47 protein-coding genes and 1 other RNA gene are annotated in these 56,881 nt (G+C 69.7%); 19 read left to right on the top strand and 29 right to left on the bottom strand.

Going from position 1 to position 56,881, the window contains the following annotated elements; translation table 11 throughout:
* From SREC43747_RS0107915 to SREC43747_RS0107905, 3 genes are all read right to left on the bottom strand, one after another.
* Nucleotides 1-3,160 (bottom strand): hypothetical protein (locus SREC43747_RS0107915; protein WP_051387828.1); only part of this gene is annotated, 3,160 nt, incomplete at its 3' end.
* Between the two features lie 51 nt (nucleotides 3,161-3,211).
* Nucleotides 3,212-4,555, bottom strand: a complete 1,344-nt coding sequence (locus tag SREC43747_RS0107910) for a glutamine synthetase family protein (RefSeq protein WP_029720623.1) — start codon at nucleotides 4,553-4,555, stop codon at nucleotides 3,212-3,214.
* 120 nt (nucleotides 4,556-4,675) lie between these two features.
* Nucleotides 4,676-6,238 carry an alpha/beta hydrolase gene (locus SREC43747_RS0107905; protein ID WP_236623082.1) on the bottom strand — a complete coding sequence of 521 codons (1,563 nt, stop codon included), beginning with the start codon at nucleotides 6,236-6,238 and terminating at the stop codon, nucleotides 4,676-4,678.
* A 100-nt stretch (nucleotides 6,239-6,338) separates the two neighbouring features.
* Here SREC43747_RS0107905 and SREC43747_RS0107900 point away from each other — a divergent pair, with 100 nt between their 5' ends.
* The 4 genes from SREC43747_RS0107900 to panB all read left to right on the top strand — a co-directional run bounded on the left by SREC43747_RS0107900 (nucleotide 6,339) and on the right by panB (nucleotide 10,790).
* Nucleotides 6,339-8,087, top strand: a complete 1,749-nt coding sequence (locus SREC43747_RS0107900; RefSeq protein WP_029720621.1) for an NAD+ synthase — start codon at nucleotides 6,339-6,341, stop codon at nucleotides 8,085-8,087.
* A 102-nt stretch (nucleotides 8,088-8,189) separates the two neighbouring features.
* Nucleotides 8,190-8,999, top strand: a complete 810-nt coding sequence (locus SREC43747_RS0107895; RefSeq protein WP_029720620.1) for a transporter substrate-binding domain-containing protein — start codon at nucleotides 8,190-8,192, stop codon at nucleotides 8,997-8,999.
* Nucleotides 9,000-9,073: 74 nt separating this feature from the next.
* Nucleotides 9,074-9,670, top strand: a complete 597-nt coding sequence (locus SREC43747_RS0107890) for a hypothetical protein (protein WP_029720619.1) — start codon at nucleotides 9,074-9,076, stop codon at nucleotides 9,668-9,670.
* A 250-nt stretch (nucleotides 9,671-9,920) separates the two neighbouring features.
* Nucleotides 9,921-10,790 carry a 3-methyl-2-oxobutanoate hydroxymethyltransferase gene (gene panB, locus SREC43747_RS0107885; protein WP_029720618.1) on the top strand — a complete coding sequence of 290 codons (870 nt, stop codon included), beginning with the start codon at nucleotides 9,921-9,923 and terminating at the stop codon, nucleotides 10,788-10,790.
* A 14-nt stretch (nucleotides 10,791-10,804) separates the two neighbouring features.
* Here the strand turns inward: panB and SREC43747_RS0107880 are convergent, their stop codons facing one another.
* Nucleotides 10,805-11,785 carry a glutathione S-transferase family protein gene (locus SREC43747_RS0107880; protein ID WP_029720617.1) on the bottom strand — a complete coding sequence of 327 codons (981 nt, stop codon included), beginning with the start codon at nucleotides 11,783-11,785 and terminating at the stop codon, nucleotides 10,805-10,807.
* A gap of 73 nt (nucleotides 11,786-11,858) precedes the next feature.
* On the opposite strand from SREC43747_RS0107880, the gene SREC43747_RS0107875 reads away from it, so the two are divergent.
* Complete coding sequence (locus SREC43747_RS0107875) at nucleotides 11,859-12,605, top strand: SDR family NAD(P)-dependent oxidoreductase (protein WP_029720616.1); 747 nt, start codon at nucleotides 11,859-11,861, stop codon at nucleotides 12,603-12,605.
* Between the two features lie 2 nt (nucleotides 12,606-12,607).
* Here the strand turns inward: SREC43747_RS0107875 and SREC43747_RS0107870 are convergent, their stop codons facing one another.
* The 16 genes from SREC43747_RS0107870 to cobC all read right to left on the bottom strand — a co-directional run bounded on the left by SREC43747_RS0107870 (nucleotide 12,608) and on the right by cobC (nucleotide 27,901).
* The gene (locus SREC43747_RS0107870; RefSeq protein ID WP_029720615.1) at nucleotides 12,608-13,003 is read right to left on the bottom strand and encodes a DUF4326 domain-containing protein; all 396 of its coding nucleotides are present in this window, start codon (nucleotides 13,001-13,003) and stop codon (nucleotides 12,608-12,610) included.
* Between the two features lie 53 nt (nucleotides 13,004-13,056).
* Nucleotides 13,057-13,722, bottom strand: coding sequence for an NADPH-dependent F420 reductase (npdG, locus tag SREC43747_RS0107865; RefSeq protein ID WP_029720614.1), 666 nt, complete (start codon nucleotides 13,720-13,722; stop codon nucleotides 13,057-13,059).
* Between the two features lie 77 nt (nucleotides 13,723-13,799).
* The gene (locus tag SREC43747_RS0107860; RefSeq protein WP_029720613.1) at nucleotides 13,800-15,239 is read right to left on the bottom strand and encodes an RNB domain-containing ribonuclease; all 1,440 of its coding nucleotides are present in this window, start codon (nucleotides 15,237-15,239) and stop codon (nucleotides 13,800-13,802) included.
* Nucleotides 15,240-15,245: 6 nt separating this feature from the next.
* Entirely contained in the window at nucleotides 15,246-15,431 is a 186-nt protein-coding gene (locus tag SREC43747_RS0107855; protein ID WP_029720612.1) for a hypothetical protein, read from the bottom strand.
* Between the two features lie 103 nt (nucleotides 15,432-15,534).
* Nucleotides 15,535-15,993 carry a hypothetical protein gene (locus SREC43747_RS0107850; protein ID WP_029720611.1) on the bottom strand — a complete coding sequence of 153 codons (459 nt, stop codon included), beginning with the start codon at nucleotides 15,991-15,993 and terminating at the stop codon, nucleotides 15,535-15,537.
* 36 nt (nucleotides 15,994-16,029) lie between these two features.
* Nucleotides 16,030-17,043, bottom strand: coding sequence for a C40 family peptidase (locus tag SREC43747_RS0107845; RefSeq protein WP_051387826.1), 1,014 nt, complete (start codon nucleotides 17,041-17,043; stop codon nucleotides 16,030-16,032).
* Nucleotide 17,044: 1 nt separating this feature from the next.
* Nucleotides 17,045-17,632, bottom strand: a complete 588-nt coding sequence (locus SREC43747_RS0107840; RefSeq protein WP_029720609.1) for a hypothetical protein — start codon at nucleotides 17,630-17,632, stop codon at nucleotides 17,045-17,047.
* A 24-nt stretch (nucleotides 17,633-17,656) separates the two neighbouring features.
* Nucleotides 17,657-19,534: a hypothetical protein gene (locus tag SREC43747_RS0107835; RefSeq protein WP_236623081.1), complete on the bottom strand. Its 1,878-nt coding sequence runs from the start codon at nucleotides 19,532-19,534 to the stop codon at nucleotides 17,657-17,659.
* Nucleotides 19,531-22,359 (bottom strand): ATP-binding protein, encoded by a 2,829-nt coding sequence (locus SREC43747_RS0107830; RefSeq protein WP_037331564.1) that lies wholly within the window; start codon nucleotides 22,357-22,359, stop codon nucleotides 19,531-19,533. Before SREC43747_RS0107830 ends, SREC43747_RS0107835 begins: the two co-directional genes overlap by 4 nt.
* 16 nt (nucleotides 22,360-22,375) lie before the next feature.
* Nucleotides 22,376-22,876, bottom strand: coding sequence for a hypothetical protein (locus SREC43747_RS0107825; protein ID WP_029720606.1), 501 nt, complete (start codon nucleotides 22,874-22,876; stop codon nucleotides 22,376-22,378).
* Nucleotides 22,877-22,882: 6 nt separating this feature from the next.
* Complete coding sequence (locus SREC43747_RS0107820; protein ID WP_029720605.1) at nucleotides 22,883-23,173, bottom strand: hypothetical protein; 291 nt, start codon at nucleotides 23,171-23,173, stop codon at nucleotides 22,883-22,885.
* A 530-nt stretch (nucleotides 23,174-23,703) separates the two neighbouring features.
* Nucleotides 23,704-24,098, bottom strand: an RNA gene (rnpB, locus tag SREC43747_RS20205) — RNase P RNA component class A.
* 86 nt (nucleotides 24,099-24,184) lie between these two features.
* A complete protein-coding gene (locus SREC43747_RS0107815; RefSeq protein ID WP_029720604.1) occupies nucleotides 24,185-25,264 on the bottom strand; it encodes a bifunctional RNase H/acid phosphatase in 1,080 nt (359 codons plus the stop codon).
* Nucleotides 25,261-25,995 carry a zinc ribbon domain-containing protein gene (locus tag SREC43747_RS0107810; RefSeq protein WP_029720603.1) on the bottom strand — a complete coding sequence of 245 codons (735 nt, stop codon included), beginning with the start codon at nucleotides 25,993-25,995 and terminating at the stop codon, nucleotides 25,261-25,263. The genes SREC43747_RS0107815 and SREC43747_RS0107810 overlap by 4 nt, the downstream gene beginning before the upstream one ends.
* Nucleotides 25,992-26,849 carry a Nif3-like dinuclear metal center hexameric protein gene (locus SREC43747_RS0107805; protein WP_029720602.1) on the bottom strand — a complete coding sequence of 286 codons (858 nt, stop codon included), beginning with the start codon at nucleotides 26,847-26,849 and terminating at the stop codon, nucleotides 25,992-25,994. Before SREC43747_RS0107805 ends, SREC43747_RS0107810 begins: the two co-directional genes overlap by 4 nt.
* A complete protein-coding gene (cobC, locus tag SREC43747_RS0107800; protein ID WP_029720601.1) occupies nucleotides 26,846-27,901 on the bottom strand; it encodes an Rv2231c family histidinol phosphate aminotransferase CobC in 1,056 nt (351 codons plus the stop codon). Before cobC ends, SREC43747_RS0107805 begins: the two co-directional genes overlap by 4 nt.
* A gap of 80 nt (nucleotides 27,902-27,981) precedes the next feature.
* On the opposite strand from cobC, the gene SREC43747_RS0107795 reads away from it, so the two are divergent.
* The 3 genes from SREC43747_RS0107795 to SREC43747_RS0107785 all read left to right on the top strand — a co-directional run bounded on the left by SREC43747_RS0107795 (nucleotide 27,982) and on the right by SREC43747_RS0107785 (nucleotide 30,247).
* Entirely contained in the window at nucleotides 27,982-28,449 is a 468-nt protein-coding gene (locus SREC43747_RS0107795) for a low molecular weight protein-tyrosine-phosphatase (protein WP_029720600.1), read from the top strand.
* Nucleotides 28,446-29,327 (top strand): fructosamine kinase family protein, encoded by an 882-nt coding sequence (locus tag SREC43747_RS0107790; RefSeq protein ID WP_029720599.1) that lies wholly within the window; start codon nucleotides 28,446-28,448, stop codon nucleotides 29,325-29,327. The genes SREC43747_RS0107795 and SREC43747_RS0107790 overlap by 4 nt, the downstream gene beginning before the upstream one ends.
* 74 nt (nucleotides 29,328-29,401) lie before the next feature.
* Nucleotides 29,402-30,247, top strand: coding sequence for an SURF1 family cytochrome oxidase biogenesis protein (locus tag SREC43747_RS0107785; protein WP_029720598.1), 846 nt, complete (start codon nucleotides 29,402-29,404; stop codon nucleotides 30,245-30,247).
* Between the two features lie 4 nt (nucleotides 30,248-30,251).
* On the opposite strand, the gene SREC43747_RS0107780 is transcribed toward SREC43747_RS0107785, so the two are convergent.
* The gene (locus SREC43747_RS0107780; protein ID WP_029720597.1) at nucleotides 30,252-31,193 is read right to left on the bottom strand and encodes a cobalamin biosynthesis protein; all 942 of its coding nucleotides are present in this window, start codon (nucleotides 31,191-31,193) and stop codon (nucleotides 30,252-30,254) included.
* Between the two features lie 138 nt (nucleotides 31,194-31,331).
* On the opposite strand from SREC43747_RS0107780, the gene SREC43747_RS0107775 reads away from it, so the two are divergent.
* The 3 genes from SREC43747_RS0107775 to SREC43747_RS0107765 are packed head-to-tail and all read left to right on the top strand — an operon-like array spanning nucleotide 31,332 to nucleotide 38,259.
* The gene (locus SREC43747_RS0107775) at nucleotides 31,332-32,954 is read left to right on the top strand and encodes a DUF2397 domain-containing protein (RefSeq protein ID WP_029720596.1); all 1,623 of its coding nucleotides are present in this window, start codon (nucleotides 31,332-31,334) and stop codon (nucleotides 32,952-32,954) included.
* Nucleotides 32,951-34,144: a TIGR02678 family protein gene (locus SREC43747_RS0107770; RefSeq protein WP_029720595.1), complete on the top strand. Its 1,194-nt coding sequence runs from the start codon at nucleotides 32,951-32,953 to the stop codon at nucleotides 34,142-34,144. Before SREC43747_RS0107775 ends, SREC43747_RS0107770 begins: the two co-directional genes overlap by 4 nt.
* A complete protein-coding gene (locus SREC43747_RS0107765) occupies nucleotides 34,141-38,259 on the top strand; it encodes a TIGR02680 family protein (protein ID WP_236623080.1) in 4,119 nt (1,372 codons plus the stop codon). Before SREC43747_RS0107770 ends, SREC43747_RS0107765 begins: the two co-directional genes overlap by 4 nt.
* 55 nt (nucleotides 38,260-38,314) lie before the next feature.
* Here the strand turns inward: SREC43747_RS0107765 and SREC43747_RS0107760 are convergent, their stop codons facing one another.
* The 7 genes from SREC43747_RS0107760 to SREC43747_RS0107730 all read right to left on the bottom strand — a co-directional run bounded on the left by SREC43747_RS0107760 (nucleotide 38,315) and on the right by SREC43747_RS0107730 (nucleotide 45,062).
* Nucleotides 38,315-39,373 carry a saccharopine dehydrogenase family protein gene (locus SREC43747_RS0107760; RefSeq protein WP_037331562.1) on the bottom strand — a complete coding sequence of 353 codons (1,059 nt, stop codon included), beginning with the start codon at nucleotides 39,371-39,373 and terminating at the stop codon, nucleotides 38,315-38,317.
* A 233-nt stretch (nucleotides 39,374-39,606) separates the two neighbouring features.
* On the bottom strand, nucleotides 39,607-40,179 hold the full coding sequence (locus SREC43747_RS0107755; protein WP_029720592.1) for a TMEM165/GDT1 family protein: 573 nt from the start codon (nucleotides 40,177-40,179) through the stop codon (nucleotides 39,607-39,609).
* Between the two features lie 583 nt (nucleotides 40,180-40,762).
* Nucleotides 40,763-41,527, bottom strand: coding sequence for a putative hydro-lyase (locus SREC43747_RS0107750; RefSeq protein ID WP_081722473.1), 765 nt, complete (start codon nucleotides 41,525-41,527; stop codon nucleotides 40,763-40,765).
* A gap of 14 nt (nucleotides 41,528-41,541) precedes the next feature.
* Entirely contained in the window at nucleotides 41,542-42,465 is a 924-nt protein-coding gene (locus SREC43747_RS0107745; RefSeq protein ID WP_081722472.1) for a 5-oxoprolinase subunit C family protein, read from the bottom strand.
* A complete protein-coding gene (locus SREC43747_RS0107740; RefSeq protein WP_029720589.1) occupies nucleotides 42,462-43,073 on the bottom strand; it encodes a 5-oxoprolinase subunit B family protein in 612 nt (203 codons plus the stop codon). Before SREC43747_RS0107740 ends, SREC43747_RS0107745 begins: the two co-directional genes overlap by 4 nt.
* Nucleotides 43,073-43,834 (bottom strand): LamB/YcsF family protein, encoded by a 762-nt coding sequence (locus SREC43747_RS0107735; protein WP_029720588.1) that lies wholly within the window; start codon nucleotides 43,832-43,834, stop codon nucleotides 43,073-43,075. The genes SREC43747_RS0107740 and SREC43747_RS0107735 overlap by 1 nt, the downstream gene beginning before the upstream one ends.
* A gap of 7 nt (nucleotides 43,835-43,841) precedes the next feature.
* Nucleotides 43,842-45,062, bottom strand: a complete 1,221-nt coding sequence (locus SREC43747_RS0107730; RefSeq protein ID WP_029720587.1) for an NRAMP family divalent metal transporter — start codon at nucleotides 45,060-45,062, stop codon at nucleotides 43,842-43,844.
* Between the two features lie 178 nt (nucleotides 45,063-45,240).
* Here SREC43747_RS0107730 and SREC43747_RS0107725 point away from each other — a divergent pair, with 178 nt between their 5' ends.
* On the top strand, nucleotides 45,241-45,960 hold the full coding sequence (locus tag SREC43747_RS0107725) for a GntR family transcriptional regulator (RefSeq protein ID WP_029720586.1): 720 nt from the start codon (nucleotides 45,241-45,243) through the stop codon (nucleotides 45,958-45,960).
* Nucleotide 45,961: 1 nt separating this feature from the next.
* Here SREC43747_RS0107725 and mshB read toward each other — a convergent pair whose 3' ends face one another.
* Nucleotides 45,962-46,789 carry an N-acetyl-1-D-myo-inositol-2-amino-2-deoxy-alpha-D-glucopyranoside deacetylase gene (mshB, locus tag SREC43747_RS0107720; RefSeq protein ID WP_037331568.1) on the bottom strand — a complete coding sequence of 276 codons (828 nt, stop codon included), beginning with the start codon at nucleotides 46,787-46,789 and terminating at the stop codon, nucleotides 45,962-45,964.
* A gap of 319 nt (nucleotides 46,790-47,108) precedes the next feature.
* Between mshB and SREC43747_RS0107715 the strand changes: the two genes are divergently transcribed.
* From SREC43747_RS0107715 to SREC43747_RS0107685, 7 genes are all read left to right on the top strand, one after another.
* Complete coding sequence (locus SREC43747_RS0107715; RefSeq protein ID WP_236623079.1) at nucleotides 47,109-47,558, top strand: ATP-binding protein; 450 nt, start codon at nucleotides 47,109-47,111, stop codon at nucleotides 47,556-47,558.
* A complete protein-coding gene (locus tag SREC43747_RS0107710; protein ID WP_029720583.1) occupies nucleotides 47,536-48,354 on the top strand; it encodes a SigB/SigF/SigG family RNA polymerase sigma factor in 819 nt (272 codons plus the stop codon). The genes SREC43747_RS0107715 and SREC43747_RS0107710 overlap by 23 nt, the downstream gene beginning before the upstream one ends.
* 166 nt (nucleotides 48,355-48,520) lie before the next feature.
* On the top strand, nucleotides 48,521-50,641 hold the full coding sequence (locus SREC43747_RS0107705) for a catalase (protein ID WP_029720582.1): 2,121 nt from the start codon (nucleotides 48,521-48,523) through the stop codon (nucleotides 50,639-50,641).
* A 173-nt stretch (nucleotides 50,642-50,814) separates the two neighbouring features.
* The gene (locus tag SREC43747_RS0107700; RefSeq protein ID WP_236623078.1) at nucleotides 50,815-52,389 is read left to right on the top strand and encodes a tannase/feruloyl esterase family alpha/beta hydrolase; all 1,575 of its coding nucleotides are present in this window, start codon (nucleotides 50,815-50,817) and stop codon (nucleotides 52,387-52,389) included.
* Nucleotides 52,390-52,585: 196 nt separating this feature from the next.
* Nucleotides 52,586-53,029 (top strand): cyanase, encoded by a 444-nt coding sequence (cynS, locus tag SREC43747_RS0107695; protein WP_029720580.1) that lies wholly within the window; start codon nucleotides 52,586-52,588, stop codon nucleotides 53,027-53,029.
* 341 nt (nucleotides 53,030-53,370) lie between these two features.
* Nucleotides 53,371-55,167 (top strand): FAD-dependent oxidoreductase, encoded by a 1,797-nt coding sequence (locus SREC43747_RS0107690; protein WP_029720579.1) that lies wholly within the window; start codon nucleotides 53,371-53,373, stop codon nucleotides 55,165-55,167.
* A 133-nt stretch (nucleotides 55,168-55,300) separates the two neighbouring features.
* On the top strand, nucleotides 55,301-56,278 hold the full coding sequence (locus SREC43747_RS0107685; RefSeq protein WP_037331558.1) for a hypothetical protein: 978 nt from the start codon (nucleotides 55,301-55,303) through the stop codon (nucleotides 56,276-56,278).
* Nucleotides 56,279-56,881: the final 603 nt, after the last annotated feature.

Raw genomic sequence — 56,881 nt, 5'->3', positions numbered from 1 at the left:
GGGCCTCCCGTGGTTCGGAGTGCGGATGCGGTTGGTGAGACAGCTTGACCTCGGGAACGTTGGTGACGACATTGCGGTGCAGGAGCTCCCGGCTGCGCGCGCACGGCTCCACCGCCACCACGGCCCCGTCAGCACCGAGCCGGTTCAGCACCCGCACCGTCTGGTAGCCGACGTAGGCGCCGACGTCGAGGAAGATCCCGTCCTCGGTGAGCAACAGGTCGATCAGCTCGGAAACTTCCCGCTCCCAATAGGGGTGCGCCGACAGCCACGGGAGCATGCGGGTGTCTTCGGCCGGCAGCTGCAACACCCCCGCGTCGCACAGCACCGGAGCCGTCGCCTGCTCCTCGTCGGCGCTCTCGTGCTCCCGGAGCAGCACGCGTTGCAGCGCTTCGGTGCGCCACAGCACGTCCTCGACGTTGCGGGAAACCAGCCGCAGGCCGTCAGTCAGCACGTCATCGGTCGACCGGCGCTGTTCCAAGGCGTCGAGCCGGTCCACGATGCGCTCCACCGCGCCGGTGAGGGTGTCCAGCCTGGCGGCGAGCTCCTCCACCGCGTGCTCCTCCCCCGCACCGCTCTCCAATGCCTGCAGCTTGCGGTGCTGGTCGGCCAGTTCGACCCGGGTTCGCAACACCCCGTCGTCGACGGCGGTGAGCTGGGCGGCCAGCTGCTCGTCGCGCTGGGCGAGCTGGTCCAGTTCCCTGCGGACCCAGTGCAGACTGCCCCCGTCGAGGTCGGCCTGCCTGGACAGCAGTTCAGCGGCGGTCTGCTCCACCCCGTCGATGACCGAGCGCAGCAGATCGCGGATGTGCTCGTCGTAGTGCCCGAGCACCTTCAGCACCGCTTTGCGCAGCGCGGGGGAAAGAGCGCTGCGCCCGGGGCTGCTCACGTCCGGAGTTCGGTGCAGGGCGTGCCTGGCGATCAGCAACGGGTGCAGCGGGTCGTCGGACTTCCCGTGCCGCTTCCGGGACCACTTGGTCCGCCAAGCGCGGTAGGCCCGCTCGACGTGCTGCCGCAATTGCTGACCGGTCCGGTCCGCGGTTCGAGAGGTCAGCAGGTGTTCCCGCACCGCGGCGGCGGTCTCGGCGGTGCGCTGCGGGTCTTCCGCGAGAGCGCGCAGTTCCCGGGCCGCCGCTTCGGCGTCCGGTTCTCCGGCGCCTTGGCACGGCACCAGGGTCACTCCCGCGCTGCCGAGCAGTGCGGCCGCCGCACCGCGGTCGGAGGTGAGCACCGGGACGCCGCGGACAGCCACGTCCATCAGCCGCAGCACAGCCCGCTCGGATCCGGTGCCGCGGTTCAGCACCACGACGCAGTCGGCGGCGGCGACCAGCGCCATCGGGTCGTAGTCGTCCTCGACGAGCCGGACCCGGGGGTCGGCGGCGGTGGCCAAGCGGAGTCGTTCCGCGGCTTCCGGGTTGTGCCCGGCCGTGCCGATCAGCAGGCGGGCGTCTTCGCGCTCGGGGAAGGCGGCGAGGAAGGCGTTGACCACGCCGATGGTGTTCGTGGAGTGCTCGTCGGAGTGGTCAGCGAAGGTGACGACGACGAACTCCTCCGACAACCCGTAGCGGGCCCGAGCTCCTTTGCGCTCGGGCAGGTCCACCGGGTCCCGCTGGAGGACCGGGAGCTCCACCACCCGCACCGGTCGTCCTCTGCCCACGCGTGTTGCGTCGGAGCCGGGCAGCACCCAGGTCTCCGCGGCTTCCGCATCCGCTGCTTCGGGGCAGACGTCGATCAAGTGGCGGTCCGGGGGCACCGGTGCACCGGGGGTGCAGCGCAGCACCACCGGGTAGTGCGGTTCGTCGGCGGACGGCAGTCCCGAGGCCTGCACCGCGACGCGGACCAGTTCGGCGAGTAGTCCCTCTCCCACCACGGAAACCCCGAGCTGGTCCACCAGGGCGGGTTGGTGCTCCGGCTGGCCGCGAACCGCGCCGGCCGGCAGCTGCCCGTTCGCGACCGCGACGTTGGTGCACCAGTCCCGGAACGCTTCCGCATCGGTGCCGAACGGGTCGGGGAACCGCTGCTGCAGCTCGGGGTCGTCCGCCCAGATCGCCGCGCTCCAGCGGGATGCTCCGGCAGCCCGTTGCCGGTCGTCGGCCGGGGTGCACGCCCAGTCCAGGAACTCCTCGCTCGAGCTGTCAGGTCGGAACGGGCTTCGCGGAGCGGCGCCGTCCAGCCATGCGGAGCGGTACTGCTGCCGCAGCGAGCCCGGGATGGCGTAGCCCTCCGGCAGTTCGTCGAACGGGTGGGGCTGCGGACGCGTGTAGCCGGCGTTGACCAGGGCGTTGTGGTACGCCGCGCACAGTCCTGCCAGGTGCGGGTTGGCGGAGAGCAGCACCCGGGGGCGGTCGCTGAACTCGGCGGACAGGAGCCACGGCCGGTTGGGCTGGAAGCCGGTGAAGTGCACGCTGCGCAGCAGCTCGCCGTCCGCCAGCCAGGTGCCGTCCTCGGCCACGGCCAGTTCCCGCTGCGCGGCGTTCCACACCGACAGGCCCACGCCGGGGTTGCGGATGAGCTGGTGATCGATCAGCGCGGTGGCGGTTTCCAAGCCGGCGGCGGCCGGGTCGGAACTGCTCTGGGCGGCCCAGGTGGCGACGAGCTGCGCTGCTTCCGGTCGGAGGACGAGCATCGCCGGGTCGACCGGTCCGGCGGCGGCCAGGTCGGCGACGCTGGGGCGCAGCCCGTCCGTCGGCAGCGGCCCCAGCAGCCGGGGCACCAGGCCAAGCGGCCGCTGGGGGCTCAGCGAATCGAGCAGTTCGTCGAGGGAGCCGAAGACCTGCACCCACGGTTCGAAGCTGAGCACCGCGTTGCCGGCGGAGAGCAGCTGGTGCACCAGCCGCAGGCGCAGCACCGCCCGCAGTTGGTCAGCGGTGCACAGCATCGCCAGGTCGGCCACTTCGGCCGGGTCCCAGCCGAGTTCTTCGGGGGTGACCGCGTCCTGGTCCGCGTGCTCGGAGCCCGGTCGGTCCAGCAGCACGGTGGTGAAGCTGGCCCCGGGGTGCTGCTGCAGGAAGGAGTCCCGCAGCACCTTCGCGGCTGGCAGTTCCGCCGGGTAGGCGACGGTGCAGCCGACCAGGGGGATGTCCGAGTCCGGTTCAGCCGGCCACTCCGGTTCGCTCGGGAAACCGGCGGACGGCTGTTCTGGTTGCGCCTGCTGATCAGTCACAGGCGCAACCTATCGCCACCCGCGGTGCGGACTGCAGTCAGTCCGCACCAGTCACAGCATCGGCAGCAGACTGCGCAGCTCGTAGGGAGTCACGTGGCTGCGGTAGGCGTTCCACTCCTCCCGCTTGTTGCGCAGGAAGAAGTCGAACACGTCCTCGCCGAGGGTTTCCGCGACCAGTTCGGAGGACTCCATCTCGGCCAGGGCTTCGTTGAGGTTCTGCGGCAGGTTGGCGTACCCGGCCGCTTTGCGCTCCCGTTCGGTCAACGACCACACGTCGTCCTCGGTCGCCGGCGGCAGTTCGTAGCCCTTCTGGATGCCTTGCAGCCCGGCGGCCAGGATCACCGCGTACGCGAGGTAGGGGTTGCAGGCGGAGTCGAGGGTGCGGACTTCGACCCGCCGCGAGGAGGCCTTGCCCGGTGAGTACATCGGGACTCGCACCAGGGCGGACCGGTTGGCGTGGCCCCAGCACACCGCGGTGGGGGCTTCGCCGCCGACGATCAACCGCTTGTAGGAGTTGACCCACTGGTTGGTCACCGCCGAGATCTCGCGGGCGTGGTGCAGGATGCCGGCCACGAAGGCCCGGCCGATGTCGGAGAGCTCGAACGGGTTCTCCGGGTGGTAGAAGGCGTTCTGGTCCCCTTCGAACAGGCTGAAGTGGGTGTGCATGCCCGAGCCCGGCTGGTTGCTGAACGGTTTCGGCATGAACGAGGCCCGGACGCCTTGGGTGATGGCCACTTCCTTGACGACGTAGCGGAACGTCATCACGTTGTCGGCCATGGTGAGCGCGTCGGCGTAGCGCAGGTCGATCTCCTGCTGCCCGGGGGCTCCTTCGTGGTGGCTGAACTCCACCGAGATCCCCATGGCTTCGAGGGTTTCGATGGCGGTGCGGCGGAAGTGCGGTGCGGCGTCGTGGCTGGCCTGGTCGAAGTAGCCGCCGGAGTCGGCCGGGACGGGTTCGCTGCCGTCGTCGGGCAGGTCTTTGAGCAGGAAGAATTCGATCTCGGGGTGCACGTAGCAGGTGAAGCCGGCTTCGCTGGCCTTGGCCAGGGTGCGGCGCAGCACGTGCCTGGGGTCCGACCAGCACGGCGAGCCGTCGGGCATGTGGATGTCGCAGAACATGCGGGCCGAGTAGTGCTCGCCGTCAGGGGTTTCCCAGGGCAGCACCTGGAAGGTGGCCGGATCCGGCTTCGCGACCATGTCCGACTCGTAGACGCGGGCGAACCCCTCGATGGACGAGCCGTCGAAACCGATGCCCTCGGCGAAGGCTCCTTCCAGTTCAGCGGGCGAGATCGCCACTGACTTGAGCATGCCGAGCACATCGGTGAACCACAGCCGCACGAAGCGGATGTCACGTTCCTCCAAGGTGCGGAGCACGAACTCCTGCTGGCGGGTCATGCTGGCAGCCTAAGAGCTGGGGGCCGAGTTCGCGTAACCGGCCTGTGAAGATTTCCAGGTGGTACCGCTCTGCGGAAAGCGGGTGCGGGCCGCCGGGAGCAGCCCGCACCCCGGTCCTGCTCAACGGCAGCGCGTCCCCTCGGGCGGCAGTTCGAGGTTGACCAGGTAGTCGGTCGCGGCCTGGTCAACGCACTGGACTCCCTGCAGGTACACGGTGTGCTGGTTGCCCTCGTAGGTCAGCAGTCGCCCGTGCAGCACCTGGGCGAGCTGCACACCGGCCTGGTACGGGGTGGCCGGGTCACCGGTGGTGGAGATGACCAGGACGGGGTCGAGCTGGCCGGCTTCGGGCGGGTCGAAGTCGCCGGTCACCGGCACGGGCCAGAAGGAGCACGCGTCCCGGGCCGGGCTGGCTCCCCGACCGTCGTCCATGAACGGTGCCGCTTCGCGGTAGCGCCGGTCGATTTCGAGGAACTTCTGCGGGTCGTGCACCCGCTGGTTGTCCACGCAGTTGACCGCGGCGAAGGCGTCCATGGAGTTGGGGTAGCTGCCGCTCGGTTCGCGTCCGTAGTAGGCGTCGGCCAGTTGGAGGAGCAACCTGCCGTCTCCCTGCCGCAGTTGCAGGAGGGCTTCGTTGAGGCCCTCCCACAGGCCGGACGTGTACAGGGCTTGCACCGTCCCGTCGATCGCATCCGAATAGGACAGCTTCCGGTCGCCGACGACGAGCGGCCGGTCCACCAGCGGGCGGGTGAGTTCTTGGTAGACGGTGACCGCGGCGGACGGATCGTTGCCCAGGGCGCAGTTCTGCTGGTCGGCGCACCACTTGGCGAACTCGTCGAAAGCGCCCTGGAATCCGGCGGCCTGCTCGAGGAGGCTGTCAATTGTGGACTGCTCCGGGTCGATCGCCCCGTCCAGCACCATGGCGCGCACGTTGCCGGGGAACGCCTCGGCGTACTCGGCGCCGATCCGGGTTCCGTAGGAGTAGCCGAGGTAGTTGAGCTTTTCGCCCCCCAGCACGGACCGGAGGACGTCCAGGTCTCGAGCCACTTCGCGGGTGCCGATGTTGGCCAGCAGTTCCTCTCCGCTGCGCTGCGCGCACTTGCGGGCGTAGGCCTGCTCTTCCCGCTCGGTCTGGGCGACTCCGGAGGGCGAGACGTCGGCGTCCGAGTCCAGGCGCTCGGCGTCCCACTCCTCATCGGTCAGGCAGCGCACCTGCGGTTCGGAAGCCCCGACCCCGCGCGGGTCGAACCCGACCAGGTCGAACCGTTCGCCCAGTTCTGTGCGGGAGACCGTGTCGGCCAGGTAGGCCGCGGCGCTCATCCCGGAGGCCCCGGGGCCACCCGGGTTGATCAGCAGGGAGCCGATCCGTTGGCCGCCTTCTGCCGGTCGGCGGAGCACACCCAGTTTGATCGTGGCGTCCTGGGGTTTGGCGTAGTCCAGGGGGACTTCCACCTGAGCGCATTCCAGACCGGGTTGGCTGTAGGCCTCGCGGTCGGCGTCGGTGGACGCGTAGTCGGGGCACTCCTCCCAAACGATTTCCTGGGAGTAGAACTCCTCGAGCCCAACTGGAACTGCTCCGGCGGGACCGTTCCGCTCCGTCTTCGGCAGATCCGCCCCGGACCGGTCCCCGTCTTGCGGTTGCGGGGTGCAGCCGGCGGCGGCCAACGCCAGGACAGCTGTGAACACAGGCAGTAAGCGACGCACTGCAAAATCTTGTCATGTGAGCCTGCTCCGTTTCGGCTCGGGCAGATGGCCGAGCCGAGGCCCGATGGGACAAGATGGGGCCATGCCCCAGCTGCGCATCGCACTCGCACAGGTCAATGCCGTTGTCGGCGATCTCGCTGCGAACAGCACGATGATCGTCGACTGGACTCGAGAAGCGGTTGAGCGGGGTGCGCACGTCGTCGTCTTCCCGGAGATGGCCCTGTGCGGCTACCCGGTCGAGGACCTGGCCCTGCGCAAGTCGTTCGCCGCGGCGAACACGGCGGAACTGGAGAAGCTGGCCGCGGCGTTGCGCGACGCCGGGTGCGGTGACGCGCTGGTGGTGACCGGTCATCTCAGCCGCGACGACCACGGCCCCCGCAACTCCGCGTCCTTCCTGTACGGCGGCGAGGTGTTGGCCACCTACCACAAGCACCACCTGCCGAACTACGGGGTCTTCGACGAGGCCCGCTACTTCGCCTCGGGCGACGAGCTGCCGATCGTCCGGTTCCACGGTCTGGACATCGGCGTGGTGATCTGCGAGGACATCTGGCAGAACGGCGGTCCGGTGACAGCCCTGGGCGAAGTCGGGGTGGACCTGCTGCTGTGCATCAACGGCTCGCCCTACGAGCGGAACAAGAACGACCTGCGCACACCGCTGGTCGCCCGCCGAGCCGCCGAGGCCGGCGCGCCGATGGCCTACGTCAACCTCGTCGGGGCCCAGGACGAGCTGGTCTTCGACGGCGGTTCGATGATCACCACCCGGGACGGGGAGGTCCTCACCCGGGCCCCGCAGTTCCGCGAACACCTGCTGGTGGCGGATTTGGACTTGGAAGCAGGGGGGTACACCTCGACGACCGTTCCGGAATCCCCGGGGCCCCTCCGACCGCCGGCTTTCAGCGTGAACCGCCTCGTCGCCCAGCCGAATCCGCTGCCGGCGTACGAGCCGCTGCCGATGCCGGCGGCGGCCGAGCCGCTTCCCGAGCTGGCCGAGGTGTGGTCGGCGCTGGTGACCGGGCTGCGCGACTACGTGCACAAGAACGGCTTCAAGTCGGTGATCTTCGGTTTCTCCGGGGGCATCGATTCGGCCGTGTGCGCGGCGATCGCGGTGGACGCGCTGGGGGCCGACTCGGTGCACGGGGTCTCGATGCCGTCGCACTACTCGACGGAGCACTCCCGTTCGGACGCCGCTGAACTGGCCCGCCGGTTGGGCTGCCACTTCGAGGTCCACCCGGTCGCCGACATCGTCGACGTGTACGTCAACAAGTTCGGCCTCACCGGTTTGGCCGAGGAGAACATCCAGGCCCGGTGCCGGGGCATGCTGTTGATGGCGCTGTCCAACCAGCGCGGCCACCTGGTGCTGGCCACCGGCAACAAGACCGAGCTGGCGGTCGGCTACTCCACGATCTACGGGGACGCGGTCGGCGGTTTCGCCCCGATCAAGGACGTGCCGAAGACCCTGGTGTGGGAGTTGGCCACGTGGCGCAACGCCGCAGCCACCGAGCGCGGGGAGACGCCTCCGATCCCGGAGAACTCGATCACCAAGCCGCCGTCGGCGGAGCTGCGTCCTGACCAGACCGACCAGGATTCGCTGCCGCCGTACGAGGTGCTGGACCGGGTGCTGGACGGCTACATCGAAGGCGACAAGGGGTACGCGGAACTGCTCGCCGAGGGGTTCGACGCGGAACTCGTCGAACAAGTGCTGCGGATGGTGGACCGGGCCGAGTACAAGCGGCGGCAGTACCCGCCGGGCACGAAGATCACGTTGAAGGCGTTCGGTCGGGACCGCCGGCTTCCGATGACCAACCGGTGGCGGGAAGCAGCTCCGAACTAGTCGAACTCCCACCGGCTGTTGCGCCTTCCCGACGTCCGCACCACTTCCGGTTTCTCCGCCGACCGGTTATGCATTACCGGCAGAGATCGGAAGGTGGATGTCATGCGTTGGAAGAGGTTGGGGGCCGTGCTCGCCGCGGCAGCTGCCGCTCTGGTCTTCGGTGCCTCGTGCTCCGCTCAATCGACGAGCACCGGTTCGGCCGAGCCTCCGGCGAGTCGGCTCGACGAGGTGGTGCAGCGCGGTGAACTGCGCGTCTGCACCACCGGGGACTACCGTCCTTTCACCTATCGGGCGGAGGACGGCACGTGGACCGGCATCGACGTCGACATGGCCCGGGACATGGCGCAGCGGCTGGGTGTTCGGGCCACTTTCGTGCCGACCACCTGGGAAACGCTGATCGACGACTTCACCGCCAAGTGCGATGTCGCGGTCGGGGGGATCTCGGTGACCCTGGACCGAGCGCAGCGCGCTTCCTTCAGCACCGCTTACTTGGTGGACGGCAAGACCCCGGTCACCCGGTGCGAGAACGTGCAGCGCTTCCAGACGCTGGAGCAGATCGACCGACCGGACGTGCGGGTGGTCGTCAACCCCGGCGGCACGAACGAGAAGTTCGCCCGGGAGCGGCTGAAGCGGGCGACCATCGTGCAGCACCCGGACAACAACACCATCTTCGACGAGATCATCGCCGGCCGGGCCGACCTGATGATCACCGATGCAGCCGAGACCCGCTGGCAAGCGCACCAACACCCGCAGCTGTGCTCGGTCCACCCGGACCGCCCGTTCACCTTCTCGGAGAAGGCCTACCTGCTCCCCCGGGGAGACGTGGTGTTCCAGCAGTGGGTGAACCAGTGGTTGAACTTGGCGTTGCACGACGGGACCTACGACCGGATCTCCCGCGAGTGGCTCGGCTGAACCGGCCTCGGCGGTGGTGGTGATCTCCGCGATCTCGCCCCACCGCCGATCTTCCTCCAATACCCTGGGGCCCCATGACCGAAGCACAGCCCGTGGTACTCGACGTGGGGAACAAGGCAGCGCGCGCCGTGCTGCTCGGTGGAGCGGTCTCCGGGGCGATCGGGTTGTTCACCTACTACGCCTGCCTCACCGACCAGATCAGCGGCGGCACGGGGACGCTGATCGTCGCGTGGATCATCGGATCGGTCTTCTTCGGCATCGGACTCCTGTGCGCCTTCGGCTGGCGAGCGGCGTCCCGCCCCCGCAAGCTGATCTTCGAAGCGGCGGGGATCCGCTGGGACGACCCCAAGGGCAAGCCGTGGGCGGTCCGCTGGGAGGAACTGGGCGGTGTCGCCGTTTCGCGCACCAAGGAACGCGCGGTCCAGGCGTCCGACCACCTGACCCGGCGGACGATGGTCCGGCTCGACCTGTTCCCGGCCGACCCCGGATTCCGCCAGCGCCACCCGGAGATGGAACACCTGTGGGAGTTCCACCGGGTGAAGAACGGCTACCGCCTTCCGCTCGGCGATGCCGCTGAGTTCATTCCGCTGATCGAACAGGGCATGCACCAGTTCCGCCCGCAGCTCTACCTCGGTGTGCGGGACGAGGGGTTCACCGTCGGCTTGACGTGAACCAGCTCGACCGTTCCGGCGCGGGTGCACCGCTTTGCCCCGCGCCGGCAGCGAGCCCACCATGGAGCTCGCCAGGCTCGGATGGTGGGTTGCGGTGCTGACCGCGGCAGGTGGCGGGTTCGCGTCGTCTTGCTGTGATGTTGGGCGGATGCTGGTCCCGTCGTCCCCGAGGGCGTGCCACGCTGACCGTGCACCGAAGTCAACCCGGGGACCCGCTGGCCGGGCCTCGAGGAAACAAGGACGGTCGACGATGACTGCTGACCAGAATCCATCGGCGCACGGTTCCGGAGAAACCACCGCTCCCTACGGGTCCGCTCCGAAGCGCAAGCGCACGCGGATCCACCACCTGCAGCAGATGAAGGAGCGCGGCGAACCGTGGCCGATGCTCACCTCCTACGACATGTACACGGCGCGGATCTTCGACCAGGCGGGCATTCCGGTGCTGCTGGTCGGTGATTCAGCGGCCAACAACGTCTACGGCTACGAGTCGTCGCTACCGGTGACCGTGGACGAAATGCTGCCGCTGGTCCGCGCTGTGACTCGTTCCGCGGAACACGCGCTGGTCGTGGCGGACCTGCCCTTCGGCTCGTACCAGGCCTCTCCCGAACAAGCGCTGGCCACCGCCTCGCGGTTCATGAAGGAAGGCCGAGCGCACGCGGTCAAGCTGGAGGGCGGCCGGCGGTACGTGCCGCAGGTGGAGGCCCTCGTCGCAGCCGGCATCCCGGTGATGGGGCACATCGGCTTCACCCCGCAGAGCGAGCACGGCCTGGGGGGCTACCGGGTGCAGGGCCGTGGCGAGCAAGCGGCCAAGCTGCTGGAGGACGCGCTCGCCCTGCAGGAGGCCGGGGCCTTCGCGGTCGTGCTGGAAATGGTGTCGGCGGAAGCGGCCAAGCGGGTCACCAGCGAGCTGCGGATCCCCACCGTGGGGATCGGTGCCGGGCCGGACTGCGACGCCCAAGTGCTGGTGTGGACCGACATGTCCGGTATGAACACCGGCCGAACGGCTCGTTTCGTCAAGCGCTACGCGGACCTCGGCGGCATTTTGGCCGATGCCGCCACCCGGTTCGCGGACGACGTGCGCAACCGGGCGTTCCCCAGCGCGGAGCACTCGTTCGAGTAGCGCTGCCCGCGGCGTCACCGCTGCGCAACGGGTGGCGGCGTCCCCTGGCCGAAGGGGGTGCCGCCCAGCTCCTCCCGCCCGTGCGGGGTGCGCCACCCCGAGAGGTCCGGGCCGGCCGGGATGATCCCGGACGGGTTGAGCTGTCCGTGCGTGCCGTAGTAGTGGCGCTTGATGTGGTCGAAATCGACGGTGTCGCCGAAGCCCGGGGTCTGGAACAGGTCCCGGGCGTAGGCCCACAGCACCGGCATCTCGGTCAGCTTGTTGCGGTTGCACTTGAAATGGCCGTGGTAGACCGCGTCGAACCGCACCAACGTGGTGAACAACCGGACGTCGGATTCGGTGATCGACTCCCCCACCAGGTAGCGCTGGTTCTCCAGGCGCTGCGACAACCAGTCCAGTCGCGCGAAGAGCCGTTCGTAGGCCCGTTCGTAGGCCTGCTGCGTGGTGGCGAAACCGCACTTGTAGACGCCGTTGTTGACGTCCTCGTACACCACGGCGTTGATCGAGTCGATCTCCTCCCGCAGCTGCTCCGGGTAGAGGTCGGGAGCACCGGGGCGGTGGTGCTGCCGCCATTCGGTGCTCAGGTCGAGGGTCAACTGCGGGTAGTCGTTCGTCACCACCCGCCGCGATGCCACGTCGATGACCGCGGGAACGGTGTAGCGCCCGGTGAAGTCGGGGTCCGCGGCCAGGTAGGCCTCCGACAGGAAGGAAATCCCGGTGACCGGATCGCGGCCCCCCGGGTCGAGGGTGAAGCGCCATCCGCGTTCATCGCGGATCGGATCGACCACGCCGAGCGAGATGACGTCCTCCAGGCCGAGCAACCGGCGCACGATCAGCGCTCGGTGCGCCCACGGGCAAGCCAAGCTCACCACCAGGTGGTACTTGCCGGGTTGCACCGGCCAGCCGGACGTGCCGTCGGCGGTGATCCGGTTGGTGAACCGGTTCGGCTGCCGCACCCATTCACCGGAACCGGAGGTTTCCGCTGAGAGGTCCACGGGTCCAGTCTAGGGCGACCACCGCAGCGGACCTCGCTGTTCTCCGGCAGCAGCGCCCTCTAGGGTCCAGCACATGGATCTAGGTCTCTCCGGACGCTGCTACCTCGTCACCGGCGCGAGCAAAGGACTGGGCTTCGCCACCGCTCGCGTGCTGGTCGAGGAAGGCGCCCACGTCGTCATCTCTTCCTCTTCCGAGGAGAACACCGCCGCGGCGGTCGCCGCCCTGGGCGAGAAGGCGCGGGGCCTCGCCGCCGACATCACCGATCCGGACAGTCCGCGTCGGCTGATCGACTTCGCTCGCGAGGAGTTCGGCCGGCTCGACGGGCTCTTCGTCAGCCACGGCGGTCCACCACCGGGAACGCCCAGCGATCTGGACGACGACACGTTGCGCCGGGGGCTGGAGATCGCCACCATCGCCCCCATCCGCATGGCTCGCCAGGTCGCGGCCGAGCTGTCCGACGGTGGTTCGATCGTCGTGCTGACCTCCACTTCCGGAGCGGAACCGCTGACCGGTCTGGCCAGTTCCAACGTGGCCCGCCCCGCCACCCAGGGGTTCGTCAAGGATTTGGCCAACGAGGTCGGTCCCCGGGGGATCCGGGTCAACGCCCTGCTTCCGGGGCGGTTCGACACCGAACGCTCCCGGGCGATAGCGGCCGCCGACCCCGACGGGGTGGAGCAGGCCAAGCAGGCTGCCGCGTTGCGCCGGTTCGGCGCCCCTGAAGAGCTGGGCGCGGTGGCGGCTTTCCTGCTCTCGCCGAAGGCCTCGTACGTGACGGGGGCCGCTTGGACCGTGGACGGCGGGCGCCGCGCCGAGATGTAGTTTCAGCCGGCGCGCCGGGCGAGCACATCGGCGTGGCAGGGCTCAGGTGCGCACCAGCAGCCCAGTGCTCGCCCGGTCAGCTCCCCCCTGCGCAGTTTCTCCAGCAGCTCCGGCTGCTGGTCCAGCCACTCCTCGTAGTGCCGGACCATCGCCTCCCGGTCCGTCTTGGCTTCCCGCACGAAGGGACTGGCGAACTCGGACTGCGGCCACGAGTGCCGGTTGCCGGCGTGACCGACGTAGACCAGCAGGCCCTGTTGCTGCAGCCAAGGCACCAGGTGCTTGTGCGGTCCGTTCTTCCGGACGTTCACCACGATCGTGTGGCCGTCCAGCAGCGCGTCGGCGCACTCCCGCTCGTAGTCGCTCCAGCGAGCGGCTTCCTCGGGAAGTTCGATGCCCACCGGTGCCCCACCCCCCGCCTCGACGGTCCGAGTGCTGGAACTCCAGTGCAGGCCTACACGTCGGTGATGCGCAACCCGGCGTGCGCCTTGTAGCGCCGGTTGATGGCGATGAGGTTGGCGGTGAACGCCTCGACTTGGTGGGCGTTGCGCAGGCGACCGCCGTAGATGCCCCGCACCCCGGGGATCGTCGCGGCCAGCTCCCGCACCACGTCGGTGGCTTCCCGGTCGTCGCCGAGCACGAGCACGTCCAGGTCGATCTCGGAAACGCTGAGGTCGGCCAGGGTGACGGCCGAAACGTGGTGGAAGGCCGCGGTGACCCGGGACTCGGGCAGCAGCTGCTCCGCCTGCTGGGCGGCGCTCCCTTCGGGAACCGGCAGCGCGTAGGGGCCCTTCTTGTCGAACCCGAGCGGGTTCACGCAGTCCACCACGATCTTGCCCGCCAGTTCCGAGCGCAGTGCCCGCAAGGTGTCGGCGTGGGCTTCCCAGGGCAGTGCGATGAGGACGATGTCGGCGGCGGCAGCGCAACCGGCGTTGTCCTGCCCGGTGACGTCCCCGCCCGAGGCCTCGGCGATCTCCCGGGCCGTTTCCTGGGCGCGCTCCGCGTTGCGCGACCCGATGACCACCTTCAGGCCTGCTGCGGCCCAGCGGGTCGCCAACCCCCGGCCTTGAGCACCGGTGCCGCCCACCACGCCGATGGTCATCTCCTGCACTCCAGCCACGCCGGCTCCTTTCCGCTCGAGGACGGCGTCCGCCACGCCTCGACGATTGCTCTGCGTTCCACTTGCTGCGCTGGAGATCAAACTACTTCGAAGCTGACCTCGCGCCGAGTCGGGTCCGCCTCCACGAGCCGCACCCTGGTCCGCTGCCCTTCCCCCAGGCCCTCTCCGGTGCAGCGGGCGATCACCGGGGGATCGGCGATGAAGATCTCCCCCGCTTCCCCGTTGGCTGCCCGCAGCACGGTCGCCGGAAAGACCTCCCCCACCCGACCCGCCAGCGACCACGCCTGGGTTTGGGCGATGCAGGCGCGTTCCGCTTGGCTGGCCACCCGGTCGGAGTTTCCCATCAGCGAAGGAAGCTCGGCCAAGGTCTCGGTCACCCAGCTGGGCACTTCCCGGCCGGCGCTGATCGCGAGGCAGACTTCCGTGCAGTAGCGGTCCACCAGTCTCCGCAACGGGGCGGTGACGTGCGCGTAGGAGGCGCCGATGCCGGCGTGCGCGGTGTTGGCCGGCGCGCCGTCGCCGAAAGCGGTGTAGCCGGCGCCGCGCAGCAACCGGGTGGCCGCCGCGTGCACGGCCAGCGCTTCCGGGCGGACCGGGTCCAACCCGGCCAGGACGGCGGCCGGCGGGATCTCTTCCGGCCAGTGCACGCCGATCCGGTTCGCCGACTTCCGCAGCCGGTCCACGGTTTCCGGTTCCGGGGCGGGCACCGTGCGCAGCACGCCGATGCCCGCGGAAACCATCATCTCGGCCGCGCACATGCCGGTGAGCAACGAGACCTCGGCGTTCCAGGTCTCGATGACCAGACGAGGGCGCAGGGTGAGCCGCCAGCCGCCTTTCCCGTCCGGTTCGACCTGCTGCTCGGGCAAGCCCAGTTCGATCGCGCCCCGCCGGAGCGCCTGGGCCCGGCGCAACCGACCGACCTCCGGCAGCAGCTCCACCGACGGGTGCGGCATGCGCAGCTGCAACGACCGCTGCACGGTCGCGTAGTCCAGTTGGGCCACCGAGCGCACCAGGGCGCGAGTCAGATCGACCCGAACCGGGACGCCGTCGCTGTCCAAGTCGAAGGTCCACAGCACCGCGGGACGGACCTTCCCGGGCAGCAGGCTCGCCGCGTCCTCGGCCAGCAGCGGCGGGTGCAGCGGCACTTGCCCGTCCGGGAGGTAGATCGTCTGGCCGCGGCGGCGGGACTCGGCGTCCAGCACTCCACCCGGTGCGATGAACGCCGCGACGTCGGCGATCGCGTAGTGCACCCGGTAGCCCCGTCGGCGGCGCCGGACGAGAACGGCTTGGTCCAGGTCCTTGGCCCCGGGCGGATCGATCGTGACCAGCGGCAGGTCAGCGGCGTCCCAGTAGTTCCCGGTCAGTGGTCGGCCGAGTCGCTGCTTGACCTCGGCCAGGGCGGCGTCCGGGTAACCGGTGGGCAAGCCCAGCTCGGCCCGGACGCCGGAGAAATCCAGCGTGGTCTGCTCGGCGGCGGCCACTCCGGTGCCACCCGGTGGGCTCTCCGCCGCCGCCATGGGAGGTCAGTCCTCCCCGTTCCAGCGCCGATCCGCTTCGTCCGCTGCTTCGGTGCGGGCCCGCGCTATCTCCAACGCTTGGGAGGCGGTTTCCCGGTCCGGGTAGGGGCCGAGTCGGTTCAGCGCTCGACAGCCCGCCTCCGGCTCCACCTTGTGGTGTTTCAAACAGTAGTACCAATTGCCGCTGGCCATACTTCGAGCCTCGCACGGCTGAGCACGTGTGTCACGTCCCGAGCCAGCCGTTCAGACCAAACCCCGCGCGTTGCAGGTGAACCCACTACCCGAAGAGCGGAGCTCACCACGGCTGCGAAGGCGGTGCCGCGGGAGTGGGCGGGGAACCGCCGGGCCCCTGCCGCGGGATCGGGTCCAAGCAGGAGACGAGCACCTGTTTGGTCTCGGGGTTCTCGACGCGGCGCCCGTCCCGCATGCGGTACTCGAGTTCGCCGTCGTCACCGACTTCGACCGTGCAACCGACTTCGGCGAGCTGTTCCTCGTCGAGATCGGTCAACCGCTCGTACCGGGACGGAACCACCCGGTAGATCGGCCACTGCAGGTGCCCGAAGGCCTGGTGGAACTCGGCCAGCAGATTGCGCATCTGCTGCTGCCAAGGCAGCGGCATCGCCTCGGCCAGGGAGCGCGGCAGCACCACGTACCCGGCGTCAACGCCGCGCCGTTCCCGAGCCAGGTAGTCAGCTAGCGGAGTGCTGGAGGCCGGCGGACCGGACCGCCGCGGAATCGGGTCTGGCGTGTACATGATTCAACCCTTCGAAGGTCAGGCCGGGCTCAATTGTTACCGCTGCCCCCCGGCGGCTGGTAGTTCCGCGTTCGCTGCTTCGTCGGCGACTGGCCGGACCGCGGTCGGCAACAGCTCCCCGCCGTCCCACAGTTCGGTCACCTCCACCCGTTCCCCGGGTTGAGGGGCGTGCACCACTTTGTTGTCCCCCAGGTACAGGGCGACGTGGTGGATCGCGTCGGGATTCCTGCCGTGCCCCCAGAACACCAGGTCACCGGGCTGTGCTTGGGAGAGCGGCACGTGCACCCCGCCCTGGAAGTACTGCGTCTGGGAGTACTTCGGGATCTCCACGCCGGCCGCCTTCCACGCCTGCTGGGTCAGTCCCGAGCAGTCGAAGGTGTGCGGGCCGGCCGCGCCCCACACGTAAGGTGCGCCGAGCTTGCCCATCGCGTACTGCACCGCCTTCCCGGCCAGCACCCCGCTGCTGGGCAGGTCGTCGCAGCCGGTCATGCCCTCCACATCGCCTTCCACGCTCACCAGGTAAGCGGCCATCGGCTCCCAGTTGTGGTAGCGGAGCGGGAAGGCCGACCGCTCCACCCGCTGCGCTGCGGTCCCCGGCCGCATCTCCTCCCAGCCGGGCACCTGCAGCAGCACGTCGTAGAACTTGTTGATCTGGTAGTCGATGTCGTTGAGCTGCTGCGGGGTCCCCCAGCCCATCGACGGCCGCATCTGGAAGATGCCCAGGGAGTCCCGGTCCCCGTACGGCAAGTTCGCCAAGTTCGATTCGGTCTTCCCGGCTTGGATGGCGATCTGCCAAGCCCGGGGCGGCAAACCCCGCTCCTTGCCGATCTCGATGATGCGTTTGACGATGGCCCGCGACTCGCTGCTGAGCCTCGCCGCATCCCGCTCCCCGCGTCCCGCGCCTTCCCCCCACGGGCCGAGCCAGGAGCTGCAGTTCCCCCAGGCGGCGTAGCGACCGGCACCGCCGCTCATCAGGACGGTGACCGCTCCGATCCCGACGAGCCCGGCGAATCCGGCCAGGACGACGACCGCGACGACGAGCTTGCGCATCTCAGCCTTCCCTGTCGTAGCCGGCTACTTTCCAGCCATCGGGTGTTTTGATCACGCGGACGTTCAACACGCCGATGTCGGTCGGCAAGCTCACCTTCATCGCGGTCGCGGTGGAGGAGATCGGGGTCACCGGACCGGTTATCGCGCTGCCGGCGTTGGCCGGCTCCACCGTTTGCATGACGGTGATGAATTCGTCGGTGGTGTGCGGGCGCAGGGCGTCCAGCCACTGCTGCTTGGTGCTGCCGGGCGGGTGGGTCACCCACGCCCGGCCCCACTCCTCCACCACCTTCAGCCCCTGCGGATCCGGTGGGGTCGGCGCTGGTGTCGAGGTCGGTACCGAAATCGTCGGCGGCGCCGGGGTGTGCGTGGTGACCGGCGGCACGACAGCGGAGTGCTCCACCGGTTGGCCGGTGTGGTCGCGCTCGGCCTGCGGCAGCGTCCGCACGCCTTGCGGCAGCAGGTAGGCGATGACCGCTCCCGCCGCCACGACCAGCAGCACGGCCGCGACCAGGTGCTTGGGTGAGCGCAACGGCCAGGCCCACAACCGCCGGTACACGGCGGCCCGACCGCGGTGTGTCCGGATCGGCATCACTACCTCGCTTTTCCAGCCGGATCAGCCATCAGCAACCTCCAGACCCCGGGAAGGCCGGTAGATGACGTGCACCGGCTGGCCCTGGACGAATTCCGTCTCCGCGCGACGGAGTTCGGAAGACGTGTCGGCCGACGTCCTGCCGCTGACGACGCGGGAGGGGACCACCACCGGGTCCTCCTCCACCCCGTCCCACTTGGATTCGGCCACCACCGGGTTGGTGTCCACCACCCGGCTGGTCTGTCGCACCGGCGGCAGCGCGGCTTGGCCTCCCGGGCGGCGCTGCACCTGGCTGGCCACCCCCCCGCCGTCCACCAGTTCCGGTGGCTCGTACTGGTCGAGCCGCTCGGCGGTCGCGGAGACCGAGGGAGCCTGCGCTTCGGGTCGAGCGCGCCAACGGCCCCGCGGGCCGGCGCCGTCCTCCTCCGGACCGCTCTGCCGGATCTGCTCCCAGAAGTCACCGCTGTTGTCCGAATCGGTGGACTGCCGCCCCCGGAAGCGGGAGAAGATGCTCGGCGGTGCGCTCGGCAGCGCCCGGCCGAAGCTGCCCACCGACAGTTCGACCATCTGCCGCATCCGGCGCACCGGTTTGCCGATCAGCAGGAACACCAGGGTGACCAGCGAGGCCAGCAGGATCTGGACCAGCGGCGTGAACCCGTAGGTGGGGTTGAAGATCCAGGTGAGCACCAAGGTGTGCACCCCGGCCATCGCCGCGATGACGACCGCGTTCAGCACCGCTGCACCGGCCACTCGGCCGATGCCGCGCAGCACGTCGTGGTACAGCAGCGCGACCAGTCCGATGATCGGTCCGGTCAGGATCAGCACGCGCAGCAGCACCTGCGCCAGCAGGATCGCGGCTTTGGCCAGCAGTTGGAAGGACGCGTAGGCCAGGCTCTGCACCAGCGCCAGCGCCCCGGCCCCCACTCGACTGCCGTCAACACCCTGGAAGTAGCCGTAAGCGCTGCCCATCTTGCCGGCGACTTCCTCGAAGGCTTCCTTCTTCGGTTCCGGAGAGCCCTCGTGCAGACCGGCGTCGACCTCCTGCTTCGTCCAGGCCTGGGCGCGCAACAGCTCCCGCCCCAGCTCCTCCGCCTTCGGCGAATCCGGGGAGCCGAACTCCCCGCGCAACCAGTTGCGGTAGACGACCTGGTCGTGCAGCAGGGTCGGCAGCGCGTCGGCCTCCTCCACCCCGACTTCGCGCAGGAAGCCGGCCTGCACCGCGGAAGTCCCGGTGATGACGACGCCGTCGAGGGCGTGGGTGTACACCAGCGGCGTCAGGTAGGTGGCCGAGGCGAACCACAGACCGCCGAGCGCCCACATGGTGCGCTTTCCGATGTTGGCCAGGTCGCCCTGCCAGATGTAGCGGAACAGCAGCACCGCCAGGACGACGGCGACCACACCGAACAAGGGGGCGAACACGCTGTCGTAGAGCGCGACCGTGCCGGTGGCGATCATCTCGTCCAGCGGCCCCATCAGGTCGCCGTAGAGCAGTGCGTAGTGCAGGCCGTTCGTAGCTCCGACGATGTTCTTGGCGACGTTGAACAGCTCGTTGCCCAGCCAGGTGTCGACCAGGGCGTGCGGGTTGGTCACCCCCTGCGGACCGCAGCCGAGGTCGTAGGTGTGCCAGACCAGACCGGCGTAGCCGACCTCGTCGTAGGCGCTTCCCGGCTGACCCGCCGACAGCGGGGCCCGGTCGATCTCGCCGACCATGCCCGAACCGGGGATCTCCGGATTGGGCGGCTCCTTGCAGTCGAAGTCCTGGGCCCAAGCGGGAGCACCGAGCGCTGCTTGCGCGGCCAGCAGCGCACCCGCCAGCACGAGCGCGCCGCGTTTCGGACTGCGCCGCAACCATCCGAACAGGACGGCACCAACAATCAGCGAAGCTACGATCAACCCGCTCACCGCTGGCCTTCTCCACCTCGCTCGCCGGATTGCGGCGCCGGATCCTGCGCGTCCTGGCGGGGTCCGGTGCCGACGGTCTCCAGCTCGAACTCGTCGAACGCCTCGAGGTCGTCGTCGTAGTCCACATCGGCTGCGGAGCCGGTGTGGACGTCGGAGTTCGCCCCGGTGTCGACGCCCGCTTGCAGGGCCGGAGGCTCGGCGACCTCTTCCACCCCGCCCGGGGTCGTGTCGAGGGTTTCCCGCAGGTGCGCCAGGTGCGGCCCGGAGAAGTCGATGCGAATGCGCTCCACCCCACCGGCGCCGTCGCCGAAGATGAACTGCCGCGGTGAGCGGTCGCGTTCGGTTTCGCTGCGGGTGGGCCGCCGCCCCAGGGACGCCACCACCTGCTCGTAGCCGGCACCGACCGGAACCTTGAGCAGCCGCAGCGCGTCGGCCTGGGCTTGCTCGTCGTCCAGCCGACCCACGAAGACCGAGTCGAGCAGCGAAGCGAACCCCTGGATGCGCAGGAAGTCCGCGGGCAGCTGGCTGGACAGCAGCACCCGCACGTTCCACTTGCGCGAGTCGCGGGCGAACCGGTTCATCAGGACCCGGCCGGTGGGCACTTCCGAGAGGAAGAACGCCTCGTCGATCCACACGCCCTTGCGCTCGTCCTTCGGGCGCTCGTAGACGGAGCGCTGGGTGAGCCAGGCCGCGAGGTTGAGCAGTTGGACGCCGAGCGCTTCGGCATCCGTCCAGTGCTCCCGGCCGACGTTGTCCTTGGGCAGGGTGAGCCCGGACATGGTCAGCACGGTGAGCCGGTCCTCCCGCCGCTCCGAGTACGGGTCGGCGTCGTCCTCCGGGATCAGCAGGGCCATGCGTTCCCGGATCTCGTCGAGGAAGTCGGCCACCACCACCGCGTGCTCGTGGTGTTCGCTGGCGTCCCGGCGCAGCGCGTCGAAGACCATGCCCGGGTGGGCGTCGGGTCGGCCGCCGACCGAGCGCACCGCCCGCAGCAGCACGATCCTGGTCTGCGGCAGCCGGGCCACCTCGTAGGGCAGCAGACCGGTCAGCACGTCCAGCACCAGGCGTCGGCGGGTGGCCGCGGCCAGCGCGCGTTCGCGGCGCCAACTGCGTTCCGGGTCGTCTTCGTCGACGAAGTGCTCCAGTTCGGGTTCGGCGACCACCCGGTACGGGTTGAGGATGCCCGGTTGCGCGCTGAGCAGGTTGATCGGCCGCGCGTAGGGTTTGAGCTCGGGCAGGTTGCACAGTTCGGCGAGCGGACCGGACGGGTCCAGCAGCGTCCAATAAGAACCCGACCGCAAGGTCTTGTAGACGATGCCGCCGCCCAGGAAGGACTTGCCGCCACCGAGACCGGCGACCATCGCGGTCAACCCGGACGAGTCGCGGATCTCCTGGGCCATCCACGGGTCCCAGGCCACCGGGCGGCGAGTGGCAGTGCACGTCTCGCCCAGCAGGATCCCTCGCCGGTCGCCGACTTCCGCCGTCGCCTGCGGCACCGCGGACGCCGCCCAGACCACGGATCCGCGGCGCATGTACGCGGCGTTGGCCAGCGGTTCTCCCGGGATGAACTCGCGGGCCAGCGAGTACTGCGCTTCCGGGTGCTCGATGGCGATCTTCGGCTTGTACAGGTCGAGGAGCTGTTGGGCGAGCCGGAGCGCGTCGCGTTCGGTCGGCCCGGAAACCGCCACCCGCCACCAGGACTTGACCCGGGTCGCCAGCGCGGTGAAACCGGTGGTCATCTCGTCGTCGATTTCGAGCACCCGGCTGGCTTGGCGGGCCAGCGAGGTCGGGGGCTCCAGGCCGTGCTCCTCGGTGTAGTGGCGCACCTGGGAGCGGACCTTGTTCATCTGGCGCTGCAGTTCACCGTTGACGTCCTCGGGGCGGCGCACGTAGATCCGGGCCGACCACTCGATCGGCGCGGGCAGCCGGTCGGAGTGCTGCACCCACGGGTCGTCGACTTCCGGTATCTGCAGTCCGTGCATCTGGCCGACGGTGAGCACCGCGACGTGCCGGGTGATGCCGGCGTTGGAACCGGTGCGACCGCGCACCGTGACGGTGGGCGCGTACGGCTCCTGGTGCATGTCAGCGGCGTCGGTGAACGAAGCCAGGTCTTCCGGTTCCCACGGCGCACCCGGTACCGCCGGCAGGTTGCGCGGCGCCGGCAACCCCAGCGAGCACGACCGGTGCATCAGCCAGGACATCTCTTCAGCGGTGACCGGGCGTCCTTCCAGGCCGGCGGAGCCGATCACCTGGTCCAGGTGCTCGATTTCGCTGTCCAGCGCCACCAGCTCGGCATCGACCGCTTCGGGGAAGACGCGGCGCAGCAGCGGAGCGGCTCGTTCCACCGCGCGGTCCATGACGTTGCGGGTCTGCACCTGAACACCGAGGTAGACCTCTTTTTCCGCCATGGAGCGGCCCATCAGCTGCTGCTGCTCGCCGACCATGTAGTCGTCGAAGGACAGCGCTCCGGGCACGTCCGGCAGCGGGTTGCGTGCATTGTGGACGTGGGCTTCGGCCCACATCCGGATCGGGTAAGGCCGGGTGGTCACCCGCAGGTGCAGCCAACGCCCTTGCAGTTCGGCGTACTGGCCGGCGATGGCGGCGATGAGGTCCTGGCGCTGGGAGTCGGACCGGAACGACCAGCGCTGCGGGGACAGCCGGTACCAGGCGAACACGTCCTGCGAGGTCCGCAGCAGGTGGCCGTCGATGGAACGAGCCGCTATCGAAGGCGTGTAGGTGGGGATCGCCTGCTCGTCGCCGAGCCCGCGAGGCCGCCTCCTCTTCTTGCGGGCCTTCTGGTTCTGACCGCGGGACTGGTTCAGCATCTGTCGTTTGTTCCGCTCACGGCCTCGCTGGCGACCGAACACCGCGAACCTCCCTGTTACGCGCGCGTGTGCTGGCGACCGGGGTGCGGCCCGGCTGCCGGGCGTACCGCGCCCTCCGCTGCCTGCCCCGGGACCGCTGCCTGGTTTTCTTCGGCCGAGGCCGTTGACTGTTCACCCTGATGCGGGCAGCGCTGGCGGCCCCGCCCGTTGCGGACGTCTTCTCCCGCGGGGCGGTGAGCTCGCGCAGCCACATCGTCATCACGGCGCTCAGCGGCCGCTCGTGGCTGATCCGCGAGCAGATGAGCCTGGTGAGCGCAACGGTGATGACGACTGCCCACGCGGTTGAGAAGAACCCGAAGCCGATTCCCAGCCGCCGTTCCACGGCGAGGACGAGCAGGAACACCACGATGCCCACGCCCCAGGCGACGTAGCGCGCCCGCCACGGGAACGTCGCCTTGGGCGGGCCGAGCCAGACCGCGTCCACCCGGTAGATCTCGTCGTCGGTGCGGATGCGCACTGGTGATCACCCGCTGGTCGCGAACAAGCTGGCGATGAACGTTCCGATGTCCACCCCGGCACCGGTGACGGCCAAGCCGATGATGCCGAGCGCGACGAAAACACCGCCCACTCGACGCATGACACCGGCGTTGTCGCCCTTCCCGCCACCCAGCCACAGCAGCAGGATGGCGACGGTGAGCAGCAGCAGCGGAAGCAGGTTGTTGAGAATCCAACCGCGGATGCCCTCGGTGCCCAGCTGCGTTTGCTGCGCCAGTACGTCTAGTTGCGCCAGTGTTTCCAGCGGCATGGCGGTCATCTCTGCACCCCTAGCGCGCAGTGTTTTCGGGTCGGTGCCTGAGCTTGCCGGCATGATCCGGCACGCAGGTACGAGTAGAACATGACAAGGTCACCAGAAGTAGTGGTTACGGCTCCGGGTGTGGCGAAAACCCGGCGGCACCGAATCAGCTCGGCCACGCGCCGGATAGGCCGAACGGGCATGCCACTTTTGGCGTAAAACGGCAGAATCGCCAATAACCAGGCAACCCTCTGCCTCGACTGTCGTGACTTTTCACCCGCTTGCGAACCCTTTCGTAACACACCGTGCACAAACCTGTGCCGAAGTGGAGTTGCGCACACCTCACCAGGAAGCACCCGACCGGATCACCGCGGAGCGAGTTCGACCAGCGGCCCCCGGCCAAGTGATCTTGGCTTGCTGGCAGGGTAGCGGTTTTTCCCCTGGCCGTACCACCCAGGGCAGCGCTGGTCGCGGCATCTGCACTGAAAAAGAGGAGAGAACGCGCGAAGCGGCCGCGACGGCGAACGTTCCCGACGAGAAGAACGAAGATGCGGATGAGTCGGCCTGTAAGCCGGATTCTGTTCCCGGGCGCCTTGCGGCAGTCCCGTTCGGCGACCATCCATCTGGGCTTGCCGTCACCGACAAGCTCAAGCGGCCTACCCGCGGACTCGGGCGGGCCACCCTCGAACGTCCGCGCAGGCACCTACCGGTGCCCTCTTGGCCTTGCTCCGGGTGGGGTTTACCAAGCCACCCCGGTCACCCGGGGTGCTGGTGGTCTCTTACACCACCTTTTCACCCTTACCCGGTGGAGAACCCACCGGGCGGTCTGTTTTCTGTGGCACTTTCCCGCGGGTCGCCCCGGGTTGCTGTTAGCAACCACCCTGCCCTGTGGAGTCCGGACTTTCCTCGATGGGCTCTCGCCCACCGCGGTCGCCCAGCCGACTCATCCGCTCCTTCCGAGTTTACCCAACCGTCACCGAACGGTCCGGAGGCGTGCGCGCGGGCGGGCGCCTGCCCACCCGGCTCGCGGGATCAAGCCAGGTGGGAGGTGTCGTTGACCAGCCGGACCGACGCGTGCCCGTCGGCGTAGAACTCCACAATAGACAGCGAGGCCAGGTCCAACCGGAGCCGGAAGAACACTTCAGGACCGGCACCGAGCCCCAGCCGCAACAACGCCTTGAGCGGCGTGGTGTGGCTGACCACCACCGCGGTCCGGCCGGCGTAGCGGTCCACCAGTTCGTCCCGCAGCGCGGCGACCCGCCGGTGCACCGCGTCCAAGCTCTCCCCGCCCGGCGGCGGCACGCTGGGGTCGGAAAGCCACTTGCGGTGCAGTTCCGGGTCCCGCTGGGCGGCCTCGGCGAACGTGAGCCCCTCCCACTCGCCGAAGTCGGCCTCCCGCAGCGCGTCGTGCACCACGGTCTCCCCGCCGATCTCCCCCGCCACTTCGTCCGCGGTCTGCCGGGCCCGGCGCAGCGGCGAGGAGAGCACCACCGAACCGGAAGTCGGGAGGTTCGGCAGCTTCGCGACCCGACGGGCCAACAACCTGGCCTGCTGCCAGCCGACCCGGGTCAGCTGCGGGTCACCCCGACCGCAGTAGCGCCCTTCCACGGAGAAATCGGTCTGCGCGTGCCGCAGCAGCACCAGTCGGGTGGTCGCCTCGTCGCCCACCGCGGGCGCCCGTTCCCGGTCCCGCGGCTGCTCACCGGACGCAGCCGCGTCCATGGCCTCGTTGGCCAACCGGTCGGCGTGGGCGTTCTCCGCGCGGGGCACCCAGGTGAAGCTGACCTGTGCGAAACCCCCGACCAGTTCCGTCGCCTGCGCGACGAGGGGCTGCAGGTGGGGCTGCTTGACCCGCCAGCGGCCGGACATCTGCTCGACGACGAGCTTGGAGTCCATCCGCACGTCCACGGTGTCCGCGCCCAGCTCGGCGGCCGCTCGCAGTCCAGCGATCAGCCCCTGGTACTCGGCGACGTTGTTGGTGGTGGTGCCCAGGCTGATCGACCGCTCGGCCAGCACTTCCCCCTCGGGGCCGCGGACTACCGCCCCGCACCCGGCCACGCCGGGGTTGCCGCGCGAGCCGCCGTCAGCTTCGACGACGAACCGGCCGCTCACTCGCCGGCTCCTCCCGTGCGCACCAGCACAGCACCGCACTCCGAGCAGCGCACCACGTCGTCCGGGGCCGCTTCCCGCAAGTCCTTCAACGTCGACCTGTCGAGTTCGAGCCGGCAAGCACCGCACCGGCTGCCCTGCAGCGGCCCGGCCGCGATGCCCCGCTGCTGCAGGATCCGCTCGTACAGCGCCGCCAGCTCCGCGGGCAGGGCGTTGATCAGCAGCTCGCGCTCCTTCGCGCGGCGCGCCTGGGCGGCCTCCAGGTCGGCGAGTTCCTCGTCGCGGCGGTACTTGGCGTCCTCCAGCGCCTGCTCGGCCTCCGCGACCGCCTGCTTGGACCGGGTCACGTTGGCCTCCAGCGCCTCGCGCTGCTCCATGACCTCCAGCAGCTCTTCTTCCAGCACGTCCTGCCGGCGGGCCAGGGTCTGCAGCTCGTGCTCCAGCTCCTCCAGCTGCTTGGCGGAACCACCGGAGGACATCATCCGCTCGTCGCGTTCCTTCCGGGCGCGCAGCTGCTCGATCTCCTTCTCCAGGCGCTTCACCTCGCGCTCGAGATCGCCGTAGGAAGTTTGGGCGAGCACCAGCTCGTCCCGCTTGGCCTGCAACTCACGCTCCGCGCGACCGATCTCTTCCAGTTCAGCCAAGGTCCGCCGGCGGTGCTTGACGCGGTTCAGATCGGCATCGACCTGAGCGAGCTCGAGCAGCCGCCGCTGCGCGGCTGGGTCGGCTTTCACGCGAGTGTCCTCCCTGAGTCGGCTGCCGTACCGGCGTGCACAGTCCACGGATCGGTGCGGCGGGTGGAAACCAGAACCTCGACAGTATCGGGCAGCGCCGCGGTCACGATGTCAGCCGCCTGCTGGCACCACGGCCACTCGCTGGCCCAGTGCGCCACATCCACCAGCGCGGGGACCTTGGTGCCGGGGACGTCGGCCTGCGCCAGGTGCTCCGCAGCCGGGTGGTGCCGCAGGTCAGCGGTCACGTACGCGTCCACCCCGGCCTCCTGCGCGGCGGCCAGGAACGAATCCCCAGCGCCACCGCAGACCGCGACGGTCCGCACCGGCTGCTGCGGATCACCGGCCGCGCGAACCCCCCACGCCGTGGTGGGCAGCGCGTTGGCCACCCGCTGCACGAAGTCCCGCAGCGGCTCGGCTTCGGGCAGTTCCCCGATCCGGCCGAGCCCGGTGGCGGCTCCCTCGGCGTGCGGGGCCAGCGGGGCCCGCACCGACAGTCCGAGCGCAGCGGCCAACGCGTCCGACACGCCCGGAACCGCGCTGTCCGCGTTGGTGTGCGCGCAGTACAGCGCGACACCGGAGCGGATCAGCTGGTGCACCACCCGGCCCTTGTGGCTGTTGGCCGGGACCCCGTGCACTCCCCGGAGCAGCAGGGGGTGGTGCGCGACCAGCAGCTGCGCGCCCGCCTGCACTGCTTCGTCCACAGTAGCCTCCACCGGGTCCACGCAGAACAGCACCCGGTGCACCGGCTCCTCCGGATCACCGCAGACCAGGCCGACCGCGTCCCAGCTTTCGGCCAGCGCAGGCGGATACGCCTCCTCCAGCACCGCGAGCACGTCCTTGATCCGCACCGTCATGCCTCATCCCATCCCACGAGTTCCCGGAGAGCCCGGACCAGCAGCCTGTTCTGGTCCGGCTGGCGCACCGCCACCCGCATGTCGTTCGTCCCCAACCCGGGGAAGGTGTCTCCCCGGCGCACCGCGATCCCCCGCTCCCGCAGCGCCCCGCGCACCTTCTCCCCGTTCTCGACGGAGAGCAGCAGGAACGGCCCGTGGGCCGGCCCGACCACCCGGACCCCGGGGATCGCGGCGAGCTCGGCGGCCAGCTCCCGCCGGTGCTCGGCGGTGCGCAGCGCAGCCCGCTCCGCTTCCGCGACCGCCGCCGGCTCGCAACAGGCCCGCACCGCTTCCAGCACCAACGTGCCCACCGGCCAGTGCGGGCGGAGTCGACCGAGCTGCCGCAGCAGCTGCGGGCTGCCCAGCGCATACCCGGCGCGCAGCCCCGGCAGTCCCCACGTCTTGGTCAGGCTGCGCACCACCAGCAGCCCGTCCGCCCGGTGGCCGGCCAACGACTGCGGTTCGCCGGGGATCGCATCGGCGAAGGCCTCGTCCACCACTACCACCCGGCCGGGCCGCAGCAGCCGGCGGATGTCACCGGCCGGGTGCTGCACGGAAGTCGGATTCGTCGGGTTGCCCACCACCACCAGGTCGGCCTGCTCCGGCACGGCCCGCGGGTCGAGCCGGTAGCCGTCCTCGGCCGGCAGGACCACCCGCCGCACCTCGATCCCGGCGGTGCGCAGCGCCAGCTCCGGCTCGGTGAACGACGGGTGGATCACCGCGGCCAACTTGGGGCGCAGCGCGGGCAGCAGGGAGAACGCCTCGGCCGCTCCGGAGAGGATCAGCACCTCTTCGGGGTCTCGGCCGTGCCGTTGCGCGGCCGCCGCCTGCGCGGCCCGCTGGTCCTGCTGCGAGGGGTACTTCCCCACCCGGTCGAGCGCTGCGGCGAGCCGGTCGCGCAGCCACGCCGGTGGCCGGTCCAGCCGGACGTTCACCGCGAAGTCGACCAGCCCGGGGGCCGCGTCGACATCGCCGTGGTGGCGCAACAGCTCCTGATCGTCTCCGCCGCTCATCGCGGGCAGTCTAGCCACCGGCGAGATCGCTTCCCGCCACGCGGCCCGCTCCGGTGCACCGGTCGTTATCCTCGGCGGACGTGCACATCTCCTTCATCTGCACCGGGAACATCTGTCGTTCTCCCATGGCGGCGCTGGTATTCCGCGAGCACCTCCGGCGGGCCGGGCTGGCCGATCAGGTCGAGGTGACGAGCGCCGGGGTGGGGCCGTGGCATGCCGGCGAGCCCGCCGACCGGCGCACCCAGAAGGTCCTCGCCGACCACGGCTACCCGACCGAGCACGTCGCCCAGCAGATCGACGACGAGCACCTGGCCGCCGATCTGCTGGTCGTCATGGACAGCGGCCACCTGGCAGCGGTGCGCAGGCTGGCCGACGATCCCGCGAAGGTGCGGCTGCTGCGCTCGTTCGACCCGGATTCGCCCGAGGACGCCGAAGTGCCCGATCCTTACTACGGTGGCGACAAGGGCTTCGAGGAAGTGCTGGCCATGATCGAAGCAGCCGTACCCGGACTGCTCGACTGGACCCGGGAGCGGATCGGAGGTCAATGAGCTTGCGCGCGCAGGCCGAAGCGGCGATAACCGAGATCACCGGGCAGCCCCCGGTCTCGGTGCGCCAGGTCAGCAGCGGGGACGCCGCGGCCGGTGCCTTCGTCGCCCAGCTGCCCGACGGCACCCCGGTGTTCGCCAAGGCCAGCAGGCTGGAGCGAGCCGCCCAGGCCGAAGCGGCCTCCCTGACCTGGCTGGCCGAACCCGGTGCCCTCGCGGTGCCGCGGGTGCACGGCCACGACGACCACTGGCTGGTGATCGACTTCATCGAGCCGGGGGCGCCCACTCCGCAGGCGGCCGAGGAGTTCGGCCGCGGGCTGGCCCGGCTGCACGCCGCCGGTGCCCCGCACTTCGGGGCAGCTCCCCCGGGCGGTCCGGAAGAGGCCTGGATCGGCTTGGCGCCGATGAGGAACGTGCCGTGCGAGTCGTGGCCGGAGTTCTACGCCACCCACCGGGTGGAGCCGTACCTGCAGCGGGCCGTCGACTCCGGAGTGCTCGGCCCGCAGGACGGCAAGGTGATCCGCTCGGTGTGCGAGCGGCTGGACGAGTTGGCCGGCCCGGCAGAACCGCCCGCCCGGCTGCACGGCGACCTGTGGAGCGGCAACGTGCACTGGGGAGACGGGGTGGCCTGGGCGATCGACCCGGCCGCGCACGGCGGGCACCGGGAAACCGACCTGGCGATGCTGCAGCTCTTCGGCTGCCCGCACTTGGACCGGATATTGGCGGCTTACCAGGAGGTCAGCCCGTTGGCGGAGGGCTGGCGGCAGCGGGTCGGACTGCACCAGCTCTTCCCGCTGCTGGTGCACGCAGTGCTGTTCGGCAGCGGCTACGCCGGGCAAGCGCTGGCGGCCGCCCGCTCCGCGCTGCGCGCCGCGGGCTGAACCGCAGTTGATTCGCCCACACCCCCACCAGCCCAGCTCGGGGGCGAAAACCCCAGCGACTTACCGTAGTAGGTGTGCGCCTGAAGTTTCTGCTGCGACCGGGCTGGCTCGCCGCGATCGCACTCGTCGTGGTGTTCGTCGCACTCTGCTTCACGGTGCTCGCCCCGTGGCAGTTCCAGCGCAGCGAGGAGAGGCACGCCCGCAACGAGGCGATCAGCGCCTCGTTCCGGGAACCACCGCGACCGCTCGACGAAGTCCTGCCCCAGGGGCAAGCCCCGGACCAGAGCACCGAGTGGAAGCGGGTGGTCCTGCGCGGCCAGTACCTGCCGGAGGGCGAAGTCCTGGCCTGGCAGCGCAGCGTCCTGGGTGAGCCCGCTTTCGAAGTCCTCACCCCGTTCCGCCTCACCGACGGGACGACGGTCCTGGTGGACCGCGGTTTCATCCGCCCGGTGGAGAGCACCCGCACCCCGGACTTCGCGGCACCTCCCTCCGGGGAGGTCACGCTGACCGCTCGCGTGCGCATGGACGAGGTCGACGCGCAGCAGCGCCCCGCTTTCGAGCACGACGGCCACCGGTGGGTGCACACCATCGACTCGCGAACCGTCGCCGAGAGCACCGGCATCCAGTTGCGCCCCGGCTACTTCGTGCTGGTCGAGGACCAGCCGGGCGGGCTCGGGGTGCTCCCGCTGCCCCAGTTGAACTCCGGTCCGCACTTCTCCTACGCCCTGCAGTGGATCACCTTCGGCGTTCTCGCCATCGCCACCGTCGGGTACCTGATCCACACCGAGATGCGGGGGCCGAAGCCGAGCGGGGAAGCCACCGGCGAACGCGCCCGGCGGAGGAAGCTGTCCGTGGCCGAGGCGATCGCCGAGGAGGAGCGGCGCGAGGAGGAAGAGCTGCAGAACCGCCAGCGCGGTTGAGCGCTCACCGGCGCAGCGCGCGCAGCAGCGCCCACGCGGCGGCCGCTGCCCCGGCGGCCGCTCCGACGACCCGGGAGAGCTCCACACCGCGGCGCACGTCCCCGGTGTCGGCGGTGCGCCCTTCCCCGAGGATCGGGCGCTGCTCGGCCGCGTGGCCGTACACGGTCCGCCCGCCGAGCCGGACCTGCAGTGCACCGGCGAAAGCGGCTTCCACCTGTCCCGCGTTGGGGCTCGGGTGGGCTTTGGCGTCCCGCCGCCAGGCCCGCCAGGAGTCCCGCGCGGAACCACCGACCACCGGCGCGCACGCAGCCGTCAGGAGGGCCGCGACGCGGGAGGGGACGAGGTTCAGCAGGTCGTCGAGCCGGGCCGAGGCCCAACCGAATTCGCGGTACCGGGGCGATCGGTAGCCGACCATGGCGTCGAGCGTGTTGGCCGCCCGGTAGGCGAGCAGACCGGGAACGCCGGCGACCGCTCCCCACAGCAGCGGGGCCACCACCGCGTCGGAGGTGTTCTCGGCCACCGACTCGACCGTGGCCCGGGCCAGCCCCTGCTGGTCGAGCGTCGAGGCGTCCCGGCTGCACAGGCACTTGAGCTGGGTGCGGGCACCGTCGAGATCCCCGGCGTCGAGCAGCCTGGCCATCTTCGTGCCCTCGTCGGCCAGCGAGGCCCCGCCCAGCACGACCCAGGTGGCCAAAGCGGTGCTCGCCGCCTGCAGCACCGGGCTGCGCCGGGTGATCCGCTCGACCGCGATGCCGAGACCGGCCGCACCTCCGGTGAACAGCACGCTGTAGACCACGCCGGGCAGCCGGTGGTCCCGGTACAGCGCGCGTTCGCCGGCCTGGGCGAGCCGGCCGAACGCCGCGACCGGGTGGCCGTGCTTCGGATCGCCCAGAGCTGCATCTGCGGCTGCTCCCAGCAGCAGCCCGATTGCCCGTGCCGCACTCACCGGGTTCCTCCTCGTCCCGCCGCGGTCTCCGCGAAGATCTTCCCCCGGCAATTGAACACCGTGGGGCACCGGGCCCCGCAGGGGACTCCGCCGGCTGGCGGCAAGGCCGGTCCGCCCCACCGGCTATGGTTGCCGACCGTGACGGCCCCGGATCACCAAGCTGACGCGCTGCGGGCGGAGACCGCCGGTGCGCTCTCGGCCGAGCCCTCCCCCGCCGAGCAGCCCGCGGACGAGGAAGCCAGGCTGCAGCTGTTCTCCTACCTGCAGGCCCCCGAGCGCCGCACCTATTTGGCGATCATGCGGCTGTTCACCTCCACGCTGCTGGCCGACCTGTCGGCCGGTGAGGTGGCCGCCGCGCTGGCCGACGTGGAGCGGGAGGGCCGGATCGCCCCCGGTGAATCGAACCCGGAGACCGTCATCGACCGGCTCAAGCAGCTGGTCAAGTGGGGCAACCTGGTGGTCGGGCGCCGGGAGACGATCGCCTCCAGCATCGCCGAGTTCCAGCACGGCAGCGTTCGGTACCAGGTGAGCAAGCTGGCGGTGCGGGTGCAGCGGGAGGTCGACGTCCTGCTGCGGGTGCCCGAGGGCGCCAGGGAGGTGTCCCGGGAGTTGCTGCCCGCCATCGACCGCGGCCTGCGTTCGATCAGCACCCAGCTGTCCGAGGTCCTGGCCGCCGAGCAGCGGGACCCGCGGGCGCGGAGCGTGCAACGGGCCCGCGAACAGCTGGCCGGGCAGGTCACCACGGTGTTCCTGCAGCACACCGAGCTCGCCGCCACGGTCCGCGACTTCTACGCCTACCTCGGCCAGGTGGTGAACCGGCACCAGCTCGCCCCCGACGAGATCTCGGGTTTCCGCAACCTGCTGGTCGAGTACATCCAGATGGTGGTCGAGGACGTGCTGCGGCACACCGAGTCGCTCGCGCGTTCGCTGACCGACCTGGCCGGGAGGCGGGACGAACTGCTCCGGCAGCTGGGCCCCGCCGAGCAGCTCGGCGGCGAGGTGGAGCGGGCTCGGGGCCGTTCCGCGGCGGACTGGCAGGAGTTGACCGACTGGTTCGTCGACTCCCCCGGCCGCCCGAGCCAGGTCTCCGCGCTCCGGGAGGCCACCGCGCGCGCCATCGGCGCGCTGTTGGCCAGCGTCAAGCGCGCCACCGCCGGCAGCGTGCTGGCCCCCAGCCGGCGCGGTGAGCTGCTGAAGCTGGCCAAGTGGTTCGACGAAGCCACCCCGGAGCGGGCGGAGCAGCTGTACGCCGCGGCGTTCGGGTTGCACTCGGCGCGGCACCTGTTCCCGGCACCCGAGTACGACGCCGACAACGAGGACGTGCCGTGGCGCGACGGCCCGGTGCAGGAGGTGAGCGTCAGCGTGCGGGCCCGCAGCGACCGGTCCGGGCGCGGCAAGACCTCCCGGGTGTTGGACGATCCGATGACCGAGGTGGCACTGCGGGACCGGGCCCGCGAAGCGGACCGGCGGCGGAGCGCGGCGTTCGCCGAACTGGCCGCGGCGGCGTCCCGCCTGCCGCAGACCCGGTTGTCAGCGGACGCGCTGGAGGTGTTCTGCGAGTTGCTCACGCTGGCGATGGCCGCTCGGGAGCAGCAGACCGGCACCGGGTCGGCGTTCGACCCGGTGCACCGGGTGCGGTTGACGGTGAGCCACGCTCCGGGGACTGCCACCGAGGTGCGCAGCGCCGCGGGCAGTTTGACCTTGCAGGACACCGCGGTGCGGATCAGCGGTGAGGACGTGAGCACTGGGGTCGCCGGATGAGCCTGCAGTTCGACGGTTTGAGCAACATCGACCAGGCCAACGTGGTGCACTGCGCGCGGGTGCTGCTGCGGCGACCGCTGCTGCGGCCGGACGGCCCGGAGGGCGATCTGCTGCCGCTGGTCTACCGCCACCGCTCGGTGCTGCAGGAGATGTTCGCCCACTTGTTGGGCTACCGGTTGGTGGTGGAACGCCGGTTCGCCCGGTTGTGCAAGACCGGTCCGGCGGGCGGACCCAGCCGCGGTGAGCCGGGGTTGTCCCCGCGCGGCCACGCCTACGTGGCGCTGACCTTGGCCGCGTTGACCGGTGCGGGCCGCCAGGTGCTGTTGTCCCGGCTGGTCTCCGACATCCGGGCTGCTGCCGCGGAGGCCGGGATCGAGGTGGTGGACGACCAGACCGATCGGCGGGCGCTGACGGCAGCGCTGCGGCACCTGGTCGCCCTGGGGGTGATCGCCGAGACGGAGGGCACGGTTTCGGCCGATTCCCAGGAGGAGGCGTTGATCACGGTCAACACCGATCTGCTCGGCCAGCTGCTCGTCGGTCCGCTGGGCGAGGCGGGCAGCCCGGTGGAACTGGTCGAGTTGGCCGCTGGTCAGGGCAGTGCCGAACAAGCGGTGCGGCGCCGGCTGGTCGAGGACCCGGTGGTGCTCTACCAGGACCTGCCGGCCGAGCAGGCGGCGTGGCTGCGCAAGCACGGCGAGCGGGAGTCGGCCACCCTGGAGCGGTACTTCAACCTGGTCACCGAGTTCCGGGCCGAGGGCGTGCTGGTGACCGATCCGGAGAGCTACCTGACCGATCTGGTCTTCCCCGGCGCCAGCACGGTGTCGCGGATCACGCTGCTGGCCCTGCCCGAGTTGCTCTCCCGGACGCAACCTCGCCCGGACGGCAAGCATCCGATCAACCGGCGGCTTCTCGACGAGGTGTGCCAGCAGCTGGTCGCGGCCTACCCGGCGGCTTGGGCGCGGCAGGCCACCCAGGATCCCGAGCAGCTCGTGGACGAGGTCGTCGATCTGCTCGACCGGACCGGCCTGCTGTCCCGGGAGGGCGAGCAGTGGCTGCTCAGTCCGGTGGCGCACCGCTGGCGACCGCACCCGGACGCCGCGGCGGCACCGCCGGAGGCGGAACGGCCTCCCAAGCCCGCGCCGCAGCCCAGGTCACTTTTCGACACGACGGACGAGGACGGTCAACGGTGAGCCCACAACTGGTGAGCGGGGCGGACACGCCAATCCCCGGCGGGCTGACGGCGCGCTGGCGGCTCCACCGCGGTGGCATCGTCAACATCTGGCAGTACGCCGAAACCGAGTTCGACTTCTCCGGTGGCCGGGCGATCTTCCAGGGCACCAACGGTTCGGGCAAGTCCCGCACCCTGGAGTTGCTGCTCCCGCTGTGCTTGGACGGCGACCTGCGGCAGATGGGCTCCAAGGGGTTCGACACGGTGAGCATCCGGCGGTTGATGCTGGACGAGTACCCCGGCACCCAGCCCAACCGGATCGGCTACGCCTGGATCGAACTGCACCGCACCGCCGAGGACGGCGGTGATGAGTTCCTGACCTGCGGCATCGGGGTCAAGGCGTCCCGGACCGCGCAGGCGATCAGCGATTCGTGGCGGTTCATCACCTCGCGGCGGGTGGGTGTCGACCTGCACTTGGCCGACGAGGACCGGTACCCGTTGAGCGCGGCTGCGCTCCGGGAGGAGCTGGGCCCGGAGTGCGTGCTGGACGACGAGGCCTTCCGGGCGAAGGTGGCGTCCGTCGTCTACGGGGTTCCGGCGGAGCGCTACAGCGATCTGCTGCACCTGCAGCGCACGCTGCGCAATCCCGATGTGGGGCTGCGGGTGCAGAACCAGCAGTTGGAGCAGATCCTCTCGGACGCGCTCCCCCCGCTGGACTCGTCGCTGATCGAGCGGTTGGCGACCTCGTTCGACGACCTGGAGTCGATCCGCGAGAACATCGTCCGGCTGTCCGGTGCGGACGAGGCGCTGCGCCGCTTCCTCGCCTGCTACTCGGATTACGCGCTCGGCTCGCTGCAGGAGCGCGCCGGCAAGATGCGCAAGGCCGACGAACGGCTGAGCGCGCTGCGGGGCGAACTCGCCGAACTGCAGCGCAAGTTGGCCACCGAGCAGGAGCAGGCCGCGGAAGCGCAGCGCACCGTTGCCGAGCTCGAGCAGCGGGAAGCCGAGCTGGAGACGAGCATCGAAGCGCTGCGCTCGCACCCGGCGTACGGGGAGCTGCAGAACCTGCGGGACCGCGAGCGGTTGGTGGAGAGCACCAGGGCCGCTGCACTGTCCGCTTTGGACACCGCGAGCAAGCACCGGGCGCAGGAGCACCGGTCCGCTGAAGCGGTGGTGAACGTGCTGCGGCGGCTGGTCACCGACAACCAGGCGGCGGCGAACGCGGCTTCCCGCACCGCCGGCCAGCTCGACGCGGCCGGTCTGGACAGTTCGCTGGTTCCCGCGCCCCCCGCCCCGCCGAACGCGGAACTGCGGGTGAAGACCGAACGGGTGCGCACTTCCCCGAACCCGGACGCCGAACCGGTCACCATCGAGCGGTACCTGGTGCCGCAGTTGGACACCGACGGGTTCGCGCAGCAGTACCGCGCGCTGCTGGACAACTACGACCAGGTGGCGGCCTTGGCCCGGCAGCAAGCCGCGCTGACCTTGACGCTGCACCAGCAGGCCCAGGAGCTCGACGCCGAGCACAGCAGGATCGGCGAGCTGCACCGCGCCGCGCGGCAAGCCCAGCTGGCCGCGACGGAGGAATCCGGTCGTCGGCACCAGGCCCGGCAGCAGTTGCGCGAAGCCGCTGCCGCCTGGGCGGCGCGGGCGGCGGACTGGGCGCACGACTGGCCCGGGGAAGCGGAACCGCCGGAGCCACCGGCCCCGGAACAGCTGGTCGCTGACCGCAACGCCACCCGCTACGCGCGGGACGACGTCCGTCTCTGGGCCCGCCCGCAACTGCAGCAGGCCCGCCGCCGGGCCGCGCAGCTGGAGCAGGAGTTGGCCGCGTTGGAGGCGGACAGGGAGCAGCACCAGCGGGAGCTGGCGGAGCTGCAGGCGGGCGGCGAGCGCGTCCCGGGACGGCCGGAGTGGGCGACCGCTGACCGGGATCCGGAGCGCGGCCGCGCGTTCTACCAGCTGGTGGACTTCCAGCCCGGGCTGGAGGAAGCGGAGCGGGCCGGTCTGGAAGCGGCTCTGCAGGCCAGCGGTCTGCTCAACGCGTGGGTCAGCGCTGACGGTGAGGTCACCGGGGTGCCCGACCTGTTCGCCGCGCCGCGCGCAGCGGCCTCCGGCGGCACGCTCGCCGATCTGCTGGTGCCGGCCGCGGACGCGGACAACCCGGTTCCCCAGGAGCGGGTGGCCGAACTGCTGCGGGCGGTTTCGACCGATGGCAGCGGCACGTTCTCGGTGTCGACGTCCGGCCGCTGGCGGTCCGGGGTGCTGTCCGGGCAGTGGCGGAAGAGCACCGCCGAGTTCATCGGTGCCGGTGCCCGGCACGCTGCCCGGCAACGCCGCATCGCCGAGCTGGAGGACGAGCTGGAGCGGTTGAACGCCGACATCGCTGCTGCCGAGCAGCGGCACCGGGAGGCCGGGGAGCACGCACTGGCGCTGGAACGCCACTTGGACTCCTATCCGGACGACAACGAGCTGTTGACCGCGCACGTCCAGCTGGCGTCCGCTGTGGACGCGGCGGAGGCCGCTGAGCAGCAGGCCGCTGAGCTCCGCGAACAGCACGAGCAGGCCCGGCAGCGCTGGCAGGCGGCGCACGCCGATCTGGTGCGGGCCGCCGGTGAAGCGGGTCTGCCCGCGGAGACGCAGCTGCTGCAGGCCGCCAACCGCGCGGCCAACGACGCGCTGACCTGCCTGGACCTGCTGCGCGAGGCGGTGGAGACGCGTTGCTTGCCGACCGTGGCGGAGCTGCGCGACATCTGCCTGCACCACGACGTCGCGGTGGCCGACCGGATGGAGGCGGAGTCCCAGGCCGAGCAGCGCTGCGCCGAGTACGCCGAGCAGGCCGCGGCGCTGGCCGAGTTGACCGCGGCCGTCGACGGCGAGGCCAAGGACATCACCGAGCGGGTCAGCTCCTACGAGCAGGAGCGGGCTGATCTGCGGCGCCGGCTCCCCAAGGCCCGTCAGGAGCTGACCAAGCTGCAGGTTTCCGCCGGGAAGCTGGAGAACCGGTTGGACGACCGGCAGGCGGCGCTGGAGGAGCGGCAGTCGCTGGCGTCGGCGGCGTCCGAGGAGTTCCGCCGCGCGCTGCGGTTGCCCGGTTTCTGGCGGGCTTGCGGGCTCGGTGACGAGGTGCCGGACGACCTGGTCAAGGCCGGTGAGCTGGTGTTGGACGCCCCGCAGCGCAGCACGTCCTGGGGGAAGGTGGCCAACGAGCAGCAGGTGCTGCAGCAGGCGCTGGCCGGCAACTACGACATCGCGGTCACCGAAGTGGACGGACTGTTCGCGGTGACGATCACCGGTGAGGAGGGACCGCAGCCGGTGGCGGAGGCCGCTGACCGGGTCAGCACCCGGCTCGCGGAACTCCGCGGCTACCTCAACGAGCGCTACCAGGAGATCTTCGCCGACTACCTGATCCGCGACCTGACCGAGCGGCTGCGCGAGCAGTTGCGGGTGGCCCGGGACCTGTGCCGGCGGATGAACGAGGTGCTCGAGGGGGCGCGGTCCAGCCAGGGCGTGCACGTCCAGTTGGAGTGGCGGCCCTCCCCTTCGCTCAGCGACGACGTGCGGCAGGCGATCGAGCTGGTGCGCATCCCGTTCGCCGAGCGCAGCGAGGAGCAGGACGCCGTGTTGCGGCGGGTGTTCACCCAGCTGATCGAGGCCCAGCGGGACAGCGCTTCGGGTGGTTACGCCGAACTGCTGGCGCGGGCGTTGGACTACCGCTCCTGGTACTCGTTCAACGTGCGGGTGCGGGACACCGGCCCGGACGGCAAGCCGCGGGTGCGCCGGCTGCGCCAGCTGTCCTCAGGGGAGACCCGGCTGGTTTCCTACGTCACCTTGTTCGCCGCGGCCGCCGCGTTCTACGACGCGGTGAGCGCCTCTTCGGACGGTCGGGGACCGCTGCGCCTGGTGCTGCTGGACGAGGCGTTCGAGCGCTTGGACGATCCCACGATCGCCCGGATGCTGGGGCTGCTGGTGGATTTGGACATGGACTGGGTGATCACCTGGCCCAGTGGGTGGGGCATCTCGCCGAAGATCCCCAAGATGCACATCTTCGACATCCTCCGGCCGAGCAGCGGACCGGGCATCGCGTGCACCCACACCGTGTGGAACGGCAGCGGCCTGACCACCGCCGAGTCGTGAGCCGACGGCCGCGGGAGCGGTTCTCGGGAGCTGCCGCGGCCGCCGGTGCGGCGCCTCAGCCGAGGGTTTCGATGACCTTCACCCCGTGCAGTCGACGCACGAAGTCCGCCCCGAAGGCGGTGGAGGGGGTGTGCGCTCCCGGCGCCACTTGCCGGGTTCGCAGGGCGCTCACGATCCGCAGCACCGAGTCGGCGGTGAGGTCGTAGGGCTCGGGGGTGACCAGGGCGGCCGTCACCGTGGTCCCCGCAGCGTTCCGGGCTTCGGCGTACACCTCGGCCCACCCGCGGGCTCGGCGGCGGGAGCCCGGACCGCGCAGGAGTTTGCCGATCAGCGCTTTGCCGACCCGCTGCACGGCGGGCAACCCGAACACCGCTTGCGCTGCTCGCGCGCTGCGGCCGCGCACCCGGTCCAGGCCGGGGAGCGCGGCGAAGGTGGTGATGTTCTCGATGCCCGTGCTCCGGTGGGCCGTGGCCACGTCCCCCCACGGCAGGGAGGCTGCTCTTCTGGTCCCGGAGGGGAACGGGATCTCGCGGACGCGCCAGCCGAGCGGCACTTGCCGCAGTTCGCCGTTGATGCGGGCGCGGCCGCCGGTGGCGGCTCCCTCGAGGGCGGTTTTCATCGTGCCGGGGCTGATCGCGCTGCTGGCGAAGAAAGCCAGGTCCAGGTGGGTCGCGTCGGGCAGTTTGGCGGCGACCATCGCACCGAGGCAGTCCGTGGGGACCACGTCGAAACCGGCTCCCGGCAGCAGCACGACGCCCGCTCGCCGGGCGTCCTCGTCGCGCGCGAAGACCGATTCGAACACGTCGATCTCGCCCGTGATGTCCAGGTAGTGCGCGCCGGCCCGGAGGCAGCCCTCGACCATGGGGGCCGAGGTGGTCGAGAACGGTCCGGCGCAGTGCGCCACGATGTCGATGTCGTCCAGGGCTGCGGCCACCGCGCCCGGGTCCTTCAGGTCGAAAACGCGGTACGGCAGGCCGCGCGCGGTGGCGAAGGCGGCGACCTTCTCCGCGTTCCGGCCCGCCACCACCGGGCGTTCTCCTCGCTCGCAGGCGAGGTCGGCGACCAGCCGCCCGGTGTAGCCGGAGACCCCGTAAACCATCCAGGTGCCCGACATCTGCGCTCCAGCCATCCCCACGTTGCCTTTCGACGCTCGAACCATAGGCGATCATGATCTCTACCACGACCGGACGGCTCGACCACGTCTTCAACGCGGTGTTTCCGACGCCGGTTGCCTGAGAGGTGGAGCACAGGACGGGTGGTGCCGGGGTGGGCGGGTGCTCGGCTTGCGGGTTCGGCGGGTGGGTGGGAGTTCGCCGTCGACGCGTCCCGCCGCGGCGCGGCGGGGTTTCACAGCTGTTGCAGGGCTTCGAAGACGAGCCAGCCGCCGAAGACCGCGAACAGGGCAGCGGCTCCGTACTGGACCGCCTTCTTCGGCACGTGCTTGCCCACCAGCAGGCCGATCCCGATGGCGAGCGCGTCGGCCAGCACCATTCCCAACGTGGAACCTATCCAGGTGCCGAGCCAGTTGTGCTGGGTGGCCAGGGTGACGGTGGCCAGCATCGTCTTGTCGCCGAGTTCGGCCAGCATGAAGGCCAGCGTCACGACGAGGAGTGCTGGACCGCCCCACCTGGCTCGCCGGTTGTCCTGATCGCTGAGCGCGTCCCCCCGCAGTGTCCAGGCGGCGAACCCCAGGAAGGCCAGTCCGGCCACCAGGCTGACCAGCTCTCCGGGCAGCGCAGCGCCCAGCGTGACGCCGAGCCCGACTGAAACGGCGTGCACCAGCGTGGTGGCCAGCGTGATTCCGAGCAGCACCTGCCACGGCCGATACCTGGCGGTGAAAGCCAGCGCCATTAATTGTGATTTGTCTCCGAGTTCAGCGATGAAAATCGCAGCCGAACTCACCGCAAGACTCGCGAACATGCCGAACTCCTCAACCGCACCCGGCCAAAGGCGCAAAACCTCCGGCCGCAACTGCAACGCCGAAGGTCTCGCCCACCCCGACCAGGGGTTTCGCGACCGGGCGCTATTCATCGGCGCCAGCATGTCGACCGCGATGTTCCGGGCTACTCCCCTTCTTCCCGGAGCAGATTACACGTCCTTCCCAACACTTCAAGCCCCAGGGTCTTGATCGTTCAACAAAAATGCTATTTGCGTTTTTCCGAAAAATAGTTTCGCCACCCCGAAAATCACGTTGGCGCCATCCTCAACGCATTTTTTTCGACCGTCCACCAGCTTTTTTCCGCGAATTCGGTGGGCGGATGGGGTCAGGAGCGGACGTGCGCCGCGCGGAGATCCCCGGGGGGTGCCACATCGGAGTGAGTTGTGACTCAGATCACATTGATTCGTGGAACACGCGTCCGGAGCAGCGTGTTGAACCAGCTGGCCGATGCGCACGTGTCCCCCGGGCCGCAACCATTGCCTTCGCGGAATACCGTTCGGCTGGAGCCGCGTTGCGCCACTTCGCCGAGAGGCGACCGGCGCATCGGCCTCTTCTTCTCTTCGTTCAGGGGACCTGGAAACTGCTGTCCCGGGCATCGGTGATCGCCATGTGCCCGGGGGCGTGCCCGATCGCGAACGGGGGTCTGGACTGCATCACCGCCGCCTGCGGTGTCACACCGCAGGCCCAGAACACCGGGATCTCCCCGGGCCGGATCTCCACCGGATCCCCGAAGTCCGGTCGGTCGACATCGGTGATCCCCAGTTCAGCCGGCTCCCCCACGTGCACCGGAGCACCGTGCACCGCCGGGTACCGGGAGGTGATCCGCACCGCCGCGGGCACGAGTTCAGCTGGCACGGGCCGCATCGACACCACCAGCGGACCGGACAGCCGTCCCGCCGGACGGCACTGCCGGTTGGTCCGGTACATCGGAACGTTGCGCCCGGTGTCCAGGTGCCGCACCGGCACCCCCGCTTCCAGCAGCGCCGATTCGAAGGTGAAGCTGCACCCCACCAGGAAGGACACCAGGTCGTCGCGCCAGAGCTCGGTGACGTCGGTGCGCTCCTCCACCAGTTCCCCGTCCCGGTAGACCCGGTAGGCGGGCAGGTCGGTGCGCAGGTCCCCGGCGAAGATCCCCGCGCTGGTCTCCCCCGGCTCGGTCACCTCCAGCACCGGGCAGGGCTGCGGGTTGCGCTGGGCGAACAGCAGGAAGTCGTAGGCGTACTCGCGGGGCAAGCTGATCAAGTTCGCCTGCGTCCAACCCCGGCAGTAGCCGGACGTCGGCACCCGCAACCCGGCGCGGAAGGCTTCCCTGGCCTGCGTCGGCGTCATCTCCTGCGGCGGAGTCATGCTGCCTCCTCGAGAATCCGGAACCGGATGCGCTGGCCCGGGCGCGCTTGCGCCGCCCGGTCCACGTCCTCGGCGAGCACCACGGCGATCACGGGGTAGCCGCCGGTCAACGGGTGGTCGGCGAGGAACAGCGTCGGCTGCCCCGACGGCGGAACCTGCAGCGCACCGGGAACCATGCCTTCACTGGGCAGTTCTTCGCAGCGCTGGCGCTGCAGCGGAGCCCCGCGGAGCCGCATGCCGATCCGGTTGCTCTCCGAAGTCACCTCGTAGGCCTCGCCGCCCAGCGCCCGCAGCGCCTCGTCGGTGAACCAGTCGTCGCGGGGCCCGGGCACGACCCGCAGCACCAGGTCCCCATCCGCCGGCGCGGGAACCGGCGCGAGATCGACCGCGGGGAAGCGCGGTGGGGGTGGCCCCACCGGCAGCACATCACCCGGCTGCAGCGGGGCCGGCCCCAGCCCGGACAGCACGTCGGTGGCCCGGGAGCCCAGCACCGGAGCAACCGCTATGCCACCGCGAACGGCCAGGTAGCTGCGGAGTCCGGTGGTGGGAGCACCGGCGCGCAGTTCGGCCCCGGCCGGCACCCGCAGCACCGAGTTCACCGCTTCCCGGCGACCGTCCACGGTGATCCGGCACGGGGCCCCGGTGATGGCGACGGTGAGATCGCGGCAAGCGCGGAACGCCAGTCCACCGAAGGTGAATTCGATCCCGGCCGCGTCCTCGGAGTTCCCGACCAGGCGGTTGGCCAGCCGGAAGGACCGCCGGTCAGCGGCACCGGAAGTGCCGACCCCCAGGTGGGACAGCCCCGGGCGGCCGAGGTCTTGCACGGTCGCCAGCGGCCCGGTGGCCAGGACTTCCAGCCCGGGGGCCTCCTCCGCCACGGGTGCTCGCGTGGCTCGCGCCTGTTCTGCCCGATTGCTCATCCGACCTCCTGGAACCGCACGCGCACCCCGGGGCGCAGCAGTGCCGGCGGCTCCCGGTCCACGCACCAGATCTCCAGCTCGGTGCGGCCGATGAGCTGCCACCCCCCAGGTGATTCGCGCGGGTAGATGCCGCTGAACTGGCCGGCCAGCCCCACCGCGCCGCGCGGGACCTTGGTGCGCGATTCCGCTCGGCGCGGCACGGTCAACTCCGGCGGCCCACCGGTCAGGTAACCGAATCCCGGGGCGAAACCTCCGAACGCGACTGTCCATTCCGCACCGGTGTGGTAGCGGACGACTTCTCGTTCGGTGAGTCCGGTCAACTCGGCCACGTCCCGCAGGTCCGCACCGTCGTAGACGACCGGCACGGTCACCAGCTCGCTGCTGGTGCGCTGGGCCTGCCGCGGGGTGAGCTCGCGAATGGCCCGTTGCACCGCGGTGACGTCGGCCCGTTCGGGGTCGAGCTGGACGAGGATGGTGCGAGCGGCCGGCACCAGCGCCGTCACCCCTTCCAGGGGCGTCTCGCTGAGCGTGGCGTACCAGCTCTGCACCTCGTCGAGGTCTTCCAGCTCGATGAGCAGACCGGAATCGGCGCAGCGGAGCAGTTTCATCACTCGCCTCGCGTGGTGAACGACCGCAGTTCAACCCCTTCTGCGGCCAGCCGGTCCCGCACGGTTTGGGCGATGGCCACCGCTCCCGGGCTGTCCCCGTGCACGCAGATCGAGTCGGCCTGGACCTCGATCATCGTGCCGTCGATGGCCTTGATGGGTTCGCCGTGGGCGAGCCGGAGGCAGCGTTCCGCGATCTCTTCCGGGTCGTGCAGCACCGCGCCCGGTTCCCGGCGGGGAACCAGGGTCCCCTCCGGGGTGTACGCGCGGTCGGCGAAGGCTTCCCGGAAGACCCGCAACCCGGCTTTCTCGGCTTGTTCCAGCCACTTCGAGCCGGGCAGGCCGAGCACCGCCAGCTCCGGGTCGTAGCTGCGCACCGCTTCGACCACCGCGGCCGCCTGCTGTTCGTGGTGGACGATCGCGTTGTAGAGCGCGCCGTGCGGTTTGACGTAGCGCACTTCAGTCCCGCTGACCTGGGCGAATCCAGCGAGGGCACCGATCTGGTAGATCACGTCGTTGGTGAGCTCGACGGGAGCGACGTCGATGAACCGCCGCCCGAACCCGGCCAGGTCCCGGTAGCTCACCTGGGCGCCGACCGCGACATCGCGCTTGGCCGCCTGCTCGCAGGCCCGCCGGATGACCGTCGCGTCTCCAGCGTGGAATCCGCAGGCGATGTTCGCACTGGTGACTATGCCGAGCAGGGCTTCGTCATCGCTGAGCTCCCAGCGCCCGAACCCTTCCGCCAGATCAGAGTTGAGATCCATGTAGCGCTCACTTCCACAGCTCGACAATGCCGGAGAGGGCGTTGACCCCCAGGTAGACCGTCAACAACCAGGCCAGGGCACCGATCGCCAGCAACCAGCGCGGATACCGGTAACCGCCGAGCAGGTCGCTGCGCCGGGCCGCCACCCACATCAGTGCGCCGAAACCGACCGGCAGGATCAGTCCGTTGAGGGCGCCCGCCAGCACCAGCAGCGTGGTGGGGGCCTGGTCCATCAGCAGGAAGACCAGCATCGACAGGGAGATGAACCCGACGACGAGCCAGTTGCGCCGCCGCTCCAGCCGCTCGTTGAAACTGACCAAGAAGGACACCGAGGTGTAGGCGGCACCGACCACGGAGGTGATGCTGGCGGCCCAGAGGATGATGCCGAACAGGCGCAGCCCCACTTCGCCCGCGGCGTGCTGGAAGGCCTGCGCGGTGGGGTTGCCCCCGCCGAGCTGCACGCCCGCGGCCACCACGCCGAGCACGGCCAGGAACAGCACGATCCGCATCACCCCGGTGACCAGCAGGGAGGTGATCGAGCTGCGGCTGACTTCGACCACCCGCTCCGGACCGGTCACCCCGGCGTCGATGAGCCGGTGAGCTCCCGCGTAGGTGATGTAGCCGCCCACGGTGCCGCCGATGAGAGTGGTGACGGCCAGGAAGCTCACTTCGCTGGGCAGCACGGATTCGCGGAGCGCTTCTCCCACCGGCGGACCGGAGGAGATGGCGACGTAGACGGTCAGCAGGATCATGACCAGGCCGAGCACCACCACGATCCGGTCCATCGCGGCCCCGGCCCGCTTGCTCAGGAAGATGCCGATGGCGATCAGGGCGGACACCGCGCCGCCGATCTTGACGTCGAGCCCGAACAACGCGTCCAGGCCCAGCGAAGTTCCGGCGACGTTGCCCACGTTGAACACCAGGCCGCCGAAGACGACCAGGGCGGCCATGGCGTATCCGAGGCCGGGGAGGACCCGGTTTCCGAGTTCCTGCGCCCGCAATCCGGAAACCCCGATCACTCGCCACACGTTCAACTGGACGGCGATGTCCACCAGGATCGAGACCAGGATGGCGAAGGCGAAGGCCGCCCCCAGTTGGACGGTGAACTCGGTGGTCTGGGTGATGAATCCGGGGCCGATGGCGCTGGTGGCCATCAGGAAAACAGCGCCGAGCAAGGCGCTTCTCTTGGCCGGAGCCGGCTTGTTCTCAGCCGCGGGCTTGTTGGCCATGACGCTCCAATCGCCGGGTGCACACCGTCAGGCCGATCGATGTGAATCGACTGCGAACCGCCGCTGAACGGCAGTGCCGGATAAGATATTTAATTGTTGAACAATCCGGCAATACGCCAGTTGAAACTTTTTCGTTAAACTTGAGTGGGCAGTTGACTACCTACCGTGAAGGAGCCTGATGACCAGCGAGAGCGCTTGGGCGGATCAACTCGCTGCGGACCGCGCTCTGCTGGATCGCACCAGCACCGCTGAACGGGTCGCCGACGTGCTGCGGCAGCGGATCATCGAAGGCGTGCTGGCGCCGGGCACCCGGCTGTCCGAAGAAACGGCCGGCCGCGCGCTGGCCGTCTCCCGCAACACGCTCCGCGAAGCGTTCCGCCTGCTGGTGCACGAGCGATTGTTGGTACACGAACTGCACCGGGGCGTGTTCGTCCGGGTGCTCACCGCGGACGACGTGATCGACCTGTACCGGGTGCGCCGACTGCTGGAGACCGGGGCGGTGCGCCGCGCCACCTCCCCTCCCGCCGAACTGCTCACCGCCGTCGAACGAGCCGTCACCACCGGTGAACGGGCCGCCGCGGAACAGCGCTGGCAGGACGTCGGCACCGCGAACATGCACTTCCACCGGGCCTTGGCAGCGCTGGCCGACAGCCCGCGGGTGACCGAGACCATGCAGCAGCTGCTCGCCGAACTCCGCCTGGCCTTCCACGTCATGTCCCGCCCGCGGGAGTTCCACGAGCCCTACCTGGGGATGAACCGGGAGATCACCGACCTGCTGCTGGCCGGGGCGAACGAAGCCGCCGCCGACCGGCTGGAGGAGTACTTCGACCTCGCCGAAGAGCAGTTGACCAACGCGTACCGGTCGGGGCAGGAATTGATCACCGGCTCCGGGGCGTGAGTCACACCTCGAGCCCGGCGAACAGGTCGGTCTCCCAGCCGTGCTCGCCCTCCCCCGGGCCGCGCCGCCCGCGGACCAGCAGGTAGTGCTCGATCGCGAATTCCGGGCGGGAGACCATCCAGGTGAAGAACTCGTCGCTGTCCAGATCGACCTGGCTGCGGTACCGGCGCAGCGCGGCCATCTTGACCGGGTGGTACTGCCGGGCGTCCAGCACCGCGGTCAACTCCTCGTCCGCCACCGTGTACGGCTGGAAGTCGGAAACCCCCCACTGCTCGAGCTCGGTGAGCAGCGAACGCGGCAGCACGACCCAGTAGGTCTTCAGCACCCGCCAAGGCCTGCCCAGCTCGGGCGCGTAGTCGGGATCCGCGGCGGGGCCCAGGGCAGCCATCACCGCTCGACTCGCGGCGATGTGGTCCGGATGCCCGTAGCTGCCGTGGTCGTCGTAGGTGACGACCACCTGCGGCCGCTCGGCGCGCACGATCTCCACCAACGAGCGGGTGACCTCGAGCGGATCCGCACCGGCGAACGCGCCCTCCGCGGTGTTGCCGGGCTCCCCGGGCATGCCGCTGTCCCGCCAGCGTCCCGGCCCACCCAACCAGTGGTGCCGGACCGGGCCGTACTCGGCCAGCGCCTCCCCCAGCTCCCGGCGCCGCCGCTCGCCCAGCGCGGCCGGGTCCCCGCGGAGGTGGGCGAGTTCTTCGCTGACCACGTCCCCCAACTCACCGCTGGTGCACGTGACGACCGCGACCTCCGCTCCTTCCGCGCAGTACTTGGCGATCGTGGCACCGGTCGCGGTGCTCTCGTCATCGGGATGCGCGTGCACCAGCAGCAGTCGGCGGCCGCTCATGCGCAGAGACTAGCGGCGCAGCGCGGAGCGGACCGGGCAGCGCAGCACCGCCTTACGCCGGCGCCAGTTTGCTCGCATCACTCGCCTGGGTACACGGAGGTTGACGCAGAAGCCTTGTCCCTTCGACCAGCCGCCACCGCTTTTCCCCGCTCGAGGGGCGCGCAGGGCAGCCGGTCGGAAACCGGGCGCACCCCGTCTCCGAACCCGCGTTCGGACAACCGGTTTGATCGCGCGGGTTCCGGGGTAACGGGTAGCCATGAACCGCAGTGAAACGAGCGTTACCGAAGGGCGCTGAGCGATAGTGGAGCGACAAATCGCCTACCTGGCGCCGGAGACGACTGCTTCCAATGTGATCGAAATCCGGGTGCCGGCCAAACCAGGACCTCTGGCAGTCATGCGGGCCGTGGCCGGGGACGTTGCAATGCGGGCTGACTTCGACGTGGACTCCATCGCTGATGTCCGGCTCGCCGTCGAAGAGGCCTGCACCACGCTGGCGAAGATCGCTATCCCTGGTGCGCCGCTCGTTTGCCGTTTCCACACGGAGGGGGACAGATTCGTAGCAGTTGCCGAAGCGATCAGCGACAGCCCAGCCGGACCGGACACCGACACCTTCAGCTGGCGCGTGCTCAACACTCTGGCCGACACTGTTTCGACCGAGCGCATACCGGACACGGACGAGACCAACCTGGTAAGGATCGAACTGACGAAAGCACAGGCGGTGGTCACGGGTGAGCAACAGGGCTGGGGCTGATGCACGCCGCCACGAGTACGACGCGTTGCTCCCGCTGTTCACCGAACTCGCCGCTCTCGAGAAGGACGACGCTCGGTACAAGGAGTTACGGGACCGCCTGGTCACCGAGCACCTGCCCATCGCTGAACACATAGCCCGGCGCTTCCGGCACCGGGGAGAACCGCACGACGACCTGTTCCAGGTGGCCACGGTCGGGCTGATCAACGCGGTCGACAGGTTCAACCCGGAGCGCGGGACGGACTTCCTCTCCTACGCCGTCCCCACGATCATGGGCGAGGTCCGGCGGCACTTCCGGGACACCGGCTGGTCCGTTCGCATGCCCAGGAAGATGCAGGAACTGCACCTGGCGGTGTCCAACGGCATTTCGGCGCTGTCCCAGCGGCTCGGGCGCGCCCCGACCCCCAGCGAACTGGCCGAGCACCTCAAGCTCGACGTCGAAGAGGTGCGCCAAGGACTGGAAGCCAGCAACGCCTACCGCAGTTCTTCGCTGGACGACCTGCTGAGCGACACCGACAACATCCCGCTCGGTGACGCGATCGGTTTCGACGACAGCGAGCTCGCCGAAGTGGACGACCGGGAAACCATCCGGCCGCTGCTGGCCGAGCTCCCGGAACGGGAGAAGCGCATCCTGGTGATGCGGTTCTTCCGGGGGATGACGCAAACCCAGATCGCCGAACACATCGGCATCTCGCAGATGCACGTTTCCCGCCTGCTGGCGCGCACGCTCTCCCGGCTGCGGCAGCGCGTCGACCTCGACGAGGAACGGCCGCGCCCGGCGGACGCGGCCGGCCGCTGACCGCGGCCCGCTCCTCCTCCAGTGGGCGATCCCGACCGTTCCGGCAACGCCGACGGCCGCGGCACTTGCCGGCTTGATCGGGCCCCGCTGCTCCCGCGTCGCATACTCCGTGCTCCTCCCGGGAATTCCGGAGGGACACCTGTCAGGCCAGCGAGAGGTTCTGGAGATGGCGAACAAAGATCGCGATGCGAAGCAGGAGCAGCTCGACGGTGTCCGGCAGGACCTCACCGACACCCACCTGACCACGCAACAAGGTGTTCGGGTCGACCACACCGACGATTCCCTGACGGTCGGGGAACGAGGTCCAACGCTGCTGGAGGACTTCCACGCGCGGGAGAAGATCACCCACTTCGACCACGAGCGCATCCCGGAGCGGGTGGTGCACGCCAGGGGAGCCGGCGCCTACGGCCACTTCCAGCCGTACAGCGATTGGCTGGCGGACTACACCGTCGCGAAGTTCCTGACCGACCCCGAGGTTCGAACACCGGTTTTCGTGCGGTTCTCCACGGTCGCAGGCTCCCGCGGGTCGGCCGACACGGTTCGGGACGTCCGCGGATTCGCCACCAAGTTCTACACCGAGCAGGGCAACTACGACCTGGTCGCCAACAACTTCCCGGTGTTCTTCGTCCAAGACGGGATCAAGTTCCCCGACTTCGTGCACGCGGTGAAACCGCAGCCGGACAACGAGATCCCGCAGGCCGCTTCGGCGCACAACACCTTCTGGGACTTCGTGCAGTTGAACCCGGAAACGCTGCACACGGTGATGTGGCTGATGTCGGATCGGGCACTGCCCCGCAGCTACCGGATGATGCAGGGCTTCGGGGTGCACACGTTCCGGTTCGTCAACGCCGAGGGCAAGGGGACTTTCGTGAAGTTCCACTGGAAACCCGCCCTGGGCACGCATTCCCTGGTGTGGGACGAGTGCCAGAAGATCGCCGGCAAGGACCCGGACTACAACCGCCGTGACCTGTGGGACGCCATCGAAGCGGGCCAGTACCCCGAGTACGAGCTGGGCGTGCAGCTGGTGGACGAGTCCAGGGAGTTCGACTTCGATTTCGACTTGCTCGACCCCACCAAGATCATTCCGGAGGAGGAGGTCCCGGTGCAGCCGGTGGGCAAGTTGGTGCTGGACCGCAATCCGGACAACTTCTTCGCCGAGACCGAGCAGGTCGCCTTCCACACCGCCAACGTGGTGCCGGGGATCGACTTCACCAACGACCCGCTGCTGCAGGCGCGGAACTTCTCCTACTTGGACACGCAGCTGATCCGGCTCGGCGGCCCCAACTTCGCCCAGATCCCGATCAACCGCCCGGTCGTCGAAGTCACCAACAACCAACGGGACGGCTACGGGCAGCAGAAAATCCACAGAGGACGGACGAGTTACTACAACAACAGCTTGTCCGGCGGAAGCCCAGCGCCGGCGAGCGTCGAGGAAGGAGCGTTCAGGCACTACCAGGAGAAGGTCGAAGGCCACAAGATCCGCAAGCGCAGCGCGAGCTTCCAGGACCACTACAGCCAGCCCACCCTGTTCTGGAACAGCATGGCCGACTGGGAAAAAGAGCACATCGTGGCCGCTTTCCAGTTCGAACTGGGCAAGTGCGACGAGCACCACATCCGGGAGAACGTGGTCGCGCACCTCAACCACATCGACCACGAACTCGCGGTCCGGGTCGCCGAAGGCATCGGCGTGGCCCCGCCCCGCGAGGCGGCGAGGCCCAACCACGGCCGCAGCTCCCCCGCCCTGAGCCAGGCGAACACGGTGATGGACACCATCGCCACCCGCAAGATCGCGGTGCTGGCCGCGGACGGCGTGGACGGCCGGGAGGTGGAGCAGATCCGGCAGAAGATGGCGGAACACGACGCGACCGCCGAAGTGCTGGCCCCGCGCGACGGCACCCTGCGCAGCAGCGACGGATCCCAGGTCGATGTGGACGTGCTGCTGAACACCGCGGCATCGGTGGTCTACGACGCGGTGATCGTCCCGGGAGGCGAGCAGAGCGTGCGGACGCTGTCGGAAGACGGCTACGCCGTCCACTTCGTGGCCGAGGCGTACAAGCACGCCAAACCCGTGGCCGGCAGCGACGAGGGCATGCAGCTGCTGCGCCGGGCCGGGGTCGCCGAAGCAGGTGAAACCACCGGTTCCGGTGATGGAGAAGTGCACGGCCACCTGGGGGTGGTCACCGCCGCCACCGGGGGCGAACTGCCGGAGGACTTCTTCGACGAGTTCATCGCGGCACTGCGCAAGCACCGGGTTTGGCAGCGGAGGACCGAATCGGTGCCCGCGTAGCGGTTCGCCGGCGGGCCGACGCGCGGCCCGCCGGATCCCCCGTCACCATCCGCCATTCGCGGCAAACTGTGTCATATGCCACTTGATCGTGGCTCTGCCCCGCTAATGTACGAGCGAGATTCCAGCTGACCGGCGGGGCTAGGAGTGACATGGGATTCGCGCGGAAATCCGCTGTGCTTACCGCGACCGCAGGACTGCTGCTGGCGGGCTGCAGCACACCGGCAGCACAGGCCAGCAGCAGGTGCTCCTCGCTGGCCGAGCCAGAAGTTCCCGGGGCCGAGGTCGTTTCCACCACCGCCGAGGAACACCCCGGCGGCACCATCGACCCGCCCCCGGTTCCGCCGGATCCCACACCTCCGATCGAGAACGTTCCCCCGCACTGCGCGGTCACGGTCGTGCTGACCCACCCCGGCGCTCACGACGAGGTGACCGTGGAGGTGTGGTTGCCGCTGGAGAACTGGAACGGCCGGTTCCAGGGGACCGGTGGCGCCGGGTGGTCGACCGGTGTGTCCGCGGCCGCCCTGGCACCAGCGGTGAAGAACGGCTACGCGGCCGCCGCCACCGACGGCGGGCACGAGCTCAACTCCATCGACCCGTCCAGATGGGCGCTCGACGAGCAGGGCGAGGTCAACCTCGAGCTGTTGGAGAACTTCGCTTCCCGCTCCCTGCACGACATGACGGTGGTCGGCAAGGCGGTGACCGCCGACTTCTACGGGGAACCGGCCCGGTACTCCTACTGGAACGGCTGCTCGACCGGCGGGCGGCAGGGGTTCATGGAGGCCCAGCGCTACCCCGGTGACTACGACGGAATCCTGGCCAGCGCCCCGGCCATCAATTGGGAGCGGTTCACGACCGCCTCGCAGTGGCCGCACGTGGTGATGCACGAAGCCGGGGTCTACCCCTCGCCGTGCGAGTTCGAAGCGTTCACCGAAGCCGCGATCGAGGCCTGCGACGGCGCCGACGGCGTGGTGGACGGCGTCATCGGTGATCCGTTGCGCTGCGGGTTCGATCCGGCCGAACTGGTCGGCACCCAGGTGCTGTGCGACGGCGAGGAAACGACCATTTCCGCCGAGACGGCCGAAGTGGTGCGGAAGATCTGGGACGGGCCGCGCACCAGCGATGGCGAGCGCCTCTGGTACGGGCTCACCAAGGGAACCCTGTTGAGCAACCTGACCACCCCCGGCCCGGACGGCACGATGCGCCCCGCCACGTTCCCCATCGCCGACAGCTGGGTCCGGTACTTCCTGAAGCAAGACCCGGAGTTCGACGCCAGCGCGCTCACCACGGAGGAGTTCGAGGAGCTCTTCGAGCAGGCCCAGCGGGACTACAACGACATCATCGGCACGGACGACCCCGACTTGTCGGAGTTCCGGGAATCCGGCGGCAAGCTGCTCACCTGGCACGGCATGTCCGACTCGCTCATCTACCCGCAGGGGACCATCCGGTACTGGCACGAAGTGGTCCGGGCGCTGGGCGGCCAGCACCGGGTGGACGACTTCTTCCGCGTGTTCCTCGCCCCCGGGGCCGAGCACTGCTCCGCGGGCAGGGGTCCGGCACCGGTCGATCCGCTGGGCGCGCTGGTGGAGTGGGTGGAGAACGGCAACGCGCCGGACACCCTCCCGGCCGCGAAGACCGACGGGTCCGGCCAGGTGATCACCCGCGACCTCTGCCCGTACCCGCAGGTGGCGCAGTACGACGGCGAAGGGGATCCGAACCAGGCCGACAGCTACCGGTGCACGACGGCGTGAGCAGAGCGGCGAAGGCCCGCGGTCGAGCGTGCGCTGCCCTGCCCACCACAGCTCTGGTGGGCCGACCGGGCTACTCGACTCGCGGGGCCGCTCCGGCCGGCCGACAATCGACGTGCCGGCCGGAACACCGGTTCGCCGCGCGGCGCACCACCTGCCGCGAGCGTCCTTTTCACGCGGTCGCCCCAGGAGGGATCAGGTGCTCAGCAAGCTGGAAGCCGCAGAGATCGTCTCCCGGGCCCGGTTCCGGGCGGACATCTCGTGGGAGGAAATCGCGAACCGGCTCGGCAAGCCTCCAGTGTGGACGACCGCGGCGCTGCTGGGCCAACACCCGATGAGCGCGGAGGACGCCGCTGCCGTGGGCGAGATTCTCGATCTCGACCACGAGGTCGTGGAGGCGCTGCAGCTGCAGCCCCACCGCGGCGATCCGGACAGCGTGGTGCCCACCGATCCGACGCTCTACCGGTTCTACGAGGCGCTCCAGGTCTACGGTCCTGCTCTCAAGGAGTTGATCCACGAGAAGTTCGGGGACGGCATCATGAGCGCCATCAACTTCCGGATGGACGTGGAGCGCCGTCCCGACCCCGACGGTGACCGGGTCGTCGTCACCTTCGACGGGAAGTTCCTGCCCTACCAGTGGTGAGGCGCTCCCCTGCCGGGGCATTGGCCTCCACCGTGGAGCGTCGCGGGGAACGAGCGGTCCTGCTCAGCCGTGCGCTCACTGCCCGCGCATCCCGAACGCGCAACTCGCTCCGCGCCAGTTCTTCCTCGCGATCGCCGAGCACGAGCGGTCGTTGGTGATCTCACATTCCTCTCGGCCGGTGACGAATCGCCCAGCGGCGGGTTATTTTCGCCAGCAACGAGTTGTTGATCTTGATCGACGCTCGTCAACCGGCTCCAGGTGGATTCCTGGCCGGTGAAGCGCAGGTGGACGAGGGAACGGTCCAGCCTGCGACGAGGCGAGTTGTAAGGAGCACGAAACCGATGGGCAGCAGTCCGAGCACAGCGGACACCCAGCACACCGGCACCGCGGACGTGAGCACCGATGTCCTGATCATCGGCGCCGGGCCAGCAGGTGCTTCCGCCGCACTCTTCCTGGCCACCTACGGGATCGACCACATCGCGATCAGCAAGTACCCGTGGACCGCGAACACTCCCCGCGCGCACATCACCAACCAGCGCACCGTCGAAATCATGCGCGACATGGGGATCGAAGACCAGGTCAAGGCCAAGGCCACCCCGCACCACTTGATGGGCAACACGGTCTTCTGCTCCTCGCTCGCCGGGGAAGAGCTCGGCCGCATCCGCGCTTGGGGCACGCACCCGCAGCGCGAAGCCGACTACGTGATGGCCAGCCCTTCGATGAACTGCGACCTGCCGCAGAACCTGTTCGAACCGATCCTGGTCAGCAACGCTTCCAGCCGCGGCAGCAAGTTCCTGTTCAGCACCGAGTACCTCTCGCTCACCCAGGACGACAGCGGGGTCACCGTGCGGGTGCGCGACCGGTTGTCCGGGCGCGAGTACGACATCCGCGCCCGCTACGTGATCGGCGCCGACGGCGGCCGGTCGCAGGTGGCCAAGGACCTCGACCTGCCGATGGAAGGCCAGATGGACCTGGCCGGCTCGATGAACATCGTCTGCCACGCCGACCTCTCCCGGTACGTCGAGCACCGGCCGGCGGTGCTGTACTGGGTGCTGCAACCGGGCGCCACCATCGGCGGCATCGGCCTGGGCTTGGTGCGCATGGTCCGCCCCTGGAACGAGTGGCTGATCACCTGGGGGTACGACATCAACCAGCCCCCACCGGAGATCGACGAGGAGAAGGCCACCGAGATCGTGCACAACCTGATCGGGGACGACACGGTTCCGGTGACGATCCGGTCGGTGTCGCTGTGGGGCAACAACAAGATGTACGCCACCCGCTACGCGAAGGGGCGGGTGTTCATCGCCGGGGACGCCGCGCACCGGCATCCCCCGTCGAACGGGCTGGGCTCGAACACGTCGATCGGCGACAGCTACAACCTGGCCTGGAAGCTCGCGCACGTCCTCAAAGGGCTGGCCGGCGAGGAGCTGCTGGAATCCTACGACGCCGAGCGCGCCCCGATCGGCAAGCAGATCGTGCTGCGCGCCAACAAGTCGATCGAGGAGTTCGGGGCCATCCTCGACGCCCTGGGGGTGGCGGAAACCCAGGACACCGCGGAGATGCAGGCGGCGATCGACTCGCGCGCCGAGAACTCTCCGAAGGGCGCCCAGAAGCGGGAACAGCTGCGCAAAGCGATCCAGCTGAAGAACTACGAGTTCAACGCGCACGGCGTGGAACTCGGACAGCGCTACCGCTCGACGGCGGTGGTGCCGGACGGCACCCCGGAACCGGGGTACACGCGCGACCCGGAGCTGTACTACCACCCCACCACCTGGCCCGGTGCCCGGCTGCCGCACGCCTGGTTGGGCAAGGACGGCCACCAGGTCTCCACGCACGACCTGGCCGGCAAGGGGCGTTTCACGCTGCTGACCGGGATCACCGGCAAGGCGTGGGCCGACGCGGCCCAGCAGGTCGCCAGCGCGCTCGGGATCGAACTCGCCGCCCACGTCATCGGCCCCGGCCAGGAGTACACCGATCTGTACGACGACTGGGCCGAGCTGCGGGAAGTCGACGAGGACGGGGTGGTGCTGGTGCGCCCGGACATGCACGTCGGCTGGCGCGCGATGTCCATGGTGGATGATCCGGCCGCAGCTCTGGAAGGAGCGCTGCGGAAGATCCTGGCCCGGCCCGCGGACTGACGCGGCCCGACCGCCCGCTCCGGCCTGCTGCCCCGCCGCAGCAGGCCGTTCCCGTCCCGGCCAACGTCGTTTTGCGCGCAACGGCCGGTTGTCCGAACGTTGCCGGTGCACCGGTTTCGGACAGGAGGACGGCGTGGCAGCACGTTCCCGGGACAGGCACTACGGGCCTGCCGTGCCTGCGGGGTGGGAGCTCACCGGGCGCGGCGGCCCCAGACCGTTCGTTTCCTGGGTGAGCTACCGCCTGCCGGACGAGACCAGCTACTTGTGGGAATCGCGGCACCAGCGCAAGGGGTTCGGTCCCCGGCGGGTCGCCGAGCGGCAGCCGAAGACCAAACCGCCGAGGAGCCCGTGGCTGCGCTTCTGGGCGCCGGCCCGGCTCGGCTGGTGGGTCGCGGTCGTGTTCATCGTCGGCTCGCTGCTGTTCATCGCCGGCGCCGCCGGGTCGCTGGTGCCGCACCTGTTCGGCGGCGAACACCCCATGTCGGTTTACGCCGAGACCTGCTATTTCATCGGGGCTTCGCTCTACGCGGTCAGCATCTGCGGCCAGCTGCTGGAGAGCCTCAACGCCGATGACCGGATCGGGCCGGACCGCAGGAGCCAAGCGCCGGAGAAGTTCCGCTGGTTCGCCTTCGAACCGCACCGGCTGGAGTTCATGACACCGTTCGTGCTGCTGATCGGCTCCCTGGTGTTCAACTTCGAAACCGTCTTCGCTCTGGGCTCGACCGTCGAGGTCCTACCGGAGCTGTGGTTGTGGGAGAGCAGCATGCTCGGTTCGGTGCTGTTCCTGGTGTCGGCGTGCATGCAGCTGGCCGAGGCCGGCCACGGCTACGTTCGGTTCCGGCCGCGCGACCTGTCGTGGTGGGTGGCGGTGTGCTTCGTGCTCGGGTCCATCGGTTTCATCATCGGCACCCTGCCCGGTTTGGAGCCACCGGGCTTCCCCACCGCCGAACAAGGACCGGGGGCGCTCACGGTGAAGCTCGGCTTCCTGGGCGGGGGCATCGCTTTCCTCGTCGGCAGCTACCTGATGCTGCCCGAGCTGTTCACCCAGACCAGAGCGGAGGAGTACCCGGAGACCGCCAAGCCCCGCCCGAGCGGTGAACGGGAGAGGTGAGCTGTGACTTCCTCGCGTCGAGCACCATCCAAGCTGGTTCGGTGCCCAATGCCCGGTGCCGGATTTCGGGGAGGTCGTGTTCTGCGTCTTCGCTACCTTGGCCGCCACAGGCTGCCCCTCGGCCCGGCGTCAGCACTGGGCGGCGGAGTGGAGCCATCGGCCCAGGTCAAGCCAATGGTGGCCGGTACCGCACCTATGCGGTGGTGACCTCGGTGCAGCCCTTCGCGCTGCATCGAATGAGCAGTGCAACCGGGATGGACTCGCTCATTTGCCGAGTACCGGGCCGAGGTCGGTTGACGATGATGAACAGCTGATGACGACCGCCATAGTCTTGGTCCTTGCCATTGGCGAGTGAGGATGGACGAGTTTGTTAACTAGCGGAGCTAGAACAGGGGCCTGGGTAGGGGTAATTGTGCTGCATTACGACACCACCCGGACACCTGAAGACAACAAGTGAAATTCAAGACGCCGCTAGGAAATGCTGGCAAATCAACGAGCAGTTCTGTTCCGAATGCTCAGCAGCATCCTGCCCACCAATGACTTGATGCGCCGCAAGAGCCTGTTGAAGAGACCCATCTGGAAGAGATCGGAAGAGCACACGTC

The sequence above is a fragment of the Saccharopolyspora rectivirgula DSM 43747 genome (assembly GCF_000497205.1).
In the GTDB taxonomy this organism is placed as follows: Bacteria; Actinomycetota; Actinomycetes; order Mycobacteriales; family Pseudonocardiaceae; genus Saccharopolyspora; species Saccharopolyspora rectivirgula.
Note: the sequence above shows the minus strand (reverse complement) of the source record. Positions and strands in the feature narration are given on the sequence as shown.

Excerpts from the sequence above, each read along its gene's own strand:
- SREC43747_RS0107770 (WP_029720595.1), top strand. The coding sequence starts at position 32,951 with ATGAGCCTGCAGTTCGACGGTTTGAGCAACATCGACCAGGCCAACGTG.
- SREC43747_RS0107705 (WP_029720582.1), top strand. The coding sequence starts at position 48,521 with ATGGCGAACAAAGATCGCGATGCGAAGCAGGAGCAGCTCGACGGTGTC.
- cobC (WP_029720601.1), bottom strand. The coding sequence starts at position 27,901 with ATGAGCGGCGGAGACGATCAGGAGCTGTTGCGCCACCACGGCGATGTC.
- SREC43747_RS0107850 (WP_029720611.1), bottom strand. The coding sequence starts at position 15,993 with ATGTACACGCCAGACCCGATTCCGCGGCGGTCCGGTCCGCCGGCCTCC.
- SREC43747_RS0107855 (WP_029720612.1), bottom strand. The coding sequence starts at position 15,431 with ATGGCCAGCGGCAATTGGTACTACTGTTTGAAACACCACAAGGTGGAG.
- SREC43747_RS0107845 (WP_051387826.1), bottom strand. The coding sequence starts at position 17,043 with ATGCGCAAGCTCGTCGTCGCGGTCGTCGTCCTGGCCGGATTCGCCGGG.
- SREC43747_RS0107750 (WP_081722473.1), bottom strand. The coding sequence starts at position 41,527 with ATGACGCCGACGCAGGCCAGGGAAGCCTTCCGCGCCGGGTTGCGGGTG.
- SREC43747_RS0107890 (WP_029720619.1), top strand. The coding sequence starts at position 9,074 with ATGACCGAAGCACAGCCCGTGGTACTCGACGTGGGGAACAAGGCAGCG.
- SREC43747_RS0107725 (WP_029720586.1), top strand. The coding sequence starts at position 45,241 with ATGACCAGCGAGAGCGCTTGGGCGGATCAACTCGCTGCGGACCGCGCT.
- SREC43747_RS0107755 (WP_029720592.1), bottom strand. The coding sequence starts at position 40,179 with ATGTTCGCGAGTCTTGCGGTGAGTTCGGCTGCGATTTTCATCGCTGAA.
- SREC43747_RS0107900 (WP_029720621.1), top strand. The coding sequence starts at position 6,339 with ATGCCCCAGCTGCGCATCGCACTCGCACAGGTCAATGCCGTTGTCGGC.
- SREC43747_RS0107875 (WP_029720616.1), top strand. The coding sequence starts at position 11,859 with ATGGATCTAGGTCTCTCCGGACGCTGCTACCTCGTCACCGGCGCGAGC.
- SREC43747_RS0107735 (WP_029720588.1), bottom strand. The coding sequence starts at position 43,834 with ATGGATCTCAACTCTGATCTGGCGGAAGGGTTCGGGCGCTGGGAGCTC.
- SREC43747_RS0107840 (WP_029720609.1), bottom strand. The coding sequence starts at position 17,632 with ATGCCGATCCGGACACACCGCGGTCGGGCCGCCGTGTACCGGCGGTTG.
- SREC43747_RS0107790 (WP_029720599.1), top strand. The coding sequence starts at position 28,446 with ATGAGCTTGCGCGCGCAGGCCGAAGCGGCGATAACCGAGATCACCGGG.
- SREC43747_RS0107830 (WP_037331564.1), bottom strand. The coding sequence starts at position 22,359 with ATGCTGAACCAGTCCCGCGGTCAGAACCAGAAGGCCCGCAAGAAGAGG.
- SREC43747_RS0107690 (WP_029720579.1), top strand. The coding sequence starts at position 53,371 with ATGGGCAGCAGTCCGAGCACAGCGGACACCCAGCACACCGGCACCGCG.
- panB (WP_029720618.1), top strand. The coding sequence starts at position 9,921 with ATGACTGCTGACCAGAATCCATCGGCGCACGGTTCCGGAGAAACCACC.
- SREC43747_RS0107760 (WP_037331562.1), bottom strand. The coding sequence starts at position 39,373 with ATGTCGGGCACCTGGATGGTTTACGGGGTCTCCGGCTACACCGGGCGG.
- SREC43747_RS0107805 (WP_029720602.1), bottom strand. The coding sequence starts at position 26,849 with ATGACGGTGCGGATCAAGGACGTGCTCGCGGTGCTGGAGGAGGCGTAT.
- SREC43747_RS0107745 (WP_081722472.1), bottom strand. The coding sequence starts at position 42,465 with ATGAGCAATCGGGCAGAACAGGCGCGAGCCACGCGAGCACCCGTGGCG.
- SREC43747_RS0107740 (WP_029720589.1), bottom strand. The coding sequence starts at position 43,073 with ATGAAACTGCTCCGCTGCGCCGATTCCGGTCTGCTCATCGAGCTGGAA.
- SREC43747_RS0107730 (WP_029720587.1), bottom strand. The coding sequence starts at position 45,062 with ATGGCCAACAAGCCCGCGGCTGAGAACAAGCCGGCTCCGGCCAAGAGA.
- SREC43747_RS0107910 (WP_029720623.1), bottom strand. The coding sequence starts at position 4,555 with ATGACCCGCCAGCAGGAGTTCGTGCTCCGCACCTTGGAGGAACGTGAC.
- SREC43747_RS0107820 (WP_029720605.1), bottom strand. The coding sequence starts at position 23,173 with ATGACCGCCATGCCGCTGGAAACACTGGCGCAACTAGACGTACTGGCG.
- SREC43747_RS0107895 (WP_029720620.1), top strand. The coding sequence starts at position 8,190 with ATGCGTTGGAAGAGGTTGGGGGCCGTGCTCGCCGCGGCAGCTGCCGCT.
- SREC43747_RS0107860 (WP_029720613.1), bottom strand. The coding sequence starts at position 15,239 with ATGGCGGCGGCGGAGAGCCCACCGGGTGGCACCGGAGTGGCCGCCGCC.